The sequence below is a fragment of the Actinopolymorpha rutila genome, from assembly GCF_013407855.1.
In the GTDB taxonomy this organism is placed as follows: Bacteria; Actinomycetota; Actinomycetes; order Propionibacteriales; family Actinopolymorphaceae; genus Actinopolymorpha; species Actinopolymorpha rutila.
The window spans coordinates 691074-747226 of record NZ_JACBZH010000001.1; the positions used below are offsets into that span (position 1 = coordinate 691074).

A 56153-nucleotide genomic window follows, 5' to 3' on the forward strand; every position below is an offset into this window, starting at 1 on the left:
GAGCAGACCAGCATCGAGACCGACCGCGTCACCTGGCTCACCCCGGACCAGGTCCGCGACCGCATGAGCGAGGCCTACGCCATCCGCCTCCTCGACGCCCTCCCCACAGACGAGCCCCGGCCAGCGATCCGCAGCCACGATGGAGAACACCTCACGCCATGACGGAGGGCGTTACGTCACATCCGTTCGGGCTTGCACTACTCCTGAGCGATCGAGGGAGTGCGCGGGATGGATCCGACCACTCGAGCAAGTTGCTCCGCGGCCAGGGGCTCGTCGACGGCGAGACTCCATTGCCATGCGTCGTCGGACCACTCGTGGCGGTGTCGACCCGCAGTGCGCTCACGCCACCAGGCCGGCTCGCTACTGGCAACTGGCCACCTCGCTAACGACGGATACCCGGGCACCTCGAGATGGACGCTGAACGCACCGGTCTGCGGATCACCGTGATTCGCGCTGTAACCCACACCGGTCGGCCACCAGCGCGGAACTGGCAGCTGCTGCTCCGCCAGCCACTCCTCGGACCGTCGCAGGGCGGCCAGCTCGTCCTCATGGTCCTCCTCCACCGGGCCGTCCCAGGTGAAGAGCGCAGGATCCAGGTCCACATCCGGGTGGAACTCGACGGCTGTGACATGGGCCCCAAGCTCGGGCACCTGCATCCGCAGCACTGCGCCGGTGGCATCGTCCACGGCGACCCTCAGCAGGTGCGGCTTGCGGGTGGTTTCGGGCGACGCTGCCAGCCTGAACTCCCAGCAGGGGCGACCCGCTACCTCGACGGGGACGGGCGGGCCCTGGGGGACGGAGAAGTCGTCGCCACGGGTGAATCGCTCCACCGATCGTCATCGTTTCCCAGCAGCGTCGCCGGATGACCCCCGAAGTCCGCGAAACCCATCGTGGGGCGATGAAGCCGCAGCATCCCCCCACCAGGCCGGCGCAGGTATGTCCACTCGGAATCCTGAACGTGGCGCACACCCGCCTGGTCCTCGACCCGCCACGAACGCGGAGCCGCGTACCAAAACTGACAGCTTCCCTCCTCGGCCTGTCCATCGCCATCCGGCTCGGCAGGTTCTCGATACTCGACGACGCCGCCTGCCGTGCGCACACCGAAAGCAGCAATCCGACCCAGTGCCTGCGCCCACGACGGCGGCTCACGATCCATGGCCACAGGTTAGGGGCCTCGGTCGAAGCCACAAGGCCGGTCGCGGTCTGATGTCGCACATCATTCGACCGAGCACACGGGCCCAGCGTTCTTGTGATCCGACACCTGATCTGCGTCACATGTCCGCCAGCTGATGTGCGACGGCCCAGAAGCCTGCCGATCAGAAGCCAGCGGCGGCGGGCGACGGAGGTGTGGCAAAGCCGCCGACGGCGCCAGCGCACTGAACCGCGTTCGGCCACAGCCTTTGCGGGCCGTCGCTGTAGGTATGGGAGCATCGGCGACGTGACCGACCGGACGATCGAGCTGCAGGACGTGGTGCGCCGCAAGGCTGCGCACCTCGGCCGTCGCGGGGAGGAGTGGCTCGCGGGACTCCCCGCCCTCGTCGACGATCTCGCCGACAGGTGGTCGATCACGGTCGGCCCGCCGCTGTCCGGTGGCACTGCGTCGTACGTCGCCCGGGCCCGCACGGCGGACGGTCAGGACGCCGTTCTCAAGATCGCGATCCCCGAATACGACATGAGCGGGCAGGTCCGTACCCTTGCCGACGCGGACGGTAACGGGTATGTCCGACTGCTCGCCCACGACGTCGACCGGCACGCGATGCTGATGGAGGCACTCGACCAGCCGTTGGGAGATGTCGACGTCTCTCCCGAGGACAAGATCGCGACCCTGTGCGCGACCCTTCGCCAGGCCTGGCAGGTGCCCCGACCAATTGAAGTGACCATGGACCCGGCGCAGGAGAAGGCTCGGGGTCTGGCCGAACTCGTCGGCACCCTGTGGGAGCGGCTCGGCCACCCGTGCTCTGAACGCGTCGTGAAGCGGGCCCTGACCTACGCCGAGCGGCGGGCGGGCGCGTTCGACCTCGACCGGTGTGTCGTGGCGCACGGCGATCCGCATCCCGCCAACACTCTGCGGGTGCTCACACCGAGGCCAGGTGCGGAGTCCGGCTTCGTCTTCGTGGACCCTGACGGTTTCCTCGCGGATCCGACGTACGACCTCGGTGTCGTCCTGCGCGACTGGTGCCCGCAACTCCTCGCCGGTGACGCACCCGCCCTGGCGCGCCGCTACTGCGCGCTGCTGGCGGGCCACACCGGTCTCGACGAGACGGCCATCTGGGAATGGGGATTCCTCGAACGGGTGTCGACCGGGCTGTACGCGCTCAGCTTCGGTGCCGACGAGATGGCGCGGCCCTACCTCGAAACCGCTGAACTGCTCGTGTGACCCGCGAAGACACCGGTGACGCATATCAACTGACGGACGCGTGTCGCACATCAACCGACGGAGCACATGTCTTCAGCACGGGCTCTGCCGTATTGCGCTTTCGCGTATCAAGGCGCCGCTGACGCGGCGCAGCCGTCCGGCCGCCCTGCGGGCGGCGCTCGTTGGTGGACCCTATGTAGGCGGGCCGAAGGTCCGCGCCTTCTGGTTCTGGCGTGGTACGGCCCGCGGCGCGTGCCGCTGGACGGCCAGCGTCAGTATTGCCGGCCACGCCTGGCCGAGGGCGGTTGACTGGCGTTAGGGACTTGCCCCGATGTGGCTGTCGAGGGCCTTCAACGAGCTGCCGGCGTCGTCCTCGATACCGGTGGGCTACGGCGTCGTTGGAGGTGTGGCTTCTATGCAGGCTGGTTGGGACTGGGCGAGATCGACGCACAGCGTGGCGGTCACCGATGAGCGGGGGCGGTTGGTGGCGAGCTGGCGGCTGGCGCACGGGGAGGAGGAACTCGCCGCGACGTTGCGGCGGTTGGCGGGGCTGTGCCCGCCGGCGGACCTGGCGGTGGGGATCGAGGCTCGTACGGGGCTGGTCGTGGAGCGGCTTCTTGCCGCCGGTCATCCGGTGGTGGCCGTGCACCCGAACGCCTTCCACGCGGCCCGGCCGCGGTGGGGTGCGTCGGGAGCCAAGAGTGATGCAGGCGATGCATCAAGCTGGCGGAGTTCGTTCGTACCGAACTCGACGCAGAGCAGGCGACCGTCCGGCGCCTGGTGCCGACAACGCCGGCGACGGTCCAGCTGCGCACCTTGTGCCGCACCCGGGGTGATGTCCATACCGCCCGGGTGAGCGCGGCCAGCCAGTTGGACGCACTGTTGTCGGCTCATTGGCCGGGCCCACTCGGCATGTTCGACCGGCTGGACAGCCCGATCGGGTTGGCGTTCTTGGCCCGCTATCCCACTCCGGTCTCCGCGTCCCGGCTGACAGCTGCACGGCTGGGCGCGTTCTTGCGGCGGAACTCCTACTCGGGCAAGAAGCCACCAGAGGAGCTGCTGGCCCGGCTGGGTCAGGCGCCGAAGCCGACCGGTTGCTTGGACGAGTCGACTCTGACTGGCCTGGTCAACGCTCACGTGAACCAGCTGCGGGCACTCCTGGCCATCTTGAAGGAGCTGAACCACACGATCGCTGTGGCGGTTGAGGCCCACCCCTACGCGGGCCTGTTCGCGCCGATGCCGCGGATCGGCGGTCTCAACCTTGCCCAGGTCGTGGGCGAGGTCGGCCCGATCCTGGAACGCGCCGAGAACGCTGCCCAGGTCGCCGCGGAGGTTGGGGTCGCGCCGGTCACCCACGAGTCGGGCACGCGGCGCAGTGTCGTGTTCCGGATGGCGGTCAATCACCATGCCCGGCAGGCCATGACGGTGTTCGCCGACAACAGCCGCCACGCCGACGAATGGGCCGCCGGCCTCTACGCCGACGCCCGGGCCCGCGGCAAGCGCCACCCGCACGCGATCCGGATCCTCGCCAGAGCCTGGATCCGGGTGATGTGGCAATGCTGGAAGACCAACACCGCCTACGACCCGAGCAGACCACGCCAGCAGAAGTGGCGTCCAGCAGAGTGGTGTACCGCAGGCGCCTTGTTGATGGGCGTGTCGTAGACGCGTAAGGGCGGTCATCGCGTGATCCTTCGAACTGAGTTCCCGCTCAAGCTCAAGGAGACCTACGCGATGACCGCCAAGCCCAGTATGACCCCTGACCGGTTCCTGCACGAACAGCTGGCTGCTGCGTCGCCGGACCTGCTGCGCGACCTGCTGTCGACGTTCATCGACGCCCTGATGGGTGCCGAAGTCGACGCGGTCTGCGGCGCCCCCTACGGTCAGCCCAGCCCGGACCGCACCAACTCCCGTAACGGCTACCGTCACCGCGACTTCGACACCCGTACCGGCACGATCGATGTCGCGATCCCCAAGCTCCGCTCCGGTTCGTACTTCCCGGACTGGCTGCTGGAACGGCGACGCCGGGCCGAACGGGCCCTGACGTCGGTGGTGGCCACCTGCTACCTGCTCGGGGTATCGACGCGGCGGATGGAGAAACTCGTCGAACAACTCGGCATCACCCGCCTGTCCAAGTCACAAGTGAGCGTGATGGCGGCGGAGCTGGACGAGCAGGTCGAGGCGTTCCGCACCCGCCCCCTCGATCAAGGTCCGTACACGTTCGTCGCGATGGACGCCCTGGTGCTGAAGGTCAGAGAGGGCGGCCGGGTCGTCGGGGTGCACGCACTCGTCGCGACCGGTGTCAACGCCGACGGACACCGAGAGATCCTCGGCATCGACGTCACCTCCGCCGAAGACGGCGCCGGCTGGCTGGGATTCCTGCGCGGCCTGGTCGCCCGCGGCCTGTCCGGCGTGGGCCTGGTGACCTCTGACGCCCACGCAGGTCTGGTCGCAGCGATCGGCGCCACACTCCCGGGCGCGGGCTGGCAACGGTGCCGCACCCACTACGCCGCCAACCTCATGGCCGTGACCCCGAAGGCGTCCTGGCCGTGGGTGCGGACGCTGCTGCACTCGGTCTATGACCAGCCCGACACCGCCGCGGTCCACGACCAGTTCAACCGCGTCCTGGACGCCCTGGCCGACAAGCTACCCAAGGTCGCCGACCACCTCGAGGCCGCCCGGACCGACGTGCTGGCGTTCACCGGCTTCCCCAAGCAGCTATGGCGACAGATCTGGTCCAACAACCCCCAAGAACGCCTCAACCGCGAGATCCGCCGCCGCACCGACGTCGTCGGGATCTTCCCCGACCGCAACTCCCTCATCCGCCTCGTCGGAGCCGTCCTCGCCGAACAACACGACGAATGGATCGAAGGCCGCCGCTACCTCGGCCTGGACCTCCTCGCCAAAGCCCGCGCCACCGAGACCGAGGAGGTGACCGACACCGACCTCAAGGCGCTCAGCGCCTAACCACCAAGAGGATCACGCGACACGACCGCTACACCACGCCAATGGACTTGACCCCAGCAGACACCAGCCGCATAAGCACCGGAACCGCCGCTCGGCCACGCCCTGCGGGCGGCGCCAAGGCGCCGTCCTCGGGCTCGCCGAGTCGGCTAGCTACTCACCCACGGAAGGTCTGTCACCACAAGCTCCTCAGCGAACCGGCACGTGCTCAGACTCGCGATCACAGCAGAAGCCGAAACCGCTGTGCCGCGGGCATTCGATGTCGACCGCGGCCGGGCAGTGGTACAGGTCCGGACACCCGCAATCCTGGCCGCTGCTGCGGCTCAGGACGGCCCCCGCGCCTTATATCGGTAGTCATAATTCGCGCATGTTCATCGGTCGCGGTCCGGGATCAGCTCAGCCAGCGCTGCTCGCGAGGCAGGCGCCGGGAAAGGGTCGGCAAAGTACTGGGTCTCGTGCGTGACAAGATCGCCGGTGAGTTCCATGACGCTGACCGAGTAGGTGGGCACGCCTTCATAGGTGATCACGCACTCGCTCACCCACAGGTCGCCGCCGCCGCGGATCCGCAGGACAGTGAAGTGTCGTTCAGCCGGGTGCCCGCCGCGCTGCGCCTGGATCTTTGCCCGTCCCCTGAAGCGCTCCCCGGACTGCGGGTAGTCCAGGATCGCATCTTCGGCGTAGATCGCGTGCTCAGTATCGATGTCCCCGCGTTCAGAAGCCGTCCAGTGCTGCTCCAGCCGGGCCCGGGCCCTGGCGTCACGATCCATGGCGCTGTTCACCTACACCAGGCTGGTTGGCCAGCACGACTTCGTAAACTTGGGTCACTGGTCAACATGGCGTCGCGACACTAACACCGCGCCAATCCAGCCAGTACCACCGACGAGAGGCAGCAGGGCCGTAGGGCCGCGAAGTCCACCTGCCATATAAGCAGTAGCGAGCTCACTGTCGCTCCAATCATGAAGATCAAGCTTGATCTGTCCCATTGCCCTTGCCTTCCTTACATGCCGCGCACAGCCCGTAACCAGCCCAGCCGAGGCCCGCCGCCCCGTCGTCGTTGATGGCAGCGAGCTCCTGCGGTGAGGCCACCGGCACCCACTGTTTCCTCCCCGTTCCCTACGGGCCGAACACTGACTGAGGCTTGAGTGAGAGCCAGCCGGCAGGCCGCCGCCGGCGCGGTATTCGACGTGGCCGACCCCTGGCCTGGAAAGGTGAGGCTACTGGCGAGGGAGGGCGGGCCATCCACGGGCCATTAGCCAAGGCTTAGGTCCAGCCAGGCCACTCCAGGACGCTCGGCCCAGAGACGCGGACGTGATCTAAGCCCAGAGGCCGGAAGATGTATGTTTCTCAAGCTGATGTCCGAGCCGCTGGTCGTCGGAGGTTGACTTAGGGAACTGACGCGCCGTCCTCGGACTCACCGGGCGACACGACACTCACGGAGCCGTGGCTGAGTTGTCCGCCGGACCGACAGGCTTTACCCACCTCCCTCGGGTCGGGTCCCTAAGGCCGGGGGACCACCTCGGGCCACACCGGGCAGGCCACCAACCCGCCCGAGCCGCGGAAGCTTACGGCCCCCCGGTCTCCGCGACCCGAGTCAGGCCACCGGCCAAACCCTGCCGCTCCTTGACTCTGGCCCCATGCCGGTCCGTTCGCTTTGCGCCGGGCTGATGCGAGCATGCGCGTTCCGGGCCTCCATGACCCAGGCGACGCCGAGCAGATCGCGGAGGCCTTGTAACCCACGCGCTGCCGTGGCCGACCTCTGGTCGACCCCGGCATGGTGAGCAGAGCGTGTCAGGGTTTCCGGCTACGCAGGTACTCATAGTTCACCTTGGACCCCGGCATGTCTGCAGGACCACGTTCACTGCACCTGGCTCAGGTCTGCCTGTGGGACCCAGTATCGGCTGAGCGGTCCGCTCGTGAGCCGCACGCGGAGTACGCCGCTGATCCAGGCGGCGGCGTCGTAGGTGACGTCGGTGTTCGCGCGCCGGGTGACATCGGCGGCGTCGACCCGCTTGCCCCTGCTGTCGTACTTCACGCCGTTGTAGGTGTGGGCTGCCAGCAGCACCGCGGGCCGGTCGCCGCGGAAGTCGACTTTCGCCATCACGCCGCGCACCGTGCTCAGTCCCGCCCGCTCCGGTACCCACATCCGGCCGAGTGGGGTGCCCGTGCGCAGCAGGTAGTAGATGCCCCGGCCCTTCACCCGCATCCGCCGGACCGTGGTGCCAACGACCGCGCGCGGCAGGGTGACGGTGCGGATGCCGGTGATTTCTCCCGTGCGCATGTCGAAGGTGTGCGCGACCTGCCGGCCGGGGGCCAGGTCGACCTGGTACGGCCGTGCCAGAATCGGGTATGGGTTGTCCCCGGCCATCTCCTCGGCCAGGCGGGCGAACTCGCTTCGTCCGGTGAGCAACCAGAGCTGGACCATCTGATCCACGTGCAGCAGGTGGTAGCTGTTGGCGGCCTCGGCGTCGTGGGTGAGGCAGTAGATCGAGCGTCCGCCCGGAACCCGCAGCACGGACCGATAGTGATGGATCGTGGTGACCGCACCGTCGAACAACGCGAGCGCGCGCGGGTCGCGGGTGGCGCGGTAGTAGTCCCAGATGCCGAACGCCGCGAACATGTGGCCGTTGAACACCAGGTCGGCCTGCTCGGGTGAACCGTACGGATACTCCACCAGCCACAGCAGGTGGTGGCGATCGGTGAGAACCACCCACGGTGCCCGGGGATCGGGGGGCAGCAGGAAGCTCGCGAACGTGCGGTCGGCGGCGTCGCGCCACCTCTGGTCGCCGGTGGCTTCGGCCAGTTCGATGAAGAACGCGAGTATTTTGCCCTGGGCCAGCGCGCTGTACCACGGCCCGTGCATCGTCTCGGCGGGGCTTCGGTGCAGGGGGAAGTCGAAGTCGTACGGGTGGAACCACGCGCCCCGCGACACGACGCGGCGTTCGTACAGTCGCCTCGCCTGGGCCAGGGCGCGGTTCAGGTAGAAACGGTCACCGGTGAGTTCGTAGGACGTGATGTTCTCCAGCCCGTACTTGGCCTGGTAGTTGGGGTGGTTGTACTGCCGGCCGGAAACTACCCGCATCCGCACACCGTGCGCGTCGTGCTTCTCGTGGTCGACCCGTGGCGCAACCGTGTCGCGGAACGGCCGCTGGATCCCGGTTAGGAAACGAGCGGGGTACCCGCTCCTGAGGAAGTGGAACGGCACAGGCTGGCGGGCGACGGCGGCCGGGGTCGACGTCGGGCGCATGATCGGTGCCGAAGCCGGCGACTTCCCGCCCATGCCTTCGGCAGAGGGATCGCATCCGGCGACAAGTACGACTGCCACGACCAGGCCGACCACAAAACCTAGTACGGACGACACCAGCCGCTTCTTGTGCGGGCCTGGCGGCGTGCGAGAACCGGCGAACGGTCCGGCTTCGGTCAGCCCGTCATCGCTCATGGCTCCCGCAGGTGGTAGTGGCTCCGTCGCGGTGAGCGCCCGGGTGCGCCCGAAGGGCGAGTTACCCCCCGGTAGTCGTAGTGACACGCCGTCCCGGGCCCGGCGAACCCGGGGCGGACGGACTCACCGAAGCCGGGAACAGGTCGAGGCGCGGGTCACGGGTGCGGTGCCGGCGTAACAGCGTCGTCGGCCGGCGTCGGCGAACCGCGCAGGGGCGTCGCCGAACTCCCCGAGGACCCGGCCACCAGAGACCACACCCAGCCCAGGGACGCTGCGCAGGATCTCGGCGTCGGGATGATCGGCCAGCTGCGAAGCGAGCTCCGCCTCCAGATCGCGGATGGCGGCGCTGGCCTCCCGAATCGTGCGTACCAGCGTCTGAACGACCAGACCCATTGAGCGCTCCACCCGCACTGGCTGGTGCAGCTGCGGCGCAGCGAAGACCCGGTGCAGCCGGGCGACTTCGCACGCACACCACGGCCGGTGGTGGCGAGCAGTTCTGCGACGTCGGAGTCGTCCAGTGCGGCCGCGGCCGTCGGCGTGGGTGCGGCGGACAGGACGGCTGCTGCGGCGTTGGTAGCCAGGTTCGAACGCTTCAAGCGCAGCAGGGAAGAACTCCCGCAACACCGAGCGGAGCCGTCCCACGTCGCGGCACCGCATCCACACCGCGTCCTGGTGTGCACGGGCAAGCACCCCGATCGACCGAACCTGCAGGGAGTCGTCGGGGATCGGGCGGTGGTGGGCTGCGTCGGCGCGCAGCAGGCCAGCACCTGGGCGTCACCCGGGTCGGACTTCGCACCCGACACCGCGTACCGGTCCCGGTCCACTGCTTTCGGGTTGATCGAGAACACCTGGCGCCCAGCCGCCACCAGACCTGCTGCCAGCAGGCCCCGGTCGGTCTCCAACGCCACAGGTACCGGTGCCTGGGCATCGTGTTCGGCCAACAGGCCAACCAGTTCAGCGAACCCGGTCACGTTGTCGCTGATCCGCCGGTTGACCAGTACGCGTCCTTCGACGTCGACGAGGGCGACCTGGTGATGCTGCTCGCTCCAGTCGATACCGCAGAAGATCTTCGCCACTGTTCGTCCTTCCCTTCGGGCAGTCACCAGATGATCCCGAGGAGCCCGAGGCGCCCTAATGGAAGCGCTCGGCGGGCGAGCTGTCCGACTGACAGGAGAGGAAGCTCAGAGGCTTTCGGTGGTCAGTTAGAAGATGGCGTGTAGCCAGCTGGTGCTGGTGGCGTGACTGTGTAGCCGCTGGAGAGGCGCGCAGGTCGTAAGGTCGGTGGTGTTGCGGGTTTGGCGGAACCAGCGCCGTAAGGCCCACAGGTCACGGAGGATCGCGTATCCACACATTCGCGCCTCGGCTCCTGGCCGGTTGAGCAGGTCGGCCGCGAGCATCGCGAGGTGGTTGGCCGTGGCTTCGTCCGCCATGAAGTGCAGGTAACGGAACAGGTTCTCCAGGTCGAGATCTGTCGGCCCGATGCAGGCGGATTCCAGGTCGATCGGTATCGCCTGTCCGATCGGTGTCAGAACGGCGTTTCCTGGCGAGGCGTCGGTGTGGTTGAGAGCGAGTGGCACGAGCGACATCGCTTGGAACGCCTCGCTGAGCAGCTCGGCGAGACGATCGCCGATGGTCACCTCCAGGGCGCCGCGTTCCACCAGTTCGGCCAGGTCGGTGTGAGCCCGCGTAGCGTCGAGGTCGTAGTACCTCGTCGATGTACATCCGGCTGATCGGGCCAACGCGATGTCGGTGGTGTGGAGGACCTGTAGCCGAGACCACAAATCTGCTAGCGCGTCCTTCCTGACCGCCGACTCTAGTCCGGGCCAGGCCTCGTGGAGATTGCCGCCGGGGAGGCGGGCGCTGGCCATCCACTCGTGCCCGTCGATGAGCCCGTAGCCGAGGACCGCGGGGTACCCGACCCCAGCGGGCAGGTGCCGTGCGAGGTTGACCTCCCTGGAAAGCGCGTTGCGCCGGAGCTTGCCCACGCGTACGACGACTTCCTCAGCCAGCCACACTTCGTTGGACCACGCGAAGGGGACGCGGAATGCGTGGGCCACGTTCGTGTCGAAGCGCGCGAGTATCTGGTCGCCCCGAGCCTGCATCGCAGCCGCCTCCTGCCCGGCGTCATCTGCATTGGATGCTGCTGGCGGGACCTCCGCCGTACCGTCGCCGGTCGAAGTAGGCCAGTGACCATTCGTCTGGGCAGGTTGCAGGAACGAGGAGGCAGCGGGACCTGTAACGCGGTTGTTGCGGCCTCGCTCGACTACTCGTCGAAGCCGTGGCAGCCAGGGATGGTCGGGACGACGGGCAGCGAGGTTGTCGATGAGCCATCCGCGCCGCTCGTCGTCGAGCATTTCGTGAATGTCATCGAAGTCCTGCCAGTCCTTGGATCGCAACATCGGCGACTTGTACAACAAGGCGACCTCAGGTCCGACGAACGGTAGACCTCGCTCTGTGGTGAGCGTCATCAGCGAGTGAGGGCGGCGCACGTTTCCGGTCCCACGGTGGTACACCCACTCATCGCCATCGGATGCGGTGAGCATGATCGTGATGGGGCAGGGATGGGAGTCGTCAGGTATCACGAAGCCGTACGGGCCTGGCTTGAGTTGCTCATCTGGTGTCCACTCGCGGCGTTCACCGGTCGCGGGATTCGCAAGGACGGGTCGCGGATCACTGAAGGTGTCGGCTAGGTAGTCGACATCGCGGTAGAGGATGGCGATGTCCACGTCGCTGTGGGGTCGACGGACGCGCCGGGCGAACAGGTCAACCGCCCATCCGCCAGCTACCCAGTACGGGCGGTCGTAGGAACGGAACAGGTCACGAACGATGGCGAGCGGGGTCGAATCTTCGACGAGGCTCTGCATGGAAGGGCTCCTCCGCAAGGAATGTGACGCGGTGAGCCCGAAGGGATCGGGGGCGGCTAGGAGTCGCAGGGAGGCGTCACCACGCTGAACAGATCGCGCATGGAAACCGCCTCCCTTCCTGCCCCGAGATCCGGGTCAGGCTAACACGGTAGGTGAGTAATGATCACCACTCGTACCGCGGCTCCATTGACCCCAGTCTGACCCCAACGAGCTGCAACAACGAATGACGATGAGCACCAGGCCGATGACCTCCCGAACGCAAGGGATGCGCCTTGATGCGTTCGCTGAGTCACCCGATCGCGCGTTCCCGCTACTCCTCGCCTTTCGAGCTGAGCGCCAGACCTGACGCGTGACGTGGAGAGCACGGCGGCACACAGACGACACATGGGTTAGGAACCCATCCTCACTCGTCCAGACCTGTCCACCGATGGCTCATCCACGCTGCCAGGTCGGCTCGTACGCCGTCGATAGTTCAAGATCATCTGGATGGTCTCGCTCGTAGTTGCACGTGCGTTGCACGGTGCGCCGGAAGTGACCGACCTCTGTATCTGTCGAGACAGGCAACTCCATGGCGACCGCCCGACATGGAATATCGTGCGATCGGGAATGCGGGTCTTAGCGTGGAGGGGATATGCGGGGGTGTCTCGCTCGACATCTCGGCGGCACCGCTTCAGACGCCAAGGATTGCGGCCCGCACCTTCCGGTCGGTCGAACTGGGCGAAAGGGATACCGATGAGAGCGTGCGGAGTGTCCGGGCCGGGCGGGGACGTCGGCCTGCTGGACCTGCCCGATCCACCGTCTCCCGGCCCCGGTCAAGTCCTGGTGGCGGTCGAGGCAGCCGGAGTCGGACCATGGGATGGTCTGCTCAACGGAGCTGGCTGGGACGTGGGATTGCACCCGCCAGCGGCACTGGGGGTAGAAGGCGCGGGCCGAGTGCTGGCAGTCGGCGCCGATGTCGATGAGTTCGCAGTCGGCGACCAGGTGCTCGCGCATGAGGCCCCGCTGCCCGGGGGTAGCGGCTTCTGGGCCGAACGCGTCCTGCTCACCGCGGCTGATGCGGCGCCGTGCCCGTCCGGGCTGACGCCCGCGGAAGCGGCAGCATTGCCGGTCAACGGCCTCACCGCGTGGCAGGCCCTGGCAGCGCTGGAGCTCAGGCGAGGGCAGCGACTCCTGATCACCAACGGGGCCGGCAACACCGGCTCGCTGGCCATTCAACTCGCCGCAGCCATGGGCATCGAGGTGACCGCAACCGCATCCGCCTCTGCCACCGATCGACTGCGCGGCCTCGGAGCGGCACAGGTCGTCGACTACCACGACCAAGATTGGCCGGACCAGGTACGCGGACAGTTCGACGGTGCGCTGACCGCCGCAACCGGCACAGCGGCGGCCGCCATGCCCCTGGTGCGCGACGGCGGGCGGCTGTGCTCCCTGACCTTCGACGCACCCGCACCCGAACGCGCCATCACCACCACGGACCTGACCGTCCAACCCGATGCCACGCAGCTCGCCGAGCTGGCGAAGCAGCTCAGCGAAGGGACATTGCACCTGACGCCAGAACCTCTCCCGCTGCGCGAGGGGCCGACCGCTCTCACCCGCGCCGAAGCCGGACGGACCGGTGGGAGAAAGATCGTGCTCATCCCCTGAGCAAGCACAGCGCGACCGGCCGCCTCTCGCACGGCACATACCCCGGACCGCAGCCGGCTCCGGGCCGCCTCGTAGTGCGTAGCCGTTTCCGTTCCCAAACGGTGTGGGGACTGTCAAGATCCCGCTATGAGCCGTCACAACCCAGGGATGCCGGCCTGGGCCTGGGTCCTGCTCGTGGTCTGCGTCTGTGCTCCCGTGCTCGCCTTCATCGTGATGTTCGCGATCTTCCTGTCGATGTACGGCGACCCCTGAGGCACCCGTTCGATCCAGCCGCACCGACACGACCCCAACCTTCGGGGTAACGATCCTGGCCGCGATCTGGCCACGCAGCCCCGTCAAGAGGCGCCAGATGATCATGAGTACCGATCTGCAAACGCGCAGGTCGACCCGGATCCGAGCAGTCCCTGGACATCTCGGGCCGATCTAGTCGTCTGGGAGCCGCCTCGCATCCTTCACCACGGCGAACGACGCGTCGTGCTCGCCGGCGTCGGCGCCGAGGACGATCACGGCGTCACCGGCTGCAGCCGCACGATGGCGATCTCGCTGGGCGATGGGTGGCGTCGAATCCTTCGAGGAACTCCCTGATCTCCCGCTTGGACTTGAGCACGTGCCGAGTCGCGTGTTGCCCATGCTGGGCAATGATCGCGAGCTCGCCTTCGTTCGCGCGTCGGTCCCGCCAGAGGACCGGGATCAGGCGCCATTCATCGCGCAACCGTTGCCAGGCCGAGTACTCACATCCTTCTGGTAGCTGGCCCGGCATTCGGAAGCCGCGCAGGAACGCTCGTCCCGCGCACCGCCACCACGGCGTGGCGAGGACCACCACGGCGTCGGCGCGTTCGAGACGGAGATCGAGTGTCTCCGTGTAGTTGCCATCGGCGATCCACGCGTCGCCCGCAAGGATGCCACGTTGCTTCTCGCGCCACTCGGCCTCTGACGGTTCGACCCAGCCGGGCTTCCAGAACTGGATGTCCAGATGAATGAGGGGCAAGCCGGACTTGGCAGCAAGGGCGTGTGAGAGCGTGGATTTCCCGGCCCCGGCCTGCCCAGTGACGATGATGCGGCGTCCTGGCGGCACAGGTTGAGCAGAATCGGATACAGCTGAGGAAGTAGACGACACAGGGACCCCTTTTGGGTTCTCGAGACGAGGCCGCTAGCCAGCGCACGGCAGGCGCACCGGCAGTGCAGGCGGATAAGGCTCGCTGTGCCGCACATCAAGGGCAGCACGCGATGACAGGCCACTCACGACCTACAACGTCAACGCGCGCTTGAACGACCGGGCATTCCTCAGCTCCTCGCAGGGTCACTCGCTGCCCGAACCCTAGCGCCTCGTCTGGCTAGGCGGTACCCGGGACGCCCCCCAGCATGACCCCAACGCCCGCACCTGGTCGACGACCTACGGAGCGTGGACGAGCACGTCGCGATCATGTTGATGTGCCTTTGCGAGGCAGGAGTAAGGGGTCATGGGCGCGCCAAGCCCTGCCGGCACCCTGTGGGGGTCTCGGGGAGAGGAACCGCCTCAGGAAGCTTGCCTACTTATCTCAGCGTGGTGCCAGGTCACGTCCCACTTGCCATCCGCGCCGGTCAGCATCGCGTAGCCCACCCGTTCCTTGGTTCGTGGACCGGCCCGGACGATCCGCAGGTCGCGCCCATCGGGTAGTCGATCCTCATACGTCCAGGGGTCGGGTACGTGACCGCAGAGCACCAGGTTTGCGCCGACGTTGGCGAGCATGCGCAGCGAGGCGTCGCGGTCTGCGTCGGAAATGTTGGCATCGTAGGTCGGATGTCCTGGCGGCCAGATGGAGTTCCACGGGTTCCCTGGCATGCCGTGGCACACCCATACCCCATCGGTGAGGAGGAACTCCTCAGGAAGGTCGCGCAACCAGGCCAGGTCGGCTGGCGCTATCAGAGCCTGGCCCGCACCAACCTCGTCAAGCCAAGGGCCGGCGGGATCGGAACGGCGGAGTCTCATCCACAGCGTGTGCGGCCAGCGCGGAGTACCCCAGTCCATGAGGTACCGGTCATGGTTACCGGGGACCGTCCTGATGTCTTCGGCGCGCAGCAACCCGATCGTCTCTCCTGGCGGATCAGGCGAGAACGGGCACTCCAGAATGTCTCCAGCGAACACCAACACGTCTGGGGCGTGGCCCTTCATCGCGGCCACCGCGGCCTCAAGGGCTGCGATGTTGCCCTCAGTGTCTGAGATCAGGCCGATCCTCATGCCGGGCAACCTACGAGATCACACCAACGGCGGTCCATCGCTGTCCAGCATCCGCCGGCCGCTCCGGCCGAGTTGCTCTGCCTGAGCGCCCGGCCACTACGCTTCCCAAGCTGGCAGCGCGGGTTCGATACCCGCCACCCGCTCCAGGTACCACGACGGGCGTAGCCAGGCACGATGCGTCTACTCAGAACTGCGTACACGCTGCCATCCGCCGGTCGGAGGCCCCAGCTGCCTCGACGGCGCGATGATCGACTCCGTAAACCCTCCCAGGCGCTCGTCACCGGCGCCTCGACCAGCGCGCGCCGACCACGTGGACACGTGGACTCCCGCCAGCAAGAGATGGGGTCGAATATGCAAACACTGCAACGTCGTTCAACCGCGGCAATCGCCACCCTGGTGTTCGGCGCGGTTCTGGCCGTCGCGGCGTCCTCGGCTGTCCCAGCGACGGCCAAGACCGGCTCCGGCTCAGCGAGCACGGACAGGCCGGAGGCGGCCACGGCGGCACCCGCCTTCCCGACGTTCGTGCATCTGCCGGCCGACCAGGCGGCGCACCCGACCGCACGCGCGGAATGGTGGTACGTGATCGGCCACGTCAACGCCCGTGGCCATCGCTTCGGCTACGAGGTCACGATCGGCGGCGGTAAGGACCCGCAGGTCATCTTCTCGATCACTGACAAGACGACCGGCGCGTTCTACACGAACAGCCAGAGTTACTCGCATGACCAGACTAGTTTTTCCACCACCGCGCTCGACATACGTACGCCGTCGGCGACGCTGTCCGGGCCGATGGATGCGATGCGGCTGCACGCCACGCTGCCGGTCGTCGGCGAAATCAACCTGACACTCAGCGCAGAGGGACCTGCGCTGTACAACAACGGGACTGGGCTGATGCCCTTTCTGGGCGGCACGAGCTACTACTATTCCCTGCCTAGCCTGGCGACACAGGGAACGCTCGAGGTGAACAACCGCACCTACCCGGTGACCGGCGAGTCGTGGTTGGACCGCCAGTGGGGAAACTGGGACTGGAGCACCATGGACAAGTGGACATGGATGCCTCTGCAAGTGTCCAACGGCGACCGGATCAACCTCTGGGACCTGTTCGCCGAGGGACGTGAGGCTTCTTACGCGACCGTGCTCCGCCCGGACGGAACCCACGAGATGGTGGCAGTGGAACCGCTCGCCGATACCACCTCCGACTTCTGGACCAGCCCGATCACCGGGAAGCGGTACGGCACCAGGTGGACCGTGAACATCCCCGCGCTGGATGCCAGCCTCACCGTCGTTGCCAAGCCGCAGGGACAGGAACGTCAAGGGACGTTCGGTGGCACCTACGAAGGTGCGGCAAGCGTCACCGGACGGTACCGGGGCAAGCCGGTCACCGGGCAGACATACGTCGAACAGAACGGCAACTGGCGATAGCGCTTCAATAGCGCCAGCCCCTTGGGGTAAGCCGCAGCGTCACGACCAATGGCCTGTCGGCAAGTAAGCCGACGCGCTGGCGCGAGTCACGGATCGGGCACGGTTGTGGCCGGCTCTTCCGCGCCGGCTCTTTGGACTGGATGATCGGGGCCTGGCTCGGGAGGCGGTATGCGTTCGAGGCTGTGGCGGTCAGTAGCGGTCCTGGGGGCAGTGGTTGTGATGCTCGCCGGGTGTGCGAGTGGTGCCGGGCCGTCAGCACGCATTGGCGGGGGTGACTGCACGACGAGGGTCCGGTTCCATGGCGTGGTCTACAGGTCTTTGGCAACCCAGCAGACGCCGCGTACTGGACGTTCGTTGGGCTCGTCGCACTCCTACGGATGTGCCGGCGAACCCCTTCCTGGGGACACCAGCAAGCTCCGGCTTCATCTCGCGGTGGGCCTGGATCCGAACGTCGCTCTTCTCGTTCGGGAGAAGGACGGGCAGGACTACGTGTACATCCCGCGGTCGATGCGGCGTCGTGACTTTCCGCCAAGGCTGGCCGAGGCGATGCGCTACCCGCGATGCCGGGTCCCGGCGTCGTTCACCGGGACATGGCGGGGAGTGACGCCCTGGCCAGAGGACGATGACATCGCAGTCCCCTACGCCGCATGGTTCGAGGCTCGACACGGCACCGGGCTGGGGTTCGACAAGTGGTCGACCGTCACGTTGGAAGCGAAGATCACCGAAGGCACCCGCACCGTCCCGACGTCACAGTTCTTGAAACGCGCCATAGGAGACGACGTGCCGGTGGCGGTGACAACCGTGTGCCGGGGAACCGCGTTCGAGGTGTCCTCGGTCAAGTTCGCTGACTGACAACGCCATCACAGGAGGAGCGTGAGGACGATGCCCTCTCCGCCACCCGTTTCTCGTCGACGGGTGCTTTGGAGAGGCCCTAGGTTGACTTAGCTTGGGAACGGACTCTCAGGGTGCCCCGAACTCCAGCAACGTCACTGAGTGCGCGGGGAATGTGTGTTCCACGCTCGATCCGGCGGCGGTGGCCCGGCTGACCGTCGTGGTGAGATTGTCGAGGTCGTCCCAGCTGTCGTACGCGTCCACGGTAGGCCCGTCGAACGTGCTGACCGTGACCGGCCGGTCGCCGTTGAGCCCGGTCAGGTCGACGCGAACGGTGAGGGAGTTCTCGATGTCGCGGTTGATGACGAGCAGGCGGATCACGCCGTCGTCGCCCCTCGTCGCGAGGACCCGCAGGGACGGGTAGGAGCCGCCCGTCGCTGTCGGGTTGCCGCTCACCGAACTGTCCAGGGGAGTGCTGCCCACCATCGTGTGCACGAGGTTCAACATCTGCGACGGGCCGGTGACGAAGAAGTTGGGCGAGCCTCCGATGACGCTGCCCGGCGACGAGGGTTTGCCCGGCGCCGGCGGCGCCTCGTTGAGGTTGGACTTGGTTGCCAGCCGTACGCCGTTCTCGATCTGGCCGATGGTCAACTCCGCGCCGTACAGGCACTGCATCAGCATCGCGCCGTAGCCGAACGGCATCGTCGCTCCGGAGGGCCCGTTCTTTACCAGCGTGCCGTACTCGGTCACGGCCAGGAACGGTCGGGTCGCCGGGTCCGGGAATCGTGCGGCGATCTCCTCCTTGTCCAGGCGGAGGGCGCTGACGGCGTCGGCGCCACGGCGGATCAGGTCCTGGTAGAGCATGCCGGTGTCGTAGACCGGGTGCTCCGCGTCGCCCGCCACCGGGCTGGTGTACATGTGGACGCCCAGGCAGTCATAGCGGCGGTCACCCATCGCCTCGACGAACTCGGGCTTGCCCCAACCGGCGCACACCGACGCGGTGGGATCGACGCCCTTGATCGCGCGGTAGTAGTCGAGGAACCCGTCCTGGCGTCCGGTGGTGTACCCGATCGAGAACACCGCCCCCTTCGGCGGTACCGCTCCGTGCGCCCCGTTGCCGAAGCGGATCTGCCCGCTGTCACGGACGACCTCGTAAACCTTCGCGTCCTTCGATGCCCTGTGGACCGAGTCCACCCGCTCCCACCGCTCACCGTCGACCGTGAGTACCGGATCGGCGATCGGCCCCGACTCCGAGGTCGCGTCCTGCGCCAGCGCAATCGGGCTGTACCGCGTGCGATACACCTGGTTCGGTTCACCGCTGGCGGTCACCGGGTTCGCCAGGTCGCAGCCGGAGAAGAGTCCGTCGTTGTCGGCGTAGGGAGCCGAGTCGGCCGTCTGGCGCTGCCAGCCACCCTCGATGAACTGCTTCACCTTCGTGTCCGGATCCGGCGAACGCCAGTAACGCTGGTTGGGCAGGTACGGCTCGTTGCCGACCTCCCACACCGAGATCCCGTACGGCTTCGGGTGTCCGTTCGCGGCTCGGCGCGCCGCCCATGCCACCCCGCCGTTGGGGTTGGTGCCCAGCGGCGCGTTCATGTATTCGACGTAGTCGGCCGCGGACTTCGCAGACTGGTTGATCGTGGGCACCATGACCATCGTCTGTCCACCGAAGCTGTCGACGAAGCGTTCGTTCTCGTCCGGCCCGTACGTGGAGTCGACCGATCCGAACAGACCGCCGACAAAGCCGGCTCCGGTCTGGCAACGCCGCGCCGCCTGCGGGCCGATCGCCTTCGAGAAGTCGAACATGTTCGCCACGGTTCCGCCTGGGTAGCGGACCAATCCGAGGTTGGCGTCCTTCGCCGCCCGCACGGCGGTCGGGACGGGGGCGTTGGTGCGCGGGTCCCACATGCCGAGGCCGTTGTTCACCCACCGGTGGTTGCCGCCGACGATCGCAGCCGGTAGGGGTGTCGCAGCGACGTCAGGGCTCACCCGTAGGGCGTCTGAACCGACACTGATCACGGCATCCGGACTTTCGCCGGCTGCCACCGCTGACGTGGGGGTCCCGAACATCGTCGCGAGCCCGACCGCCGCGAGCGAGCCGGCCAGGAGTGCGCGGCGGGAACGGCGCATGTCCACCTCCAGCAGGTACGGGCGTTCGACACCTGCGAACGACCCACCGAATCGCCGTCGCACAAGGGGAAACGACGTCTCCTCGATCTCTTTCAGAGAACGCACGTCACCGTAGTACTACGTTGCACATCCGTCCACCATCGGTGGATCCGGGGTTAGGGAACTGGGGCGCAGTCCTCGGGCTCGCCGGGCGGAGGCAACGGGCGAGAGCTGGCTCCTACGATGCCGGCGTGACCAATGAGGCCGGCGCCACAGACGTGGACGGCAACCGGTACGGACGTCTTCGACGCGGTGCTGAACCTCCGAGAACAGCTCGACGCAGTGGGCGTGCGCCTCTGCTGCAACGGCGCGCGGCGAAACGCCTGGGCGTCCGGCATGCAACGCGACATGGCACGAGGACGGTTCGTCTACCTGCTTGGCGACGAGCCCGGCCACCCCGGCCAGGTTCCCGCTCTGGACCCCGCTCCGTGCGATCAGGTCGTGACGGTCCAGGAGCAGAAGAACTTCTACAGCAGTTGGCTCGCTCGGCGAACCGCCGCTGGGGACTGACCGGGGCTCCGCCCCGAACCCCGGCCCTCCATCCGAGAGCGGGGATCGTTCCCCGCGGTCGGGTTCGAGCCGAGGTGCGCTGCGCGTGCCAACTGGCGGCCGGTTTGCCGGCGAGCAGCGACCTCGTGCCAGAGCGTCGGTCAGGAGGTGTGGCGCAACAGGGCGTCCACGACGGCCGGCCATGTCACGCGCGGCAGGCCCTGGCCGATGCCGGGGAGGGTGAGCAGCGTGGCGCGCGGGATTTCCGCGGCCAGGGCCACTCCGTTCCCGTGCGGGAAGAACGGATCCTCGTCTCCGTGCACCACCAGGGTCGGCGCGGTGATCTCGCCGAGCCGCTCGCGCCACCGCGGCTTGCAGTCGATGGCCGCGAACATGCTGCCGAGATGGCTCGCGCGCTGCGCCTTCGCCGTACGTCCGGCTCGGTCGAACACCGCCCCGGCAGTCGCCCGTACGTCCTGCTCGTCGAATCCTCGCGACCCCGACATCAGCCGCGCGGACCCGATCATGTAGTCGACCACGCTGTCGCGATCGGTCCAGTCCGGCTTCGGTCGCCCGAACAGCTGCTCCATCAGCTCCGGCGCGTGGTCTGGCAGGTCGGGATCGACCGGACCGGGGGCGACCGGACGGGTGGAGACCAGGGTCAGCGACGCAACCTGGTCGGGATGGTCGAGCGCGAGCAGCTGCGCGACAAAGCCGCCGACGCCCATCCCGACCACGTGCGTACGCCCCAGATCCAGCGCCACCAAGAGCTCGGACGCATCGGTCACCAGGTCGCGCAGGTCGTACATGGGCGCGTCCGGATCGACGAACGTCGACTGGCCGGCGTCGCGCAGGTCGTAGCGCACCACATACCGCCCGGCCAGCGCCGCGCACAGCTCGTCCGGCCAGCTCAGCATGGTAACGCCGACCAGCAGCACCGGCGGATCCGCCGGGTCTCCGAACGTCTCCACGTACAACTCGACACCGTTGACCTTGATCCCCATGTCCTGCTCCTTCCGATGCGTCAGCCAGTACGAGACCGCGCACAGAAACGCATCGCATTGGCCCGTAGCAGACAGACCACCTTCCACCGCAGAACTCATCGGTCCGCCACACACGTAGGTGCCTCGACAAGACGCGGACCACCTGGAGAACGGCCTCTTGACCAGGAGGTAGCCTGCGCAGAGCCCGTCGGCGAGGAGAGTTCATGGTTGACACGGCGACGGTGAGTCGCGGGACGCCTGGCCTGGGCTCGGCCCGGCTGGGCTTGGCAGTGCTCGCCCTGGCCGTGTTCGGCGCGGTGACGACGGAGATGCTGCCTGTCGGGCTGCTGCCTGCGATCAGCCGCCAGATGGGGCTGACCGCATCGGCCACAGGGTTGCTGGTCAGCCTGTACGCCGTCATGGTGATGCTGCTGTCCGTACCCCTCACGCTCGCCACGCGACGCGTCCCGGGGAAAGTCCTCCTGCTCGCCACGATCGGCTCGTACGCGGTGAGCAATCTGGTCTGCGCTCTCGCGCCGAACGCCGGACTGCTTGCTGCGGGCCGCGCGCTCGGAGGGCTGACCCACGCGATCTTCTTCTCGGTGTGCATCGGCTACGCATCACGACTGGTGCCGGCATCCCAGACAGGACGAGCTCTGGCGCTGGTGTCGTCCGGAGTGGCTGCAAGATTGATCCTGGGTGCGCCGCTGGCGACCGCGCTCGGCAACGCCGTGGGATGGCGGGCCGGCTTCGGCGCCCTCGTCGTTCTGATGATCGCCGTGTTGACCCTGATCGCGCTGGCGCTGCCGTCGGCGGACACCACGGACGTGGCCGCCTCCCCGGTGCGTACAGGCCGTTGGCGTGACCTCGTCCCCGTGATGGCCGCGAACGCCCTCGCCTACCTCGGTCAGTACGCCGTCTACACCTATGTGGCCGTACTCCTGCTCCGCGCCGGAGCGACGCCCGGTCGGATCGCACCGATCCTCTTCCTCTTCGGAGGATTCGGGCTGCTGGGGATCTGGCGAGCCGCGCGGCCGCTCGACCACCGTCCCCGTCGGACCGCGCTGATCGTTCTGCTCGTCAGCGGAGCTGGAATGATCGCGGTCGGTGCCGGCTTCCCGTCACTGCTGCTCGTGGTCGTCTTCGGTGTCGTGTGGAACGCCGCGTTCGGGCCGGCGCCTTCCCTGTTCCAAAGCGCAGCGATCCGAGCCGACGCCATGTCTCCGGAGATCTCCGGCGCCTGGCTGAACGCGACGGCCAACATCGGGATCGCCGCCGGTGCCGCGTTCGGCGGTCTGCTCCTCAACGCGTACGACATCCGTGTGTTGGCCTTGGCCGGTTCGATTCCGATCCTTGCGGCAGCAGCCATGGTCCTTGTCGGCCACAAAGGCTTCCCACACAGCGGCTCCGCCGTAGTCGGATCGCAGGAGACGGCAGATTCCACTTCCGTGGGAACGGCCTGACAATCGAGGCGTGGCCGGAGGGTCGGAACGAAGTCGTCGCAAGTACGGGGTCGAGCGAGTCGATGCATGGGCCGTGGCCACCCGCCGAGGGCACTGGCATGCAGTACGGCGGAGTGGACCACGCAAGCGCGCGACCCGGGTTGTGCTGTCCGGTGTCGTGGTCGTGGTCGTGGTCGCCGTCGTCACGGCGTGGGTTGCGTACTCGTCCCGCTACTCACCACTGTCCACGGGGACGTTCTCCGCCCCGGAGACTCGCTCGGTCAAAGCGTTGACCGACGGGGTGGCGCCCACTCGCTACATCGTGGACGCAGCTGCGGGCCAGCACGGCCGGATCGCCTACGACCTGGCGAACGACGGGAGGTTCCCCGTTCGTGTCGACGGCCTGGCGTCCGACCACGCGTACGGCATCACGGCCGCAGGTTGGGTGCCAGTGCCGGGCAACGGCGAGCTGATGGGCGGCCACGCAAGCGACGTGCGGCCTTTCCCCGTCACGATCGAGCCGGGTGAGTGGGTCGTGGTGTGGGTGACGGTGACCAAGCCGCGTTGCCAGAGCGGGCAGCAATCCCCCATCGAGGAAGTCCCCCTGAGGTGGTCAGCGCTCGGACGGCACCACGTCTACAAGCTTCCGCTCAGCGAAACTGCGGGAGGCATTCGCGAGATAGCCCTCTGCCATCCTCCCCGAGCGCTCAGGCATCTCGAGTTCCCCGAGAGCTGAGTCACCGGCCTTCACCGGTCCAGGTCGATCCAGTAGCGCCTCACGGGACCGTGCTCTTCGTCGCGGATGCCTTCCAGTACGCCGCCGTTGCGCTCGATCGTGCGGGCCGAGGCGATGTTGTCCGCGAGGCAGGGAACGAGAACGCGGTCCAGGCCCAGTGCGCGAGCCTCGACGAGCATCTCGCCCAGCGCCCAGCTCGCCAGGCCGCGACGTCGGGCGGACGGGCGTATGCCGTAGCCGATGTGGCCGATGTCGTCGCTGAACCAGTGGCGCAGCGCGATTCCCCCGAGCAACCGGCCGTCCTCGACGATCCACCTGGGCGAGCCGTGCCGTTCGTTCGGACACGGATCCCCGGTCGGGTGGGTCAGCCGGACCCGCTTGTGAACCCAGGCGGCGAAGCCCTCCGGTGAGTCCACGGTGTCGTCGGCGCCCAGGCCGAAGCCGTCCTCGTGCAGGCCCGGACCCCAGTCGTCGCGGCACTCCAGGAAGGCAGTGTGGAGGCGGGTGGTCGGAAGGATCAGCTCGGGCATGCGACCACGGTAGTCGGGAACGCTATGAGGGCAGTGCACCGTGATGGGCGAGGGGGGACCCGTCCTCCAGATACGCGGGGCGTCCAACCGACCGTGCTTCGACGGAGGCCGCAACCCGGCGGGCGAGTCTCGCTGACAGGAGCCCTTCTGCCTCGGCGCGAGTACAGAACGACCAACCGCGCAGCTCGTCCTCGGGCAGCGTGATCGCCGACACCTCATCCGGCCCGACCGAACCACCGTCGAACACGAACATCACTCCGTCAGGCTTCCCCTCGTACGGAGGCACCCAGTCGACGGTCAGCAGGGAGAGCCGATCACGATGCAGGCCAAGCTCCTCCTTCAACTCCCGGCACACCGCGGCGTGCGGCGACTCGTCCGCCTCCACGATGCCGCCAGGGATCTCCCAGGACGCCTTGTACGTAGGCTGCACAAGGAGAACCCGGCCCGCTGGATCGAAGAGAAGCGCCCCTGCCGCCATTCGCTTACGAGGAAGCGAAGCGATGAAGTCCACCTGGTCCGGCTCTGTCGTGTCCACCGCGACACCCTAGGCCTTGCCGGTCGTGGAGGTTCAGCGTGCGTAGCCGAGCATCCTCATCGCTTCGGAGTTGTCCGGCTGCGCCCAGAAGAGTTCCTCGAGATGTGCCGGCAGCTCGTCCCGGTGGCTGCCCACCGATCCTCTGCGGAAGAACCCGCCGTCCAGTCGATGCAGTTCCGCGAAGGACGGAATGTCCGCACCGGCGATCGGAGGTACGTCAGGCAGGACCAGGTCGACGGCTTGCCGTACGACCTCGGCCGGCTCGCGAATCAGGTGCTCGTATCTGACGACGACGTGCCGGGACGCCGACCAGCGCGGCCAGCGCGACCAGCTCAGGACGTTCGTGCCCCATTTCCCCACACCGCGCTTCGTCGGTCGCGTGATCGCCTGTCGCAGTTCGGTCTCGAATCGCCGGCGGCGTTCTTCGGTGAGCAGGTCCGGCCCGCTTCGCTCCCCGGTGGTACCGACGTCGGACCTCAGGTGAGCCTCAGACACCACCGAGTCACGGCCGTCGCGAACGAGGTAGACGACCCTGTCGTCGCCACGTACCGGCGAATGGCGCGTCTGGTTGTGTGTCTTGAGAACGAACACCTCATCGGACTCCCGCATCCGCGAGATGTCGTCCGGCCGCTCCTGGAAACCCACCAGCTCGGATCCGACCCGTTCGGCCACCCCGTCCACCTCGTAGACCACACACGTCCGCAAGCCGTAGAGCCTGTTCAGGACGATGCGGAAGAACGTGTTCCCCGAACGCGGGTAGGACGCAAGCCAGACGATCACGGGAAGAGTGAACCAGAAGGTGGACGGAGGCTGCTGAGCCGTTCACCCTGTGGGGGCTCGGCAGGCGTTCCGGACCACCGGTCCGGCGTGGACGATTCCGGGCGCGCGAGGGAGGTGCCCCATGACCGACGCAGTGCCGCTGATGTTGGCCCCCGGCTTCTTCCAGGATCCGGAGGCGGTCTACGCCGTGCTGCGGGAGGAGGGTCCGGTCCGCAAGGTCGTGTTTCCCAACGGCTGGGAGGCCTGGGTCGTGACCAGGTACGACGAGGCCCGGGCTGCGCTCGCCGATCCCCGCCTGCTCAAGGATCTGCGCGTGCTGGACCAACTGGGCCGACCGGACTCGGTGCCTGTGCAGCTGGGCGACGAGTCATTGTTCGCCGAGGCGCTACACCACCACATGCTGAACCTGGACCCGCCCGATCACACTCGGCTGCGCAGGCTGGTCAACAAGGTGTTCACGTCCCGCCGGGTGGAGGCGCTGCGTCCGCGGATCGAGGAGATCACCGAGGAGTTGCTGGACGCGATAGCGGTGCGCGGTGCGAACGGTGGGCCGGTCGACCTGATCGACTCGTTCGCGTTCCCGCTGCCGATGACGGTGATCTGCGAGCTGCTCGGCGTTCCCTTCGAGGACCGCGAGGACTTCCGCGCCTGGTCCGCGGTGGCGGTCGTCGACGACCCGGGCGAAGAGGAGGCACGCACGTCGTCGTACGCCATGGTGGCGTACTTCAGCCAGCTGATCGCGGCGAAGCGGGCGAACGCCGGTGAGGACCTGTTGAGCGCCCTGGTGCAGGCCCGCGACGACAAGGACCAGCTGGACGACAACGAGCTGATCGGGATGGCGTTCCTGCTGCTGCTCGCCGGGTACGAGACAACGGTGAACCTGATCGGCAACGGCGTCTTCGCCCTGCTGCGCAACCCCGACCAGTTCGACCGGCTGCGGGCCGAACCGTCGCTGGTGGATGGTGCGGTCGAGGAGTTCCTGCGGTACGACGGGCCGCTCAACGTCGCCACGTCGCGGTTCACCTCCGAGCCGGTGCGAGTCGGTGACGTGGAGATCCCGCGTGGTGAGTTCGTGCTGGTGTCGCTGGCCTCGGCCAACCACGACGAGCGCCGGTTCCCCGAGGCGGGGCGGCTCGATGTCACCCGCCGCGGCGGTGGGCACCTGGGGTTCGGCCACGGGATCCACTACTGCGTCGGCGCGCCGCTGGCCCGGTTGGAGGGGGAGGTGGCGTTCCGCCGGATTCTCGACCGGTTCCCCAAGCTGTCGCTGGCGGTGGAGCCGGGGGAGGTGCGCTGGCGGGAGGGCAGCACGTTCCGGGGTGTGGAACACCTTCCCGTCCGGCTGTTCTGACCGCTCTGCCCACCGGCGATGAGTCTCGCCGTGCCTTCCGGTCTGTCCCCCAACAGCCGACCAATCGTTCTCGAGGAGATCAGCATGACCGCTACCTACACTTTCGACGTCTTCGCCAGCCTCGACGGCTTCGGTGCCGCCACCGCCAACTGGTCCGGTTACTGGGGCAAGCAGGGCCCCGAGCTGCTCGACCACCGCCTCGCCGTGTACCGCGCGGAGCAGCGGATGGTCTTCGGGGCCAACACGTATCGGGCGTTCGCGCAGCTGCTGGCCTCGAGTACGGAGGACTCCGACGTCCGCGACCCGTGGGTGACCCGGATGAGGAACCTGCCGGCGACGGTGGTGTCGAGCACACTGGACGGGCCCCTCGACTGGCCGGACGCGACCGTCGTGAAAGGCGACGCCGTCGACGTCGTGGCCCGGCTCAAGGAGGAGTCCGAGGTGCCGTTGCGCTCGCACGGCAGCCTGTCGCTCAACCGGGCGCTGATGGCCGCCGGTCTGGTCGACCGCGTTCAGGTGACGCTCTTCCCCGTGATCACCGGGCAGACCGGAGCGGACCCCGTCTTTCAGGGTGCGGAGGACTTCGACCTCGAGCTGCTGGAGACCCGGACGTTCGACGGGCGTACCCAGGAACTCGTCTACCGGCCCACCCTGCACGGCTGAACTTCTGCGCCTCGGTCAGCCAGGACCTGAAGCCTGCCTGGCGGTCTGCTCCAGCCGGCTCCGATAGTTCGCCCACCACGCCGCATCGCGCTGCGTCAAGCTGTCGTTGCCCTCGTTCATCCCGACGGAGCCGTCGATGAGTTCCCGGATGATGTCGGCGTGCCCGGCGTGCCGATGGGTGTCGGCGATGACGCGGACCAGCGCATGGTGCAGCGTCAGCTCGTTGTCGTCACTCGGCCACCACGGCACCGTCCCGGTGGTGTCCAGTGACGTGGCCTCGACGGTCGCGTCGGAGTGCGCCCAGGCCCGGCGGTAACGCTCCACGACGTGCTCACGTGACTCGTCGGCCATCGCCCACAGATGCGCGTTCGGCTCAGCGGTCTCGTCGAGCCAGGGCGGCGTCTCGCCGGAAGGCCGTCCGAAGCTGTCGCCGAGGTATCCCAGCTCGACGCTGGCCGCATGTTTCACCAAGCCGAGGAGGTTGGTGCCCGTCGGTGTGTAAGGCCTGCGGATGTCGTACTCCGACAGCCCGTCCAGCTTCCACGGCAGCGCTTCGCGGGCGAACTGCAGGTACAGCCGGAGGTCGGCCTTCGGATCCGAATCGGTCACGTAGGCAAGCTACTGGCTCGGTCAACGGGATTCGCGTGGGCGGCGTCACACTGCCTGAGGACAGACCGACCGTCGCTTATCGCCTGACCAACCGCTCGAGCAGCGGTACTGCGGATTCGGGCCCGGGAAGGTTGGCGACCTCGCGGCGTACGGCTTCGGCCGCCTGGCGGTAGCGCGGAACGGTCAACATCGCGGATGCCGTACTCTGCACGATCTCCGGGGTGGCCGACATCGGGTCGAGCACCTCTCCGGCCCCGAGGGCCACGCATCTCGCCGCGTTGTGCGGTTGGTCGGCTCCCATCGGAATCAGCAGGCAGGGCACGCCGTGGGCAAGCGCACCGATGACGGTGCCCGAGCCGCCGTGCGAGACGACCAGCGCACAGTTCGGCAGGAGCTCGCCTTGCGGGACGTACTGGCGTACCCGCACATTGGGCGGTTGCGCGCCGAGCTCGGCGGGATCGATGTGTTCGCCCACCGTGGCCACGACGGTGACGGGCAGTTGGCCGAGCCCGGCGAGCACGCGGGAGAAGAGGTCGCCCGACTCGGTGTTGAACTCAGTCCCGAGCGTGAAGTAGACGATCGGTCCGTCCGGTCGGGCGGTGGCTGGAGGCGGCGCATCCACAGGGCGGATCGAGTGAGCGTTGGCCGGCAGCGGGAAGTCTGGATGGCGAAAGCTCGGCGGAACGGGTGACAGTACGAGATGCCTGTCGAGCATCGTCAGCCCCGGATCCGGCGGCAGCCCGTAGCTTTCCCGCAACTCCGACAGCGGTGCCGCGACGATCTCTTTACGCAGAAGCGATCCTGCGGCGAGGACGACCACGCTGGCGTGGGGGATCCCCAGCCGCTCCGCCGCGACCATGCTGCCGAAGTCAACTTCGTCGCACACGACGAGGTGCGGCTCCCATTCGCTACCAACCTTGAGTACCGCCTCGGCGCGCCTGGGCGCTTCGGACCGTGCGAAGATCTCCCGCAACTCCAGCTCGGCACGGTCGCTGTCGGGCTTCGACAACGGCAGTCGCGGTCGTACATCCCTACTGGCCGACTCGGTGGCGAAGGCGCGAAAGCCACCGGCCTCGATCGCCCTCACCATCGAGCCGCTGCCCGCGACGGCCACGGTGTGCCCCGCGGCGGCGACAGCCCGCGCGATCGGTGCGAGCGGCTGGAAGTGGCCGGGACCGCCGACGAACGTGAACAGTACGCGCACGCAGGGATGTTACCTGCGCTGCATCGAAGGAGCCCCTTTGACTCAACGAGTTGGTTCGAGCTCCGCCATCAGCTTGCGTGCCCGACTTGGGTCTGCCGATCATGGTCAAGTTGCAGGGCAACTTCACGTGATGCAGAACTCGTTTCCTTCGACGTCCTGCATGACGATGATTCCGTTGGCACGCGTGACAATTCTCGCGCCGGCGGCGACCAGACGCTCCGCTTCGGCGTCCTGCCGCGCGCGTACCTGATCGGCCGGCAACCCCTTGGACGCTTTGATGTCCAGGTGCAAGCGGTTCTTGACAACCTTGCCTTCGGGTACGGCGATGAAGAAGATGTCCGGCCGGTTGCCCTGGGTGTCGACGATCGTCCGCACGGCGTAACGCTGATCCGTGGGTACGCCGTTGGCGTCGGCCCACGCCTCCCAACTGGCGAACCCTTCCGGCGGACTGCCGGGCGTCTGGTCCAGCGGACTGCCCGGATAGTTGTACCCCTCGAGCGCGGTCAGCCAGAAACGCGACACCTTGTCGACGTCGTTGCAGTCGAAGACGATGTGAATGTCGTACGCCATGGTGAGCAGTCGTCCTTGCTGTCGGTGGACTCGGATTCAGGCAGAAGGCTCGGCGGCCCGCGGGACCAGCCGGCCGACGTGCTTGACCGCGACGACAGCGCCGGCGGCCGCCTCACGGACGAACTCTCCTTGCAGGCCGGCGAACGGGCCGCCGACAACCAGGAACCGTTCGTTGGGCAGCAGTCTCGACGGGAACTCCAGCGTCTCCGCAACACCGTCGTCGGTCAGGGTGCCGTGGATGACCAGTCCCTCGCCGTCCACGACGACCCGCAGGTCGAGGCCCTCGGTGCGGTAACGGCCGGCGTACGGCGCCAGCTCGTCGGGACTGAGCGAGAGCGGTTCGGGCGGACGTTCGACCAGGCCGAGCCGGGTCTCCAGGGTCTCGCGCACGACCCGTTCCGCCAGCTCCCGGCCGGACGGGGTGGCGTTCGTCAGTACGACGATCGCGAAGTCGTGCTCGGGCACCACGGTGACCGTCGAGTGCTGACCGGAGACGTCGCCGTGGTGCTCGATCAGCCGTACGCCGTCGATCTCGCGGAGCAGCCACGCGATCCCGACCTGGACTCCCGGCCACAGCTCGTGGCTCGTCGTCGGCGTGTGCATCGCCCGCAACCGTTGCTCGGACAGCACGCGGGTGCCGTCCGGTGAACGACCGTCGCCCAACTGGAAACGTGCCCAGGTCAGCTGGTCGTCAAGGCTGGAAGCAAGCCGAGCTCCGGCCGGCAGGTAACCGCGCGGGTCGCTCCACGGCCGGCACACCGACAGCGTGCCGTCGGCCGGACCCGCCGCACCAACCGCGCGATGGCCGACCGCGAACGGTCGCGTCATGATCTCGTTCAGCGAGGTCAGCGTCCGGCGCAGCCCGAGGGGATCGAGGACCAGCCGGCCCAGCGCCCGCTCGAAGGTCTCGCCGGTCACCTTCTCCACCACGCGGCCGGCCAGCACGAACGCCGCGTTGTTGTACGACGCGTCTGTCCCCGGGGCGAACTGCTGCGGCAGGTCGGCCAGCAGCGCGGCGGAGCGTTCCAGCGCGTCGTCACCCTCGCCGGTGTCGGTCCAGACGTCGCCGCCGTCCCAGCCCGCCGTGTGGTTGAGCAGCCGGCCGACGGTCAGGGTCTCGGTCGTACTGTCGTCCCGCAACCGCAGCTCGGGGAGGTAGCGGCGAACCGGCTGGTCCAGCTCGATCCGCCCCTGGTCGACCAGGACCATGATCGCCGTGGCGGTGAACGTCTTGGCGGTCGAGCCGATCTGGAACAACGTCGCCTCGTCGACCGGCCGGCCGTGCTCGACGCTCGTGACGCCGTACGTGACGATCTCGCGCTTCCCGCCGTGATCGACACCCACCGCGACGCCGGGGACACCAAGCTCCCCGGCCGCCTCCGCCACGTCGAGGACGGTCACCTGACCTTGCATGCCGAGACTCTACGACAGGGCGAGAGCTCCATGACAGAACGAGAGCCCCACGAATAGGGTTCAGGTGCGCTGCGCTCGTCCGGCGCCCGACCTACCGGCAGACCGCCTCGGGGTCCCGGCCGGCGCGTAGCCTTAACGTGAAGCTGTCCGCGGTGAAGATGAGGGCCGCGTCGATGTCGAGCAGGTGGGTGACCCACAGACCGAGCCCGGTGCCGAACGCGGCGCTCGGCATGGGCACGAGCCCGGCCAGCGGGTCGGTCGGCCCGCGGCCCCTGTCCTGCACGTCGGCCACCAGCCGATCGTCGGCGGCCCAGATGCGGACGGTCGTGGGTGGTACGCCGTGCAGCCGCGCGTTCGTGACGGCCTCGGAGATGCCGAGCAACAGGTCGTCGAGTTGGCGGTCGTCGACCAGCCCGCGACCGACCTGCTCCAGAGCGTGCCGGGCCTCGGCCGCGGACGGATTGACGAGTTCGACGTTGGGCGTCGAGGCTTCCAGTGGGTCGGCGGATACCGGAACGCGTGCGTTCGCGGAGTGGCCCTCGTAGCGGGCGTTGGCGCTGTGGGTGCCGGCGGTGGTGAGGATCCGCGGATGCGTCCGCTCGACCACGTCCCGCACAGGTTCGGGGACGGTCGTGGCGTCGTACAGGCAGAGGCTGCGCACAGGGAACTCGTCCCACACCGAGTTGACCGCGGACTCGTAGCGGTCCCAGCCCTCGAAGCGGCCGCCGTTGCCCGGATGTGGAACGTCGCCGGCGATCCAGATCCGCGGCGCCCCGGCCGCGACATGGCGCTGGAACAGGCCGCGGTACGTCGCGATCGCCCGCGCAGGTGTGGCGTACAGGCCCTTGTCCGCAATGAAGGTGACCCCCGACGGTTCGTCCAGCCACGACCGGAGCAAGTCGGACTTGCGCTTGTCGTAGCCGATGACGACCGGCTCGTCGGTGGCGAGCCCTTCCTCGACGAAGGGCACGATCAGCGCGCGGAACTCCTCGTCGGAGCCGTAGAAGCCGGCCTCGTGGAAATGGCCGGTGAAGCTGTCCAGCACGCCGGAACTCATGTCGGCGCCTCCGCCAGGACGAGGTTGGGCAGTCGGTCCCAGCCGGCCAGGTGGAACACGATGCACTGGGCGGGTTGCAGGGCCTGAAGTACGAGACGCCTGCCGCGTTGCTCGAGCCGCTCGGACAGCAGGGCCAGCATGCGGGCGCCCGCGACGTCGATGAAGCGCAACTCGGCGAGGTCCAGCCGCAGGTCGTCCTCGGTGGCTGCCGCCGTCCGGCTGATCCAGTTGAGCCAGGCGGCAACCTGCGCGATGTCCAGCTCGCCGACCATGCGGAAGCCCGGAGGCTGGAACATCGGGAAGATCGACAGCCGTGGGTCTTCGTAGAGTGGGTTCGGGACCACGGTGTGGGTGTGCAAGGACTCGACCTCGGCGATCTCGGCTGGGGTGAAGACGCGGCGGTCGTACTGGCAAAGGCTCAGCACGGGTCGGTCGGCGAAGACGTCTGCGGCCCTGTGTTCGTACTCGGGCCATTTGTCCGAGCCCGGCCGACCACGAAGGACACCGGGTTCCCCGGTGATCCGCAAACCCTGGTAACCGGCGGCGAACGCGTTGTCGACCGTCCGCCTCAGCTGCTCGACCATGACGTCGGGATCGAACGGGCTGTATGCGAGGAATGCTTCCCGAGGCGCTACCACCCTGAGCTGGCCACTGGCCGTGAGCTGGTCTGCTTCGACTCCGCTGTCGCGGAGGAAGTCCAGCACAGTCACGGGATCGTCGGCGGCGAAGTAGGTGACCTGCTCGTGCTGTGCAAGGCCGTTGCGGATGTAGGAAGTGAGCACCTCACGCCGCTCAGCGTCGGTGTCGAAGCTGAGACAGTGGTGGTCGCCGGCCCGCATCCGGCCGACTGCCTGCTGGGTCACGTGGTTCACGACCAATGTCCTCAGTCGCCACACTACGCCGCGCATTCGAAAGCAAGAAGGCCTCGTTCGGTGACCACCGCTTCGCGAAATCCCTTGGTTTGCGAGGATTGCCCAACCGCACAACCCACAGATCGCCGCGACAAACAGGAGGAGCGCAGACCATGATCCTCCCGAAGGTTCGGGACCCTCGCTTCGTGACGATCCGCCGCGGTGGAACCCTCACCGACCCCGATCACCAGCTGCTCGCTCTCTGGGCGGCATCGTGCGCGGAGCACGTCCTGGCTCTCTTCGAGTCGGTACGGCCCGAGGACCCGCGACCGCGCCAGGCGATCGAGCATGCGCGCGCCTGGGTGCGTGGTGAGGTGACGATGATGCAGGCCCGGGCTGCGGGCGGCCACGCGATGGGCGCGGCCAGGGACCTGCGTGGGGCGGCGCGGCATGCCGCGTACGCCGCGGGCCAGGCAGGGGTCGTCGCACACGTCGCGGCGCACGAGCTCGGCGCGGCCGCCTACGCGATCAAGGCCGTACGGGCCGCCGCGCCGGAAGACCAGGCCGAGGCCGCGGGGCGGCGTGAGTGCCGGTGGCAACGTGACCAGCTTCCGGAGGCGATTCGCGAGCTCGTCCTCGACGACCAGCGGTTGCGGAACGACATCTGCTGGTCGGTGTTCGACTGCTGACCTCGCCCGCGACGGTTGTCAGAGCTCGTCAAGCCGCGCTTGCAGGTAGTCCCGCTCGGTGTCGGTGGCGGCGAGTTCGAGCGCCTCGCGATAGGCCTCGGCGGCACCTTCGGAGTCGCCCGTACGGCGCAGCAGGTCGGCGCGGGTCGCGGGCAGCAGGTGGTAGCCGGTGAGGTCCCCGGAGGCGGCCAGCTCGTCGACCAGCGCGAGCCCCGCGGCCGGCCCGTCGGCCATCGCGACGGCCACGGCACGGTTGAGCCGGACGACCGGCGACGGTGTGTGGCCGAGTAGCTCGTCGTAGAGTGCCGCGATCCGTGCCCAGTCGGTCGTCTGGACACTTTCCGCGACGGCATGGCAGGCCGCGATCGCCGCCTGCAGCTGGTACGGCCCGGGCGTGGCCGGCAGCAGCCGTACGCCCTCGTCGATCCTGGCGTGGTCCCAGCGCGTACGGTCCTGTCGGTCCAGCGTCACCAGCTCGCCGTCGGCGCCGACTCTCGTGGCGCGCCGGGCGTCGTGCAGCAGCATCAGCGCGAGCAGGCTCCGCGCCTCCGGATCGGGCAGCAGCCGCACCAGCAGCCGGGCCAGCCGGATCGCCTCGGCGCTGAGGTTCACCCGGATCAGGTCGGCGCCGGCCGTCGCGGCGTACCCCTCGTTGAACAGCAGGTAGAGGACGCCGAGCACCGCCGAGAGCCGCTCCGGCAGCAGCTGAGGGGGCGGTACGCGGTACGGGATGCCGGCCTCGCGGATCTTCTTCTTGGCGCGGGTCAGCCGCTGGTACATCGTCGGCTCGGGGACCAGGAACGCGCGTGCGATCTCCGCCGTGGTGAGCCCGGCCAGGGTGCGCAGGGTGAGTGCGATGCGCCCCTCGAACGGCAGCGCGGGATGGCAGCAGGTGAAGATCAGCCGAAGCCGGTCGTCGTGCACCTCGTCCGGCTCGGCCGACCTGGCCTGCTCGTCGCCGTCGTGCGCCAGCAGCGCGAGCTCACGCAACTTGGCGTTGCCGGTCGCCTCCCGCCGGATCCGGTCGATCGCCTGGTTGCGCGCGGTGGTGGTGAGCCAGGCGCCGGGACTGTGCGGGACGCCGTCACGCCGCCAGCGTTCGAGCGCGGTGGCGAACGCGTCCGCCGCGCTGTCCTCGGCGAGGTCCCAGTCGCCGGTGACGCGGATCAGGGTGGCGACGACCTGTCCCCACTCGCTGGTGAACGCCGAGGCGACCGCGGCCTCGACGTCCCCGTTCGGCTCCCTGCTCGAATCCCGGGTCATTCCCAGACCGGCCGGACCTCGACCGTGCCGAACGCCGCGAACGGGTGCCCTGCCGCGATCTCGATCGCCTCGTCCAGGTGTGCGCACTCGATCACGAGGAACCCGCCGATGAGGTCCTTGGTCTCCGCGTACGGACCGTCGGAGACCAAAGTCTCGCCGTCACGGACGCGCACCTTCGTGGTGGCGGTCGGTCGCAGCCGGGCGCCTCCCTTGAAGACGCCGCGGGCGACGAGATCGTCCATCCAGGCCTTGTGGTCCGGCCAGGCGTCGATCTCATCCGGCGGCTCCGAGTGCTCCTCGCCGTGCCAGATCATCAACGCGTACTTCACGGGCAACCACCTCCTCCGAGCCCGACTCTAGGACCCGGCCCGGAAATTGTTGCGATGCCATGTCGAATCGCGGCAGGTCCCGTTCGTCGGTGGGTAGGTCCACAGCCGAAGGAGGAGATCATGACCACTGCACCGAAGGAAGGCGCCGTGCCGCGGGTCGTCGACCGGGCCACGTTCCAGGCCGAACGGGACGAACTGCTGGTCCGGGAGAAGGCACACACGCACGAGGGTGACGCGCTCGCGGCGGCCCGGCGGCGGCTGCCGATGGTGGAGGTCGACCCGACGATCACGGTGGTCGGGGAGGTCGGCCCGGTCAGTCTGCTCGAGGTGTTCGAGGGGCGCGAGCAACTCGTCGCGTACTTCCACATGTGGCACGACGGCCACTCCGCCTCCGGGCAGTGCGAGGGCTGCACGTTCTTCAACGGCCAGGTCCGTGAGCTGGCGTACCTGCACTCCCGCGACGTCACCTACGCCACGCTCTGCCAGGGTCCGTACGACGTGAGCGTGCGTTACCGGGACTTCATGGGCTGGGACGTGCCGTGGTACTCCGCTCGCGACTCGGCCGACGCCCTGCTCGGCGACCGGCCACGCTCGCCCGCGCCGCTGGTCTGCTATCTGCGCCGAGACGGCCGGGTCTTCGAGACCTACTGGACGACCGGTCGTGGCCTGGAGGCGATGGACAACACGTACGGCCTGCTGGACCTGACGGTCTACGGCCGGCGGGAGGGCTGGCAGGACACGCCGCCCGGCTGGCCGGACGCGCGCTGGGCGAAGGGCGCCGACCCCTTCCGTACCGACGGACGCCCCATCGCGCAGTGGCCGCGCGTGCGGGCCGGCCGCTCCGACGACCTCGGCTTCGAAGGCGGAGTCGAGGCCGACGGCCGAGACGGCGCGGCGGCCGGATGCTCCGGCTGCCACTGATCCGTCCGCGCAGCTTCGCCGTGTCGAACGAGAGATCTGGGAGGCATCGAGTGACGACGGGAAATCTGCCCGAGATGGGAAACCTGCCTGAGGTGGTGTCGCGCGAGGAGTGGCTCGCCGCCCGCAGGGCCCTGCTGGAGAAGGAGAAGGAGGTCACCCGAGCCCGTGACCGGCTCAACGCCGACCGACGCCGACTGCCGATGGTGCGCATCGACAAGCCCTACACGTTCGAGGGTCCGGACGGGACGGTGAGCCTGCCCGATCTGTTCGAGGGCAGGCCGCAGCTCGTCGTTCACCACTTCATGTTCGGCCCGGACTGGGATGTGGCCTGCTCGAGTTGTTCCTCCGCCGCCGACGGCATCGGCCGGTTGCGGCAGTTGCACGTACGCAACACCTCGCTCGTCGCGGTGTCCCGCGCGCCGTACCCCAAGCTCGCGGCGTTCCGTGAACGCATGGGCTGGACGTTCCCGTGGTTCTCCTCGTACGGCAGCGACTTCAACTACGACTTCCACGCCACCCTCGACGACCGGGTCACGCCGGTGCTGCTGCACTTTCGCACCGAGGACGAACTCGCCCAGGCCGGGACGCCGTGGACCGGCGGGCCGTGGACGGAGGACATGCGCGGTGCGGAGTTGCCGGGCATCAGCGCTTTCCTGCGGGTCGGCGACGAGGTCTTCCACACGTACTCCACTTACGGCCGCGGCATCGAGGAGTTCCACAACGGTTACCCCTACCTCGACCTCACCGCGCTCGGCCGCCAGGAGGCGTGGGAGGAACCGCAGGGCCGCGCGACCCCGCTCGGTCTGCACGTGGGAGGTCCCAACATGCGCCTGCCCGACGAGTAGGACATCTGAGCTTCCATGAGGGTCGGTTCGACGTCGGCGCGACGCCGGCCCGATGTCTGCGCGGCGCTCTGTTCAGCGGCGCGGCGGAGGTCCGGCCAGCCGGTAGGTCGCCAGCACCGCCTTGTGGTCGCTCGGCCAGTGCTCGGGAATCGGCAGGAAGTTGTCGCCGGTGTCCTCGACGACCCGTTCGCTGCGCACGATCGACGAACGCGGCCCGACGATGCCCGCGCTCAGCAGCTCCACCCCGGGTGCGGACCGGTGGAAGACGAAGTCGATCCGGTCGCGTTCGTCGGCCTCGGGCGCCCAGGTCAGGTCGGACACTGCCTTGTCGGGGTTGTCGGACGGCCAGGTGAACCCGGGATGCGTGACCGGGTTGGGGTAGGTGGTGCGGTAGGCGTCGACGTACCCCGCGTCCCGGAGAAGGGCGGTCGTCTGCCACGGAATCGTGAGCCCCTGGTGGTCGAACATCGACCCGGTCGCCGCGGTCCAGTCGTAGACCGACGGCTCGTTGAAGTCGCCGCCGAGGAACACCGCTCGCCGCTTGGCGCGCTCCCCGGCCGCGTCCGCGACGATGCCGCCGATGACGTCGGGCCGGCCGGAGTCGGCGTTGACCTCGAGGACCTTGTCCACGTCGAGTACGGGCCCGTCCGGCAGCTTGTTCCAGTCGTACTTGGCGAACTCGCTCGGCTCGTCCACGCCGCCGCCGTAGCCGCGGGGGAGGTAGGTCGCGTAGTTGCGGTAGTAGAGATGCGCGGCGTACGTCGCGACCTCCCGGCCGTGGACGTCGAGGACGGCCTTCTTGGCGTACGGGAGATCGGCCTCATCGATGATCGGGAACGCCGAGACGATGCCGGCGTCGTCAGAAGAAGCCGCGTAGTAGGGCTTCTCCGGGGTCGAGAGCGCCTCCGCGATCGCCTTCGTCGCCGCGCCCGCCTCCGACAGCAGGATCACGTTGGGGTTGGCCATCCGGATCGTCTCGACCACGTGGTCGAGGCCGTCGGGGACGGCGGTGCCCTCCAACCAGATGTTGAACGTCAGGATCCGAAGCGTGGCAGGTGCGCCGGCGGACCTGCCCGGCTGGGCGAGTGCCGCGGACGCGACGACGGCGGTGGGCAACGTGGCGACGGCCATGAGCACAGCCAGCCGACGAGAGAGGCGTACGAACCAACGCAACGGAATCTCCCCAGGGTCCGGACGGGTAGCGACGCAGGCCGTCAGACTAGTGGGCGTTCAGCGTCTGCTGCTACCGACAGAGCATCGTTGTGTTCGAGTTCAGTCGATGGAAACGGCTCGTTGTTCTTCCGGCAGATCCGCTGTACAGAAAGCGAAGGCGTCCAACTACGGCGCCACCCAGCTCCCACGGAGACTGGCTCTCCCTCCACTGCCGCCGAGTTTCCACCTGACCGTGGCACACACCCGAGGAGGCAGGCTATTCGCCCGTGGCGCCGTCGATGCGTTCGCGGAGGAAGTCCGCGTGGCCGTTGTGGCGCGCGTACTCCTCGATCATGTGCAGGTAGATCCACCGCAGCGTGTAGTCCTCGCCGGGGCTGGCTTCGTCGAGACTGCGCCCGGCCACGGCCGCACGCGACCGGGCGACACTCGCTTGATAGCTGGCCAGGTCGTCGGCAGCACGAGTGATGTCGACCTCGTCGCAGCCTTCCGTCGAGCCCGGTACGTAGTCCCAGAAGTACAGGTGGTCCGGCTGACCGTCGTAGGAGTGGAACCAGGCCTCGACTCCGGACAGGTGCCGGACAAGGCCGAGCAACGAGAGAGTCGATGGCGGCACCGACCGCAGCGCCAGTTGTTCCGGCGTCAGCCCGCCGCATTTCAGCAGCAACGTCGTGCGCTGGTACTCAAGGCGGTCCTCGAGCGCGGCCCGCTCGTCGATCGGGTTGTTCGGCGGCTCGGGCCGTTCGGGCGTGGTCCAGGTCGACATTCCGGCGACCTTACCTACGCGCCAACCCCGTGACCAGCCAAGACAAGGCGTCCTTCCGATCGCTCACAGCCGTACACCCGCGAATGCGGCACGCCAGCCGGGCAGGTCACGAGCGATGGGGAGAGTACGGCGGACCTCACCGACCATGACGTTCACGAGGCTCCTCGCCGGCTCCTCGTCGAGCCAGGTCACGTGCCCGAATCCCCACAGCTGCTGGCGTGCGAGCGCAGCGGGGACAGCCGCACGTTCCTCAGGCGTCAGCGGCTCGTCGAGCCCGCTGTCGTAGTGGTCGACCAACCCACGCAGCAGAGGGATCCGCTCTGAGTCTGCCGGCAGGAGTGTCTGGTCCGCGAAGAAGAGGCTCAGCGCGAGGTCGTCGACCCGCGGCCGGTGGCCGAGGAAGTCGAGGTCGATGACGGCGGCCACCCGTCCCGTACGGAACAACACGTTGTTGTCCCAGAAATCGCCGTGCACCAGTTGGCGATGCGTCGGAGGGGCGGCCGCTTCCGCAGCCGCGACGATCTCGGCGAGCTCCTCGGCCTCGTCACACATGCGCGCGACGTCGGCGCTGATGTCGCCCCACGAACGGATGCGCGCGACCCCACGGGCTGTCATCGCATGAGCACCGGTGGCCTCGACCGCGTTGGCGAATCCCGGGCATCGCGTCACAGGCGCGGCGTCGACGCCGGCCAGGACGGAGTGGATCCGGCCGAGCGTCGGCATGCCGGCGTTCAGGCGGTTCCAGGTGTCCATGTCGGCGTCGTGTTCGACGTACTCCTCCATCTCCACCACCCGGCCGTAGAACGACGTCCAGGGCTGACCGTCTGCGGTGGGAAGGACACGTGGGTTGGGAACGCCCGCGTCACGCAACAGGCCGCGGATCCGCTGCAGGTCGGTCAGCCTGGTTGCGTCGACCCAGGGCAGATAGACGCGAACGACCACGGGGCGGCCGGCCCGCTCGGTGAGCAGGTTGAGATTCGAACTGCCACCGAGGTCACGAATGCTGAGGTCTCCGGGTGTGCAGGACGCGTCGACGCCAGGAGGCTCGCCATCCAGCTCGTAGGTCGCCCAGACGGCACGCAGCAGCTCACCGGTTACCGTCGCCCGCTCCCCGCGTTCGACCTCGACGTCGGCAGCGCCGTCCACGTGATCCCACCCCTCTGCTCGGCCCGTCGCGCCGAGGCTACGGTGACGCCCACCCTCTGACTACCGCGGGCCGTTGCCCCGCAGACCGTCGACGGCTTCGCGGAGCACGTCGGCGTGGCCGGTGTGCATCAGGTTCTCCTCCAGTACGTCGAGAAGCATGCGCCGGCGGCTCACGATGTACGGCTTGCCCTCCCACTCGCCCCGGTGGACGCCCGCGTCGAGCCCATCGGCGCGACCCAACTCCCTCCACTCGGGCACCGTACGGCCGACGACGCCGTACCAGAGTGCGTACAGATCCTCGGGATCGTCGTCCACCGCGGAGTGCCAGTCCCAGTCCTCCTCCACCTTGGCCGTGTCCCACGGAAGCTCGGGTTCACGGCCCGCGGCGGCCGCCGTCCAGCATTCCTCGACCGACGCAAGGTGCTTGATCAGGCCGGCCAGGGTCATCGTCGAGGGTACGTGCTGTTGGCGAAGCTGCTCGGCGTCGAGCCCTCCGGTCTTCCAGGCGAACTGCTGGTGCACGCGTTGGAGTGCCCAGCACAGCGTGTCAACCTCGTTGCCCTGCTGCAGATCATCGAACGGCAGATCTCTCCAGTCCATGACGGGCACAATGGCACAAGCCTGCTTCTGCGCACCACCGGCAGAAAGCGGCCCCTGGATCAGCTGAGCTCGACCGCGAGTTCGCGAGCCAGCCGGGAGCGTACGGCCCGGACGAGCGCGGTTGGCCATTCGACGTCGTACTGCTGACTGATCCTCGGCCCGAACCGGACCAGGACGTCCCAGCACGCACGGTTGAACTCGATGATCGAGGACTTCTCGGCGGCCAGCGCCGGCAGTCCGAGGATCGCGGATGTCGCAGCAGGGGACAGCGACTTGGTTTCGTTCAGCGCGCCCCGCATCGTTCGTCCGGTCTGCTCGTACCTCAACAATGTGACCAGATGCTCGCGGAGCAGCCCGCATCCGATGGAGGCGCCAACAAGGTCACCGCGATGGATGACGACAGGTAGCAGACCGAGAACCCGGATGAACTCGGACACGACGAACCAGACCTGTTCGGGGGCGACCTCGGTCTTCGGGGGCTCACCCTGGCTCACCGGGAGGTCCAGGCCGTCCTTGTCGAAGAGTGTCCGCAGACCGCGAAGCTTCGACCTACCGATCGCCTCAGCGGTGAACATGCTGAGGTCGAAGCGCGTCCAGTCGTCGGTGACGAAGTTGAGCAGGCGGAAGTTCTCGTCACCGCGGTTTCGCTGAAGAACCGGCTCGAACTCGGCGGCCAGTCGGGTCTCGATGCGAGAAGCCGCCTCGTCCAGTGGTGCACCGACGATGACGGCCACCAGGTCGATGTCGCTGACGCGGTCCGCATCGCCTCGCGCGAGGCTCCCGGCGAGCCAGAGCGCACGCACCGAAGGCTCGGCCGAAAGGATCGTGGAAAGCTGCTCACACGTGTCGAACTGCCACAGGACCTCGTTCTTCACAAGGGTTCTCCTTCTCTCGTACGCAGCGTACAAGGAGCATTCCGAACCGGGATTGGCGATACCGTCACCAGGCAAGTACCCGAGGAGGCGAAGTCGTTGACCGAACACGAAGAGCATCGCGAGAGTGCGGTCGTTCGTCCGGCTTCGTCGGCGGACCGCACCGGGATCACGCGGCTCCTGCGACACCTGCACGCTGCGGGGGCCGAGGGCACGACGCTGCCTCGCGTACGCCAGGAAGCGCAGACGTTCGTCGCCACGAAGGACGAGCAGGTTGCCGGCCTGGTGGTCGCCACGCTCGTCGACTACGGCATCGAGGCGTACGGAACGGTCGAGGAACTCGTTGTCGAACCGGGCTCTCGCGGGCGGGGGCTGGGCCGATCGCTGCTCGACCGCGGCCTGTCCTGGCTCGCGGCGTCCGGCGCGGAAGTTGTCTTCGTGTCCGCTCTCGACGAGGACGTGGTGACCTTCTACGCATCAGCGGGCTTCACGCCCTGCACAGGTCCGTGGCTCGCCTGGGTACCAAACAGAAACCCTGCCTGTGAGTAGGCCGTACGAGAACGGCTCTACGCGATCACTGCCGAGGCCACGGCGCCCGGGCGAAGTGGAAGATGCGCCTGAGCCGGTCCTGGTCCGCCTCGGGCAGGTGAACGGCCACGAGGTCGTACGTCTCCTCGACGAGTTCGCCGAGTGCGGCCGCTGCCACGGGTGGATCCTGCTGGTCGAGCGCGACCAACCGCTCGGACAGGTTCGGAGCGGCGATCGACAGACCTGCAAGAGTCCACCCGGGCCACTTCGGACCCGGCCACCAACGGCCGTTGAGAGCACACGTCATGTGGATCAGCGCGTCTACGACACCGGCGAAGTGTCGCCGCAGCCCGTGCGGGTTGTGGCGCTCCACGAACATCTGCCACCGCCAGAACTGGTCGACCTGCCCGTGGCGACGTACGACCGCAACCGCGAGCGAACGAGGGTAGGCGTGCACTCGCTCCACCAGGGACTCGATCGAGCCCGCCAGCGGTCGGCCGTACACCAGGGCAGCGGCGAACGTGAGGGCGTACGGGTCCGGATCGTCGTGCAGCAGAAGCCGGTCGAGCTGGGTGTGGGCGCCCTCGGCGGTGAGATGACAGACCTCGACGAGCAGGCCGTCGCCGGCGGGAGCGTCGAACCACCATTCGTCGAACCACGACCGCTCGCTCTCGTCGTAGTTCGACAGGCGAACGTCCGCCATCGCCAGGTCGTGGGCGACCTGCCGGCGTTCCGGCTCGGTCGGTGGCCGCGACCAGATCACCCCGATCTCCAGGTCCGACCATCGGTCGGCGTGGCCCCGGCCGGTAGAGCCGGCGCAGAGAACGCCGGTGACCGCTGGTTCGTCGGCGAACCTCTCGGCGATCTTGTTCGCGACACGAGTCCGAGCTTCGACGAAGTTCTCCACGGTGGGCAGCAAAGCGCACGTGTGAGGACGACGCGACCCGTTTTTCCGTACGCCGCGCGCTGCGCTGGATTGGCCAGTCGGAACGGAACAGAATCATTTCGCGAAGGACCGCGGCTGAGAAAGGAGCCTCCCGTGCAGGTCACCGGCATCAGGGCCAACCTGTCCGTCCCGGACATCGGCGAAGCTCGCGACTTCTACACCGACTACCTCGGGCTGAGCGTCGAGGCGTTCAACCTGGGCTGGGTCGCCAACTTCCAGTCCCCGGACGGCCAGGCCGTCGTCCAGCTCGTCACCCGCGATGCCACCGCGCCGGTCGACTCGGTGATCTCGGCCGCGGTCGGCGACGACATCGAGGCTGCGTACGAGGAAGCGCAACGACGCGGCTACGAGATCGTCCATCCGCTCACCACCGAGCCCTGGGGAATCCGCAGGTTCTTCGTACGCGCGCCCGACGGCAACGTGATCAACGTCAACAGCCACACCGACGAGTGATCCCCGACACGCTACGTCGGCCGATCTCCTGGCCAGGACGTCGGACGGGTGCCGCCAGTGAGCCGGGCAGTTCGAGCCTGCCGGCGGAGCATCCCCAACTCCAGTCGCACATCGGTTCGACCCTTACGGCCAAGGGGCTTTCGGAGTTCGAGATCGCGAGACTCGCCGGCTACGCGAACCCGGCTGACTGCCCCTTCCGCCCTCCGGGGCCGCACCTTCGTGCCGTATAGACGTACCTGGATTCATCCGCGTGCCTGCACCCGTCCGGGACGATCCTCGTCGTGGTCGACGAGCTCACCACAGGTCGAGCAGGTCCAGAACCCTCGGCGCCGCGGGCAGTTCCGGAGTCGGTGAACGAACGACCAGTCCGGCCGGCACCGGGTGGGTGGCCCGCATCCGGATCAGCTGTTTCCACCGCGCGACGTCGGGTAGCGAGTCGCGGACCCGTTCGCCCACCTTGCCGACGAGCCGGCCCGAGTCCGGCAACTCCTCGACCGTCAGGCCGCCGGCGAGCAGCCGGGCGGCCGTGATCGGGCCGACACCGCGCACGCCCCGGATCCCGTCGGACGGATCGCCCACCAGGCTGGTTCGGTCGCACCACTGAGCGGGCGTCACGTCGAAGCGAGCCTCGACCTCATGGCAGTCGACGACACGATGGCCTGGCCGCCGGAGGGTGTTGAGGATCCTGGTCCGTTCGTCGAGCAGTTGATGGAAGTCGCGGTCGGCGGACATGATCCAGACGTCCCGCCTCGGTGCCTGACTCCGGCACGTGCGGGCCATGCTGGCGATGATGTCGTCCGCCTCGGCGGTGTCGACGCAGATCTGGCGTACGCCCAACTCGTCCAGCCCGCGTACGACATCCGCGAGGGACCGGATCGGCGCCATCGCCTCGTCGTCGGTCGGTCGATGCGCCTTGTAGGAGGGGTCGACCTGCGTCCGTTCGTCCCAGGCGTTCTCGCCGTCGAAGACGACCACGACCTCCGGCGCTACGGGCAGTTCGCGGATCGCCACCCGCAACAGGGCGAAGAAGCCGAAGACCCCGGTGACGTCCCGGGTCTTGTCGCGACTCCGGATCCGTGCGGGGAATCCGAACCACGCCCGCCACAGCAGGTTGTGGCCGTCGACCAGGAGAAGCGGCGCAACCGACATCCGGGCACCCACCAACGTCGCGCTCGCTTGACCGCTGAGCGCACGGCGGGTCGGCACGTGCGGATGCCGAAGGTCTGGCACGCGTCGAGATCGTAAACGGACGTACGAGTGGATGCGTCCCGGACACGCCGCCGCAGGGCTTCGCCGACATGTCAGGATGGGGCCGAACCAACGCCGGACGGCGTTGAATCGACGCCGACCGACGCGTCCTGACGTCGGCCACACGTGAGGGGCGCCCGCCGCGATGACCAGCGACCAGCCGACGTCGCCCGTGCCCTCCGGACCTGCGGCCTCCGGACCGGTGCCCTCCGGACCGGCGCGTGTCCGGGGGGTTCTGTTCGACATCGACGACACGCTCTTCGACTACACCTCCTCGGAGCGGTCCGGTCTGCTCGCGCACCTCGCCGACCTCGGCCTCCTGGATCGCATCCGCGAAGACGAACTCGTCGCCGTCTGGCGGCGGTTCGTGGACGAGGAGCACGAGCGCTTCCTCGCGGGCGAACAGACCTTCACCGAGCAGCAACTCTCCCGAACCAGGCGCTTCCTCTCCCACCTCGGGCGCCTTCCGGCCGAAGGGATCTCCGATTCGGAGGCGGCCGCGTGGTTCGCCGGTTACGTGTCCCACCGCGACGCGAGCTGGGCGGCGTTCCCGGATGCCGCACCGCTGCTGGAATCCCTCGCCGCCGACTACCGCCTGGGCGTGATCTCGAACTCCTCGCATGCACACCAGCTGCGCAAGCTGGAACGGATCGGCCTGCGGGCGTACTTCGGCGACGCGGTCGTCTGCTCGGAGTCACACGGGGCGGCGAAACCACACCCGAGCATCTTCCGGGCCGGTTGTGAGTTGCTCGGCCTGCCACCTCACGAGGTCGCCTACGTCGGCGACAAGTACGCCGTGGACGCGGTGGGCGCGCGAGACGCCGGCTTGCAGGCGTACTGGCTGGACCGTACGGGGGCCGGCGTGGACGTGGCGAGCGACCACGGGATCCAGGTGATCACTTCGCTGGCGGAGCTCCCGGCGTCGCTGCGGCTCCCAGCCGTCGACCGCAGCTGAGGCCGTCCAGTCAACCGCGGCCCGCAGGAGCGAACAGCTCCACGAGGTTTCCGGAGGGGTCTGCCAGCAGGATCTGCCGCCCGCCCGGGCCGCTCACCAGGTCGCTGCGGAAGGTCAGCCCGGCCGCGCGTAGCCGTTCGATCTCAGCGTCGAGATCGTCGATGATGAGATGGATCCGGTTGCGGCCGGGACTTCTCGCGTCCGGCGGAGTGGCGCGGGCGCCGGAGCTCTGCGCGCCGGACAGCAGCAGTCGCAGGGGGCCGCGGGTCACGTCCGCGAAGGCGGGTGCGTGTGCCATCCGCACGGTGAACCCGAGATGGGTGGTGTAGAAGTCGATGGCTGCTTGCACGTCGTCGACGATGTAGCGGACGCTGACGACGTTGTCCGCGGTCTCGGTCATGACTGGCTCACTCCCTTGTTGTAGGTGTCGCGGGTATGCCCAGGTAGTTGGTGAGGAACGCGATGCGGGTGTGAAGGTCGGCCGCGACACGTCGGAACGCGGCATGACCGCCCTCGGCGGCGGGGTCGACGATGCTCCAGTGGATGGCCTGCGGGCTGCCGGGGAACTCCGGGCAGATCTCGCGAAGCTTGTCACACAGCGTGATGACGTAGTGGAACCGCTGTCCGGCGAACTCGTCGAGGTGCTTGCTCCGCCGGCCGGTGAGATCGATGTCGTACGCCCGCATGGCATGCACGGCATTCGGGTGCAGATCCTTGGGATGGCTGCCCGCGCTGGCGACCTCGGCGTTCTCACCGGCCGCCTGTGCGAGCAGTGCTTCGGCCATCTGGGAACGCGCGCTGTTCCCCGTGCAGAGGAAGAGCACCCGGACCTTCCGAGTGTTGCGGTTACGACGCCGGCGCGCTGTCAAGGTCGACTTGGCATCATGCTGCATCGCCGGCCGGACGCCGGCGCTCAGGCCCGGATGAAGAGCTGCCCCTGTCGAGGCGAGCAGCTCCCCGCACCGGGTGAGGTCCGCGTGGTAGTAGCTGTCGCGCTGATCGGCGGAGCTGCGTCGCGTCGAGACGAGCCCGGCGGCGCGCAGGCGCCCGAGATGGTACGAAACGGTGTTCTGGGGTTGGTCGATCGCGGCGACGAGCTCCCCCACCCGCAGGTCGCTGCGTGCCAGCTCGGTGAGGAGTCGCCAACGCACGGGGTTGCCCGCCAGTTGGAGAAAGACCGGCGGGGCGACCTCCGCATGCCTGGACTCGACAGCCACATCCTCACCATATACATCAAACCAGTTCGATGTATATGGATGAGGGCGAAGACGTCGTGCGGGCTCGGCCGGCTCAGAGTGTGCGAACTTCGCCCCGGAACGGCAGGTCGAACCACATCAGCTCCGCGGGTCCCACGATCGTCGTTCCGACCTCGGTGAAGCCGGCCTTGCAGTACAGGGAACGCGCGGGCGGGTTGTTCGACGGAGTGTTGGTGACGACGGCTTCCAGCTCGTTGGCGGCGGCCCAGTCGATCAACGTGGCGCAGAGCCGAGCGCCCACGCCCACCCTCCGGCACTCCGGGGCGATTCGCATTCGGCTGAGATGAGCCAACCTGGTGCGCCCCTCGACCAGGCGTGGTGGCACGTCGGCGCCGGGAAGATCAGCCCCCACCATGCCGACCAGCACCTCGGATCCGTCGCGCTCCTCGACAGCCACCCAGAACGCCAGGTAACACTCCTCGATCCGTTCCAGATCGGTGAACCAACCCGGTGGCTCCGGCCCCTTGTGCCAGATCGGCCACACCCTGTCGTGCAGCGTACGAATCTGTGGGCGGTCGGACGCCTGGTATCGCCGTACGTGGATCACGGCTGCAGCCTGGCGACCAGTCCCGGTCCGCGCAATTGGTTTCCGTACGACCGGTCGGCTACTCGCCGGTCTCCGCGCGTACGAGTGGTCGGCCAAGGAGCTTCACGTAGTAGACCGTCGTCCACTCGCCGTAGGGCGAAGGCTCTCGGTCGACCTCCCGGTAGCCGAGGTTGAGGTAGAACGCCGTCGAGTCCGGTTGGTCAGCGGTGTCCAGGTGCAACTCCCGGTTGCCCAGTTCGGCGGCGCGTCGTTCCAACGCATTCATCAGTGCCCGGCCGACGCCCTGGCGGCGAACAGCCGGATGGACGCGTAGCCGCTTGACCTCGGCCCGCGCCTCGCCCGTCGGGCGGATTCCACCCATGCCGACGAGGTGTCCGTCGAGTTCCGCGACCAGGAAGTCACCACCGGCGTCGGCGTCGAGGAAGTGTCCGGGTACGTCGACCAGGTCGCGGAACCCCGACGGCTGGTTCGACGGGGGAAGCGGTACCGGAACCGCCGAGTCGGCAGGGTCCCCGATCCTCAGCAGATCACCTAACGCCGCCACGGTCGGCGCGTCCGCAGCGCGAAACCGCCTGACGATCACCGCGTCACCTCCACCCGTTCGAGCCTTCACCGTTCGAATCCCACCCTCGAACCTTCATCGCCGAACCATTCGGAGCAGGGTCTTCCCCGTGGACTCGTGTCTTGTCGTGGCACCGTCCGTCGCGAAGCCGTGCCGGCGATAGAACGCCGTGGCGCGCTCGTTGCCTTCCAGTACCCACAGGTAGGCCGCCGAGTCCCCGAGGGCCGCGGCCAGGAGCCGGTCGGCGAGGCCGGTGCCGTGATGGGCGGGCAGGACGTTGATGACCTGGAGCTCCCGTGGCGTGGGCGGGTCGTCGTCCCGAGCCGGGCCGACGACGAACCCGACGAGTTCCTGTCCGTGCAGCCCGACCAGTCGTAGGAACTGTTCGTCGCAGACGTCGTTCAGCGTGGTACGCCAGCGCTCCGCCGATCGCCGGGAATCCAACTGGTCGAGATAGTCCTGCGGCACCAGCCCGGCGTACGCCTCGCGCCATACCCGGGTGTGCACCTCGCCGAGCGCGTCGGCGTCGGCGGGAACGGGAGGTCGGACCTCGTACTCTCCGGCCATGTGCCTGCCTGCTCTCTGTCGGAGGACGCCGCTGACGGGACCACCGTGGCGATGGTCTCCGGCAATCGTCACCGCGCGGGCCCACCGCGATCAACGTCAATATGATGACGTGGCATGTCGTTGCCTGCGCGGGTGCACGAGGTCACTGACACCTACCTCCGACTCGTCGACGCAGCCGCCCCGGATCTCGTTCGGGGGCTCTACCTGCACGGGTCCACGGCGCTGGGGGACTTCTGCCCCGGTCACAGTGACGTCGACTTCGTGGCGCTGACCGCGCACCGCCCCACCCAGGCGGAGGTCACCGCGCTGGCCGCCGTTCACAAGGAACTGGACCGGCTCCACCCGCGCCCGTACTTCGACGGGGCATACCTGCTTCCCGTCGACCTCGCCACCGATCCAGACCGCTGCCCGGACGTTCCGGGCTGCCACGAGGCCACCTTCGAGCCCAGCGGACGGATCATGCTGTCCCTGGTGACGTGGCACGAGTTGCACGCGTACGGCGTGGCGGTACGCGGGCCCGCGATCGGCGATCTCGACGTATGGACGGACGAGGCCACGCTGCTCGCCAACACTCGTACCAACCTGCGGACGTACTGGAAGAGATGGGTGGGCACTCTGGACCGGCTCGCCGAGACTGAGCCCGATCGGGCGGTCGACCCGTGGTTCGTGGAGTGGTGCGTGCTCGGCTCCGTCCGCCTGCACGCCCTGCTGGTCACCGGACGGCTGCACTCCAAGGGCAGCGCCGGTCGGTGGGCGGTGGAGAACGACGCGTTCGAGCCGCGATGGCGGCCGATCCTCACCGAGGCGCTGCGGATCAGGTCCGGCGACGACGGGCCGTCGACGTACGCGGACCCTCGACACCGGCTCCGCGACACGCGGGACTTCCTCGACACGGTCGTCGCCGCGAACGAAGTCTGAAGCCTGCCCGGCTCAGCGAACCGGCACAGCCCGGGTTACTGAGCGGGACACAGGTGGGCGAGGGCGGCATCGATAGGCGTCAGGGCGCGGAGTTCCCTAGCCGGGTGCCACCACGTCGCGTCGGACATCTCGGTGTTCGGTACGAAGGGGAGCGGCGTGTCCACGCAGCCCCGGTAGATGGCCAGGAACTCGTGCCGGTCGTCGGGTGCGCAGGTCACCCGGGCCACACCCGCGAGGTCGAGCTTGTCCGGACGCTGTGCGCTCTCCTCCTCGAGCTCGCGTACGGCGGCCACGAGAGGAGTCTCACCCGGATCGATCATGCCGCCCGGCAACTCCCACAACTGCCGGAACCGGTTGAAGACCATGAGGCAGGTGTCGCCGTGCCGGAGCACGACGAGCGAGGCCGTCAACGGCACGGACGGATCCAGGCCGGCGAGGTCAGCCTCGGCAAGCCGCTCGAAGCTCAACAGCGCGGACCCGTCGGCGTTCCTCACCGGTAGTGCAGGCATGTCGTTCACGAGCGCACAGTCTTCCACTCGCCCACGCTGCGGCGAGTGAGCAGCCGCACTACTGTGATCGGCGTACCTGCGTCCGAAACCCGAACATGGTGTGGCGCGCCACGACGGCCCGATGGCGTACGTCGCCGATGTCGTGGTGACCAGCGACCTTCGCCGACGGGGGATCGGCACGCTGCTGATGCGGCACGCCGAACGCTGGGCCCGTGATCGCGGCGCCGTCACGATCACGCTGAACGTTCACAGCGGAAACTCCGCGGCTCTTGCGCTCTACGAGCAGGAAGGTTTCCGGCGTACGCAGATCACGATGCGCCGTGACCTCACATAGGGGTGGACGACGCGTCGCAGAGCGTGCCTTTCTTTGCTGCCTGCTGTCGTCAGCGGTACCCCGCAGCCGGGCGATTGGCCCAGAGGAAGTCGACGTAACCGGGCGGCACCTCGATGCCGCGATCGAGCATCCAGTGCACGCGGCTCGCGCAAGCAGTCGTTCACGGTCGCTCCACAACGCCTCGGCACGGGGGTCTTCCACCGCCGACCAGTCCAGGTGGGTCGCTTCGATGCGCTGTGCCAGTTGGTGTCCGCTCAGCCAGGGAACGCCGGGGGTGGTCGCCTCGGACTGCCAACGGGCCAGGTGTTTCGCGGCCAGATCGCGGTCCACGACCGCGGGCGGCACGTGTTCGAGGTAGACGGTCGACTCGAACACGCCGAGGCAGCGAGGTGCGCGCAGGCCCGGTCCACTCGGCAGTGCACCGGACGCATACGCCAACAGTTCGCGCTTCCAGTACGCCCAGTGGGTGGGATCCTCCGCGCCATGCCGATGAGGACCGCCTCGCAACGGCCGAAGAGTCTTGCGTACGACGTCTCGCTGGGCGAGGCGACCGCTCGGCGTGCTCAGGCGAACGGTCAGACGGGTGAGATCGGCGGTGGCCGCGCCGGTGCCACCGGCCAGTGGACTGCTCCTGACGTCGAGGACCCTGCTTCCATCCTCTCCGGACAGGCGGTCGACCACGGAGTCCGGTATGTCAGGACGCACTTGACGGCCGCTCCATGTGCAGGTCGGCCAGGATGGTTGCGACGAACGCGCCCTTGCCGGCGATGTAGGCGTGCCGGTCGTTGGGGAAGCGCCGTGCGAGGTCGCTCTTCAGGTCCGCGTACGCGTCCCGCGCCTTCGGGTCGGACCGCAACCGGTCGCGCAGCAGCACGTACTCCCGCCAGCGGACGCTGTCGTGGGTGACGACGTGGAGGTTCACCACGCGCTGCCGAGGGGTGAGCTCCAGTCCGAACATGAGGTTCAGCCCGTCCTCCTCCGGCACCTCACCGCGGTAGAGGAACCCATGTGAGCACAGGACATTCGTCAACGCGTCGCGATCCACACCGACGCGGACTCCGAGCGCGACATCCAGAATGGGCTTGGCGGGAAGGCCAGGAACCGCTGTGGAACCGACATGCTCGACCGCTACGGCCAGGCCGGCGAGTGCCGCCTGGAGTTCTCTCGCGAGGTTGTCGAAGGTTGCCGCCCACGTCGCGTCGCTGGGCGCCAGTCGCACGGACCCGCGTTCCAGCCCGAGATTGCTTCCCGTGAACGCGGCGCGGTCCATGATCGACATGCTACCGAGCGAGCAAGGACTCAGCCGCGTGTGTGGATCACCGCCACGACGCTCAGGCGGGCTTCGGCCAGTGGGTGAGCTTCTCCGGGGTGACCCGCACGATGATCCGGTCGGTCTCCTGCACCGAGTCGGGGTTCCGCTCGCCGTACTTGCTTCCCACGTACTTCAGCGAGAGTTCGTCGGGGAGTTGCCGCTCGGGGTCGGGCATGATGGTCGCCGTGCCGCGGATCTCCGCGTACGTGTAGGGCTTGCCCGGCGGGCTGATCAGCACGCTGATCCGCGGGTCGCGGGCGAGGTTCCTGCCCTGGACCCGGCTCTCGGTGGTGGAGAAGAGCAGGTCGTCTCCTTCGCGCTTCACCCAGACGACGGTGAGGTGCGGCTGTCCGTCGGGCAGCAGTGTCGCCACGGTCGCGAACACCTTCTCCTCGTCGACGAGCTTCTTCAGGTCCTCGGGCAGAACAGCCGTCATGGTCGGGCTCCTCACCGGGCACGGTCGGTCCCATCGAATGAGTTCGTACGCCATCGGCAACTCCACGCCGGGCATCCGCATTCCGTACGCCCGGATACGCGTAGGCGGGCCCGCACATGCATGGGCAGGCAGGCCCGCACGTGCGCAGGCAAGCCAGGGCACACCACCTACCCGTCGGCTCAGGGCAGCGGCGGCGGCTTGTCGTGCAGGATCCGCTGGAACAGGTGGCAGTCCTGCCACTCGCCGGCGACGTACAGGTAGCGCGGAGCGGTGCCGATCTGCTCGAACCCGCTCTTGCGCAGCACTCCCTGGGACGCGACGTTCTCGACGATGGTGGACGCCTCGACGCGGTGCAGGCCCACCTCGTCCCGCGCGGCCTGGCAAACCTGCTCCACGCCGCGGTTGGCCAGGCCGCGGCGGGTGTAGCCGACGTCGATCCAGTACCCGAGGTTCGCGCTGCGGAACGCGCCGAGCGCGATCATCGACAACGTGAACTCGCCGGCTATCACGTCGCCGTCGACCAGGTGCCAGCGGCGAACGTCGGGGTTGGCGAGGCGCTCTGCCTGCGCACGGGCGGTGAAGAAGTCGGCGGGGCGGTCCGGATCCCAGGGCCGCATGTGCTCGCGGCTGCGAACGAGCGCGTCGAGCACCGCCTCCGCGACGTCCGGCGTGGCCGGCTGGAGCCGAATGGAGCTGTCGGGCATCCGGCCACCGTACCTACCTCGAGCGCGGGATCTGTTCCAGGCCGACCCCGGTCATCTCGGCGCGCGGCGGCGCCAGGGTAGGAAGGTCCCACCAGGCCGGCAGCGGCGTCGGGCCCCACCCCGGCTCGGGTAGGTAGTCGCACCACGTGCCGTCGAACGGGAACTCGCCCAGGCCGATCAACCGTGTGACCGCCTCCGCGCGGGCCCGGATCACCGCCGCCTCCGCCGGGGTCCAGAACAGCGGATGGCCGGTCTGGTCGGCGAAGTCGTCCTCGTCCTTCCACTCCCAACGGCGGTCGGGCCGGACCAGCACGTCCAGGGCGAAGTCGAACACGTCGATGCCGCCGTTCCACCGCAGCACGGGCGACTCGAGGTTGACGTACCACCCGAGAAGTTCGCCGGGTGTGTCGAAGGACCACGCCACCGAGTACCCGGCGCCGGCCGGGGTGAGGATGAGCGTGCCGAAGCGTTCGTGCGGGATGGGCGCGAGCATGGTCGGCATCGCGAGTTCCTCGGCGTACGGCAGGTGCCTGGTGGGTTCGCCCCGCAGGTCGACCCGGCGCATGCAGGTCGAGCCCGCACCGACCCAGATCGCCAGCCCGCGCTCGTCGTCGGCGACGACTCGTGCGCACTGCACGGTCGCCAGCCGGCCGTCGGGATGCAGACACCGGCGGACGGCCACCTGCCCGGGCCGGAACGAGACGGGCATGTCAGGCGGTCCGCTCGGCGACCACGAGTTGGTCGGACAGGGTCGGCAGTTGCCGCAGTCGCGTCCGGCCGCCCTCGAAGACCGGGTCGACGGTGAGCGGGGCGCGTTCGGCGAGGTCCCAGCCCGTCAGGCGATGGTGGCGCAGGTCGAAGAGCACCTCCGCGTCCCGGCTGTACGGCAGGTAGAGCACGAGAAGGTCCCGGTCCGGGCTGGCACCCAACCGGAGCACTTCACCCGCCCCGGGATCGCCGTCGCCCTCGCCCGCGCCCAGCAACTCCTGCGCGGGCGCGAGCCGGTACAGCCGATGGTCGACGAACAGCCGGGCCATCAGCGAGATGTCCAGCGCACCGGGGAAGCCGAGCGCGGCCGGCCACGGGTACGGCTCCAGCGAGGCGCCGCCGGAGGTGAACCGCGCGCTCGGGGAGTGCCACATCCACATGCCGTGCGCGCCGTACCCGATCCCCGCGGCCGCGCCGGCCAGCACGCTCGTCCAGCTCGCCCGGCGTACGTCGTCGCGGCTCCACCGGCCGTGGCCGTTGACCCTGCCGTGTTGTTCGTACGCAGGTTCGGCCGCGAGCAGCGGCTTGCGGGGGGTACGGGCGAGGTAGCCCGCGGCCTGCTGCCACGTCAGGTCGACGTTGCGTGCGTCGTGACCGGACTGGTGGCAGAAGAAGTCCAGCGCGTCGGCGAGGTCGTCCGGCAGGTCGGCATGCGGTGCCGAGTGCGTGGTGAGCAGGCAGCTCGGCGCGGCGTCACGCAGCTGGGCGGCCGCCTCGCGATAGGCCGCGTTCGCCTCCGGGACTCGGTAGTTGTCGTCACCTCCGACGGCGAAGACCGGCTCCAGGTCGCCGAAGGTGCGGGCCACGCGTTCGACGTACGCACGCCGCTGCTTGTCGGCCATCACGGCGTACGGCGTGCGGGCCGCCGCCCAGGTGCCGGGAACGTAGTTGTTCCACAGCACGACGAGCAGCAGCCGCAGGTCGTATTCCTCGTGCGCGATCCGGGTGAACTCCCGCGCCTGGGCGAAGAATCCCTCGTCGGGCCGGTCGAAGTCGGGGTGCCCCTCCGCGTCGAGCGCGAACGGCTCGCGTGAACCGGCCCGCTCGTCCCGGTCGTGCAGGATCGGCAGCACCGACACGGCCACGCAGGTGAAACCCTGCCGGCGACGCGTGGCGAGGTAGCTGCGCCACTCCTCCGCGCTCGGGTCGGCGAAGCTGCTCCACGCCGTGTCCATGATCAGCGGAAAGAACGCCTCGCCGAGACGCAGGTGAGTGCCTGACGGGTCCACGGTCAGCCGCGACATGTGGGGGAACGTACCAGTCAGGTCGGACATCGATCTCCCGCGGCCGAGCGACGAGGCGTACGGACGCCCCTGGAAATCGTCCGGACGAGAATGTCGATCCGGGCGGGTCGCGTTCGTGTGGAAGGTGACCGGCGCCGAGACTGACCTGGACCCGTTCGAAGTCCCAGCCGGCGAGACCGACCAGAAGCTCCGGAGGACACCGTGACGAAGCACTACCTGCTCAGCATCCAGCAGCCCGACGGTGGGCCGCCCGCGCCCGAGATCATCGAGCCGATCATGGCCGACGTCGCGAAGTTCAACGACGAACTCCGCGAAGCGGGCGCCTGGGTCTTCGCCGGCGGGCTGCACGAGCCGACCACGGCCACCGTGGTGCGGTACGACGACGGCGAACTGCTCACCACCGACGGCCCGTACGTCGAGGGCAAGGAGCACGTGGGCGGCCTGTCGATCATCGCCGCGGAGGACCTGGACGAGGCCCTGGAATGGGGCCGCAGGCTGGCCCGGGCCACCCGGCTGCCGATCGAGGTACGACCGTTCCAGGGCGACCCCGCCGACCACCTCTAGCCCTCGTCCGGGCTCGCTCGTGCCGGCGATCACCACGGCGGAGATCGAACGCGTGTTCCGCGCGGAGTACGGCCGCGCGGTCGCGGTGCTGGTGCGCGTCCTCGGCGACATCGAACTCGCCGAGGAGACGGTCCAGGACGCGTTCGTCGCCGCGGTGGAGCGCTGGCCGGACGCCGGGCTCCCGCCCAGCCCCGCGGGCTGGATCATCACCACCGCCCGCAACCGTGCGATCGACCGGCTACGGCGGGAGTCGTCCCGCGCGGACCGGCATGCCCAGGCCGCCCTGCTGCACGCGGCCGACGAACCGCTGGAGGAGGGCGCCGTGCGCGACGACCGGCTGCGCCTGATCTTCACCTGCTGCCACCCGGCGCTCGCCCCCGCCGCCCGGGTGGCACTCACCCTGCGGTTGCTGGGCGGCCTCACCACCGCCGAGATCGCCCGGGCGTTCCTGGTGCCCGAACCCACCATGGCGCAGCGACTGGTGCGGGCGAAGGGCAAGATCCGCGACGCCCGGATCCCGTACCGCGTGCCGAGCGAGGCCGACATCCCCGACCGGGTACGGGCGGTGCTGGCCGTCATCTACCTGATCT

The 56153-nt window shown here is 68.4% G+C and carries 62 protein-coding genes and 1 pseudogene (2 of these 63 cut by a window edge); 24 read left to right on the forward strand and 39 right to left on the reverse strand.

Annotation, left to right across the window (positions count from 1 at the left end; genetic code table 11):
- On the forward strand, nt 1-162 hold the end of the coding sequence (locus F4554_RS02920; protein ID WP_179785933.1) for an NUDIX hydrolase. 273 nt of this gene lie to the left of the window's left edge; only the last 162 of its 435 coding nucleotides appear in the window; the start codon falls outside the window, past its left edge; it ends in the stop codon at nt 160-162.
- A gap of 35 nt (nt 163-197) precedes the next feature.
- On the opposite strand, the gene F4554_RS02925 is transcribed toward F4554_RS02920, so the two are convergent.
- Nucleotides 198-686 (reverse strand): hypothetical protein, encoded by a 489-nt coding sequence (locus tag F4554_RS02925; protein ID WP_179785934.1) that lies wholly within the window; start codon nt 684-686, stop codon nt 198-200.
- A gap of 752 nt (nt 687-1438) precedes the next feature.
- On the opposite strand from F4554_RS02925, the gene F4554_RS02930 reads away from it, so the two are divergent.
- From F4554_RS02930 to F4554_RS02945, 4 genes are all read left to right on the forward strand, one after another.
- On the forward strand, nt 1439-2377 hold the full coding sequence (locus tag F4554_RS02930; RefSeq protein WP_179785935.1) for an aminoglycoside phosphotransferase family protein: 939 nt from the start codon (nt 1439-1441) through the stop codon (nt 2375-2377).
- A gap of 394 nt (nt 2378-2771) precedes the next feature.
- Complete coding sequence (locus tag F4554_RS33935) at nt 2772-3212, forward strand: IS110 family transposase (RefSeq protein WP_420360743.1); 441 nt, start codon at nt 2772-2774, stop codon at nt 3210-3212.
- The gene (locus F4554_RS33430) at nt 3209-4018 is read left to right on the forward strand and encodes a transposase (RefSeq protein ID WP_202889121.1); all 810 of its coding nucleotides are present in this window, start codon (nt 3209-3211) and stop codon (nt 4016-4018) included. Before F4554_RS33935 ends, F4554_RS33430 begins: the two co-directional genes overlap by 4 nt.
- 69 nt (nt 4019-4087) lie before the next feature.
- A complete protein-coding gene (locus tag F4554_RS02945) occupies nt 4088-5320 on the forward strand; it encodes an IS256 family transposase (RefSeq protein ID WP_179791220.1) in 1233 nt (410 codons plus the stop codon).
- Between the two features lie 368 nt (nt 5321-5688).
- Here F4554_RS02945 and F4554_RS02950 read toward each other — a convergent pair whose 3' ends face one another.
- From F4554_RS02950 to F4554_RS02965, 5 genes and pseudogenes are all read right to left on the reverse strand, one after another.
- Nucleotides 5689-6096 (reverse strand): nuclear transport factor 2 family protein, encoded by a 408-nt coding sequence (locus tag F4554_RS02950; RefSeq protein WP_337795849.1) that lies wholly within the window; start codon nt 6094-6096, stop codon nt 5689-5691.
- A 1076-nt stretch (nt 6097-7172) separates the two neighbouring features.
- Nucleotides 7173-8753 (reverse strand): D-glucuronyl C5-epimerase family protein, encoded by a 1581-nt coding sequence (locus F4554_RS02955; protein WP_179785937.1) that lies wholly within the window; start codon nt 8751-8753, stop codon nt 7173-7175.
- 123 nt (nt 8754-8876) lie between these two features.
- Nucleotides 8877-9146 carry a transposase gene (locus F4554_RS31825; protein ID WP_238341199.1) on the reverse strand — a complete coding sequence of 90 codons (270 nt, stop codon included), beginning with the start codon at nt 9144-9146 and terminating at the stop codon, nt 8877-8879.
- Nucleotides 9147-9511: 365 nt separating this feature from the next.
- Nucleotides 9512-9856, reverse strand: a pseudogene (locus F4554_RS33940) (IS110 family transposase); the annotation flags it as partial.
- A gap of 99 nt (nt 9857-9955) precedes the next feature.
- Nucleotides 9956-11617: a nucleotidyltransferase domain-containing protein gene (locus tag F4554_RS02965; protein ID WP_179785939.1), complete on the reverse strand. Its 1662-nt coding sequence runs from the start codon at nt 11615-11617 to the stop codon at nt 9956-9958.
- A gap of 732 nt (nt 11618-12349) precedes the next feature.
- On the opposite strand from F4554_RS02965, the gene F4554_RS02970 reads away from it, so the two are divergent.
- Both F4554_RS02970 and F4554_RS32865 read left to right on the forward strand, forming a co-directional pair.
- A complete protein-coding gene (locus F4554_RS02970; protein WP_238341201.1) occupies nt 12350-13261 on the forward strand; it encodes an NADP-dependent oxidoreductase in 912 nt (303 codons plus the stop codon).
- 126 nt (nt 13262-13387) lie between these two features.
- Nucleotides 13388-13513, forward strand: a complete 126-nt coding sequence (locus F4554_RS32865; protein ID WP_272955867.1) for a hypothetical protein — start codon at nt 13388-13390, stop codon at nt 13511-13513.
- Nucleotides 13514-13772: 259 nt separating this feature from the next.
- On the opposite strand, the gene F4554_RS02975 is transcribed toward F4554_RS32865, so the two are convergent.
- Both F4554_RS02975 and F4554_RS02980 read right to left on the reverse strand, forming a co-directional pair.
- Nucleotides 13773-14336, reverse strand: a complete 564-nt coding sequence (locus F4554_RS02975) for a P-loop NTPase family protein (RefSeq protein ID WP_179785941.1) — start codon at nt 14334-14336, stop codon at nt 13773-13775.
- A 441-nt stretch (nt 14337-14777) separates the two neighbouring features.
- Nucleotides 14778-15479: a metallophosphoesterase family protein gene (locus F4554_RS02980; protein WP_179785942.1), complete on the reverse strand. Its 702-nt coding sequence runs from the start codon at nt 15477-15479 to the stop codon at nt 14778-14780.
- Nucleotides 15480-15797: 318 nt separating this feature from the next.
- Between F4554_RS02980 and F4554_RS02985 the strand changes: the two genes are divergently transcribed.
- Nucleotides 15798-16898 carry a lipocalin-like domain-containing protein gene (locus F4554_RS02985; protein ID WP_179785943.1) on the forward strand — a complete coding sequence of 367 codons (1101 nt, stop codon included), beginning with the start codon at nt 15798-15800 and terminating at the stop codon, nt 16896-16898.
- A gap of 432 nt (nt 16899-17330) precedes the next feature.
- A complete protein-coding gene (locus F4554_RS02990) occupies nt 17331-17750 on the forward strand; it encodes a hypothetical protein (RefSeq protein ID WP_179785944.1) in 420 nt (139 codons plus the stop codon).
- A 108-nt stretch (nt 17751-17858) separates the two neighbouring features.
- Here the strand turns inward: F4554_RS02990 and F4554_RS02995 are convergent, their stop codons facing one another.
- A complete protein-coding gene (locus tag F4554_RS02995) occupies nt 17859-19964 on the reverse strand; it encodes a hypothetical protein (protein ID WP_179785945.1) in 2106 nt (701 codons plus the stop codon).
- A gap of 132 nt (nt 19965-20096) precedes the next feature.
- Between F4554_RS02995 and F4554_RS03000 the strand changes: the two genes are divergently transcribed.
- Entirely contained in the window at nt 20097-20408 is a 312-nt protein-coding gene (locus F4554_RS03000) for a hypothetical protein (protein ID WP_179785946.1), read from the forward strand.
- Nucleotides 20409-20548: 140 nt separating this feature from the next.
- On the opposite strand, the gene F4554_RS03005 is transcribed toward F4554_RS03000, so the two are convergent.
- Entirely contained in the window at nt 20549-21391 is an 843-nt protein-coding gene (locus tag F4554_RS03005) for an alpha/beta fold hydrolase (protein ID WP_179785947.1), read from the reverse strand.
- 203 nt (nt 21392-21594) lie between these two features.
- Here F4554_RS03005 and F4554_RS03010 point away from each other — a divergent pair, with 203 nt between their 5' ends.
- Nucleotides 21595-22833, forward strand: coding sequence for an MFS transporter (locus F4554_RS03010; RefSeq protein WP_179785948.1), 1239 nt, complete (start codon nt 21595-21597; stop codon nt 22831-22833).
- Nucleotides 22834-23002: 169 nt separating this feature from the next.
- Nucleotides 23003-23548, forward strand: coding sequence for a hypothetical protein (locus F4554_RS03015; RefSeq protein WP_179785949.1), 546 nt, complete (start codon nt 23003-23005; stop codon nt 23546-23548).
- Between the two features lie 11 nt (nt 23549-23559).
- Here the strand turns inward: F4554_RS03015 and F4554_RS03020 are convergent, their stop codons facing one another.
- Genes F4554_RS03020 through F4554_RS03030 form a run of 3 tightly spaced genes read right to left on the reverse strand, consistent with a single transcriptional unit; the run spans nt 23560 to nt 25393 of the window.
- Nucleotides 23560-24078, reverse strand: coding sequence for a GNAT family N-acetyltransferase (locus F4554_RS03020; protein WP_179785950.1), 519 nt, complete (start codon nt 24076-24078; stop codon nt 23560-23562).
- A 22-nt stretch (nt 24079-24100) separates the two neighbouring features.
- Entirely contained in the window at nt 24101-24613 is a 513-nt protein-coding gene (locus F4554_RS03025) for an NUDIX hydrolase (protein ID WP_337795850.1), read from the reverse strand.
- Nucleotides 24614-24646: 33 nt separating this feature from the next.
- Nucleotides 24647-25393 (reverse strand): sulfotransferase domain-containing protein, encoded by a 747-nt coding sequence (locus tag F4554_RS03030; protein ID WP_179785951.1) that lies wholly within the window; start codon nt 25391-25393, stop codon nt 24647-24649.
- Between the two features lie 121 nt (nt 25394-25514).
- Between F4554_RS03030 and F4554_RS03035 the strand changes: the two genes are divergently transcribed.
- Complete coding sequence (locus tag F4554_RS03035) at nt 25515-26744, forward strand: cytochrome P450 family protein (protein WP_179785952.1); 1230 nt, start codon at nt 25515-25517, stop codon at nt 26742-26744.
- Nucleotides 26745-26828: 84 nt separating this feature from the next.
- On the forward strand, nt 26829-27407 hold the full coding sequence (locus F4554_RS03040; protein WP_179785953.1) for a dihydrofolate reductase family protein: 579 nt from the start codon (nt 26829-26831) through the stop codon (nt 27405-27407).
- A 15-nt stretch (nt 27408-27422) separates the two neighbouring features.
- On the opposite strand, the gene F4554_RS03045 is transcribed toward F4554_RS03040, so the two are convergent.
- From F4554_RS03045 to F4554_RS03070, 6 genes are all read right to left on the reverse strand, one after another.
- Nucleotides 27423-28016 carry a mycothiol transferase gene (locus F4554_RS03045; protein WP_179785954.1) on the reverse strand — a complete coding sequence of 198 codons (594 nt, stop codon included), beginning with the start codon at nt 28014-28016 and terminating at the stop codon, nt 27423-27425.
- A 76-nt stretch (nt 28017-28092) separates the two neighbouring features.
- On the reverse strand, nt 28093-29220 hold the full coding sequence (locus F4554_RS03050) for a glycosyltransferase family 1 protein (protein ID WP_179785955.1): 1128 nt from the start codon (nt 29218-29220) through the stop codon (nt 28093-28095).
- Nucleotides 29221-29343: 123 nt separating this feature from the next.
- Nucleotides 29344-29790, reverse strand: coding sequence for a VOC family protein (locus tag F4554_RS03055; RefSeq protein WP_179785956.1), 447 nt, complete (start codon nt 29788-29790; stop codon nt 29344-29346).
- A gap of 36 nt (nt 29791-29826) precedes the next feature.
- The gene (locus tag F4554_RS03060) at nt 29827-31203 is read right to left on the reverse strand and encodes a serine hydrolase domain-containing protein (protein WP_179785957.1); all 1377 of its coding nucleotides are present in this window, start codon (nt 31201-31203) and stop codon (nt 29827-29829) included.
- A 91-nt stretch (nt 31204-31294) separates the two neighbouring features.
- Nucleotides 31295-32260: a sensor histidine kinase gene (locus F4554_RS03065; protein ID WP_179785958.1), complete on the reverse strand. Its 966-nt coding sequence runs from the start codon at nt 32258-32260 to the stop codon at nt 31295-31297.
- Nucleotides 32257-33132 carry an MEDS domain-containing protein gene (locus tag F4554_RS03070; protein ID WP_179785959.1) on the reverse strand — a complete coding sequence of 292 codons (876 nt, stop codon included), beginning with the start codon at nt 33130-33132 and terminating at the stop codon, nt 32257-32259. Before F4554_RS03070 ends, F4554_RS03065 begins: the two co-directional genes overlap by 4 nt.
- 185 nt (nt 33133-33317) lie before the next feature.
- On the opposite strand from F4554_RS03070, the gene F4554_RS03075 reads away from it, so the two are divergent.
- Nucleotides 33318-33800: a putative immunity protein gene (locus F4554_RS03075; RefSeq protein ID WP_337795851.1), complete on the forward strand. Its 483-nt coding sequence runs from the start codon at nt 33318-33320 to the stop codon at nt 33798-33800.
- Between the two features lie 18 nt (nt 33801-33818).
- Here the strand turns inward: F4554_RS03075 and F4554_RS03080 are convergent, their stop codons facing one another.
- Entirely contained in the window at nt 33819-35063 is a 1245-nt protein-coding gene (locus tag F4554_RS03080; RefSeq protein WP_179785961.1) for an RNA polymerase sigma factor, read from the reverse strand.
- Nucleotides 35060-35392, reverse strand: a complete 333-nt coding sequence (locus F4554_RS03085) for a YciI family protein (RefSeq protein WP_337795852.1) — start codon at nt 35390-35392, stop codon at nt 35060-35062. The genes F4554_RS03080 and F4554_RS03085 overlap by 4 nt, the downstream gene beginning before the upstream one ends.
- A gap of 120 nt (nt 35393-35512) precedes the next feature.
- On the opposite strand from F4554_RS03085, the gene F4554_RS03090 reads away from it, so the two are divergent.
- Together F4554_RS03090 and F4554_RS03095 are read left to right on the forward strand one after the other, a co-directional pair.
- A complete protein-coding gene (locus F4554_RS03090) occupies nt 35513-36313 on the forward strand; it encodes a DUF899 family protein (protein ID WP_179785962.1) in 801 nt (266 codons plus the stop codon).
- A gap of 50 nt (nt 36314-36363) precedes the next feature.
- A complete protein-coding gene (locus F4554_RS03095) occupies nt 36364-37158 on the forward strand; it encodes a DUF899 domain-containing protein (RefSeq protein WP_337795853.1) in 795 nt (264 codons plus the stop codon).
- 72 nt (nt 37159-37230) lie between these two features.
- On the opposite strand, the gene F4554_RS03100 is transcribed toward F4554_RS03095, so the two are convergent.
- From F4554_RS03100 to F4554_RS03120, 5 genes are all read right to left on the reverse strand, one after another.
- The gene (locus tag F4554_RS03100; RefSeq protein ID WP_179785963.1) at nt 37231-38289 is read right to left on the reverse strand and encodes an endonuclease/exonuclease/phosphatase family protein; all 1059 of its coding nucleotides are present in this window, start codon (nt 38287-38289) and stop codon (nt 37231-37233) included.
- 298 nt (nt 38290-38587) lie between these two features.
- Nucleotides 38588-39094, reverse strand: coding sequence for a DinB family protein (locus F4554_RS03105; protein WP_179785964.1), 507 nt, complete (start codon nt 39092-39094; stop codon nt 38588-38590).
- Nucleotides 39095-39157: 63 nt separating this feature from the next.
- A complete protein-coding gene (locus F4554_RS03110) occupies nt 39158-40240 on the reverse strand; it encodes a phosphotransferase (RefSeq protein ID WP_179785965.1) in 1083 nt (360 codons plus the stop codon).
- Between the two features lie 60 nt (nt 40241-40300).
- Complete coding sequence (locus tag F4554_RS03115; RefSeq protein WP_179785966.1) at nt 40301-40840, reverse strand: mycothiol transferase; 540 nt, start codon at nt 40838-40840, stop codon at nt 40301-40303.
- Between the two features lie 59 nt (nt 40841-40899).
- Nucleotides 40900-41715, reverse strand: coding sequence for a nucleotidyltransferase domain-containing protein (locus tag F4554_RS03120; RefSeq protein ID WP_179785967.1), 816 nt, complete (start codon nt 41713-41715; stop codon nt 40900-40902).
- A 96-nt stretch (nt 41716-41811) separates the two neighbouring features.
- Here F4554_RS03120 and F4554_RS03125 point away from each other — a divergent pair, with 96 nt between their 5' ends.
- A complete protein-coding gene (locus F4554_RS03125) occupies nt 41812-42261 on the forward strand; it encodes a GNAT family N-acetyltransferase (protein WP_179785968.1) in 450 nt (149 codons plus the stop codon).
- A gap of 25 nt (nt 42262-42286) precedes the next feature.
- On the opposite strand, the gene F4554_RS31830 is transcribed toward F4554_RS03125, so the two are convergent.
- Nucleotides 42287-43147, reverse strand: a complete 861-nt coding sequence (locus tag F4554_RS31830) for a hypothetical protein (RefSeq protein WP_179785969.1) — start codon at nt 43145-43147, stop codon at nt 42287-42289.
- Nucleotides 43148-43279: 132 nt separating this feature from the next.
- Between F4554_RS31830 and F4554_RS31835 the strand changes: the two genes are divergently transcribed.
- Nucleotides 43280-43639 (forward strand): VOC family protein, encoded by a 360-nt coding sequence (locus F4554_RS31835; protein ID WP_179785970.1) that lies wholly within the window; start codon nt 43280-43282, stop codon nt 43637-43639.
- A gap of 294 nt (nt 43640-43933) precedes the next feature.
- Here F4554_RS31835 and F4554_RS03140 read toward each other — a convergent pair whose 3' ends face one another.
- A complete protein-coding gene (locus tag F4554_RS03140) occupies nt 43934-44869 on the reverse strand; it encodes a 5'-3' exonuclease (protein WP_337795854.1) in 936 nt (311 codons plus the stop codon).
- A gap of 163 nt (nt 44870-45032) precedes the next feature.
- On the opposite strand from F4554_RS03140, the gene F4554_RS03145 reads away from it, so the two are divergent.
- The gene (locus tag F4554_RS03145) at nt 45033-45842 is read left to right on the forward strand and encodes an HAD family hydrolase (RefSeq protein WP_179785971.1); all 810 of its coding nucleotides are present in this window, start codon (nt 45033-45035) and stop codon (nt 45840-45842) included.
- Between the two features lie 10 nt (nt 45843-45852).
- Here F4554_RS03145 and F4554_RS03150 read toward each other — a convergent pair whose 3' ends face one another.
- From F4554_RS03150 to F4554_RS03170, 5 genes are all read right to left on the reverse strand, one after another.
- Nucleotides 45853-46242: a VOC family protein gene (locus F4554_RS03150; RefSeq protein WP_179785972.1), complete on the reverse strand. Its 390-nt coding sequence runs from the start codon at nt 46240-46242 to the stop codon at nt 45853-45855.
- 7 nt (nt 46243-46249) lie between these two features.
- Nucleotides 46250-47059, reverse strand: coding sequence for an arsenate reductase/protein-tyrosine-phosphatase family protein (locus F4554_RS03155; protein WP_179785973.1), 810 nt, complete (start codon nt 47057-47059; stop codon nt 46250-46252).
- Between the two features lie 73 nt (nt 47060-47132).
- Nucleotides 47133-47645 (reverse strand): GNAT family N-acetyltransferase, encoded by a 513-nt coding sequence (locus F4554_RS32870; protein ID WP_179785974.1) that lies wholly within the window; start codon nt 47643-47645, stop codon nt 47133-47135.
- A 58-nt stretch (nt 47646-47703) separates the two neighbouring features.
- Entirely contained in the window at nt 47704-48228 is a 525-nt protein-coding gene (locus F4554_RS03165) for a GNAT family N-acetyltransferase (RefSeq protein WP_179791262.1), read from the reverse strand.
- A 54-nt stretch (nt 48229-48282) separates the two neighbouring features.
- A complete protein-coding gene (locus F4554_RS03170; RefSeq protein WP_179785975.1) occupies nt 48283-48774 on the reverse strand; it encodes a GNAT family N-acetyltransferase in 492 nt (163 codons plus the stop codon).
- A gap of 114 nt (nt 48775-48888) precedes the next feature.
- On the opposite strand from F4554_RS03170, the gene F4554_RS03175 reads away from it, so the two are divergent.
- Entirely contained in the window at nt 48889-49692 is an 804-nt protein-coding gene (locus F4554_RS03175) for a nucleotidyltransferase domain-containing protein (protein ID WP_179785976.1), read from the forward strand.
- 35 nt (nt 49693-49727) lie between these two features.
- On the opposite strand, the gene F4554_RS03180 is transcribed toward F4554_RS03175, so the two are convergent.
- A complete protein-coding gene (locus F4554_RS03180) occupies nt 49728-50201 on the reverse strand; it encodes an NUDIX hydrolase (protein ID WP_238341565.1) in 474 nt (157 codons plus the stop codon).
- Between the two features lie 100 nt (nt 50202-50301).
- On the opposite strand from F4554_RS03180, the gene F4554_RS03185 reads away from it, so the two are divergent.
- Nucleotides 50302-50535 carry a GNAT family N-acetyltransferase gene (locus F4554_RS03185; RefSeq protein ID WP_337795855.1) on the forward strand — a complete coding sequence of 78 codons (234 nt, stop codon included), beginning with the start codon at nt 50302-50304 and terminating at the stop codon, nt 50533-50535.
- Between the two features lie 694 nt (nt 50536-51229).
- Here F4554_RS03185 and F4554_RS03190 read toward each other — a convergent pair.
- The 5 genes from F4554_RS03190 to F4554_RS03210 form a co-directional block, all read right to left on the reverse strand.
- The gene (locus F4554_RS03190; protein ID WP_179785979.1) at nt 51230-51805 is read right to left on the reverse strand and encodes a GrpB family protein; all 576 of its coding nucleotides are present in this window, start codon (nt 51803-51805) and stop codon (nt 51230-51232) included.
- 61 nt (nt 51806-51866) lie between these two features.
- Nucleotides 51867-52283 (reverse strand): PPOX class F420-dependent oxidoreductase, encoded by a 417-nt coding sequence (locus tag F4554_RS03195; RefSeq protein WP_179785980.1) that lies wholly within the window; start codon nt 52281-52283, stop codon nt 51867-51869.
- A gap of 179 nt (nt 52284-52462) precedes the next feature.
- Nucleotides 52463-52987, reverse strand: a complete 525-nt coding sequence (locus F4554_RS03200) for a GNAT family N-acetyltransferase (protein ID WP_179785981.1) — start codon at nt 52985-52987, stop codon at nt 52463-52465.
- Nucleotides 52988-53000: 13 nt separating this feature from the next.
- Entirely contained in the window at nt 53001-53696 is a 696-nt protein-coding gene (locus F4554_RS03205; protein ID WP_179785982.1) for a ribonuclease FAU-1 family protein, read from the reverse strand.
- 1 nt (nt 53697) lies between these two features.
- Nucleotides 53698-55029: an apiosidase-like domain-containing protein gene (locus F4554_RS03210; protein ID WP_179785983.1), complete on the reverse strand. Its 1332-nt coding sequence runs from the start codon at nt 55027-55029 to the stop codon at nt 53698-53700.
- 171 nt (nt 55030-55200) lie between these two features.
- Between F4554_RS03210 and F4554_RS03215 the strand changes: the two genes are divergently transcribed.
- Together F4554_RS03215 and F4554_RS03220 are read left to right on the forward strand one after the other, a co-directional pair.
- Nucleotides 55201-55563, forward strand: coding sequence for a YciI family protein (locus F4554_RS03215; protein WP_179785984.1), 363 nt, complete (start codon nt 55201-55203; stop codon nt 55561-55563).
- A 19-nt stretch (nt 55564-55582) separates the two neighbouring features.
- A protein-coding gene (locus F4554_RS03220; protein WP_179785985.1) for a sigma-70 family RNA polymerase sigma factor crosses the window boundary here: on the forward strand, nt 55583-56153 show its 5' end (the start). It continues 647 nt past the right edge of the window; 571 of the gene's 1218 nt are visible here — the first part of the coding sequence; it begins with the start codon at nt 55583-55585; its stop codon lies off the right edge, out of view.

Coding starts and splice junctions, on each gene's coding strand:
- F4554_RS02965 (WP_179785939.1), bottom strand. CDS start 11,617: ATGCAGAGCCTCGTCGAAGATTCGACCCCGCTCGCCATCGTTCGTGAC.
- F4554_RS32865 (WP_272955867.1), top strand. CDS start 13,388: ATGAGCCGTCACAACCCAGGGATGCCGGCCTGGGCCTGGGTCCTGCTC.
- F4554_RS02980 (WP_179785942.1), bottom strand. CDS start 15,479: ATGAGGATCGGCCTGATCTCAGACACTGAGGGCAACATCGCAGCCCTT.
- F4554_RS03115 (WP_179785966.1), bottom strand. CDS start 40,840: ATGGACTGGAGAGATCTGCCGTTCGATGATCTGCAGCAGGGCAACGAG.
- F4554_RS03190 (WP_179785979.1), bottom strand. CDS start 51,805: ATGGACCGCGCCGCGTTCACGGGAAGCAATCTCGGGCTGGAACGCGGG.
- F4554_RS03065 (WP_179785958.1), bottom strand. CDS start 32,260: ATGAGTTCCGGCGTGCTGGACAGCTTCACCGGCCATTTCCACGAGGCC.
- F4554_RS03040 (WP_179785953.1), top strand. CDS start 26,829: ATGACCGCTACCTACACTTTCGACGTCTTCGCCAGCCTCGACGGCTTC.
- F4554_RS03000 (WP_179785946.1), top strand. CDS start 20,097: ATGAGGCCGGCGCCACAGACGTGGACGGCAACCGGTACGGACGTCTTC.
- F4554_RS03205 (WP_179785982.1), bottom strand. CDS start 53,696: ATGCCCGTCTCGTTCCGGCCCGGGCAGGTGGCCGTCCGCCGGTGTCTG.
- F4554_RS03090 (WP_179785962.1), top strand. CDS start 35,513: ATGACCACTGCACCGAAGGAAGGCGCCGTGCCGCGGGTCGTCGACCGG.
- F4554_RS03210 (WP_179785983.1), bottom strand. CDS start 55,029: ATGTCCGACCTGACTGGTACGTTCCCCCACATGTCGCGGCTGACCGTG.
- F4554_RS03100 (WP_179785963.1), bottom strand. CDS start 38,289: ATGGCCGTCGCCACGTTGCCCACCGCCGTCGTCGCGTCCGCGGCACTC.
- F4554_RS03175 (WP_179785976.1), top strand. CDS start 48,889: ATGTCGTTGCCTGCGCGGGTGCACGAGGTCACTGACACCTACCTCCGA.
- F4554_RS03145 (WP_179785971.1), top strand. CDS start 45,033: ATGACCAGCGACCAGCCGACGTCGCCCGTGCCCTCCGGACCTGCGGCC.
- F4554_RS02945 (WP_179791220.1), top strand. CDS start 4,088: ATGACCGCCAAGCCCAGTATGACCCCTGACCGGTTCCTGCACGAACAG.
- F4554_RS03150 (WP_179785972.1), bottom strand. CDS start 46,242: ATGACCGAGACCGCGGACAACGTCGTCAGCGTCCGCTACATCGTCGAC.
- F4554_RS31825 (WP_238341199.1), bottom strand. CDS start 9,146: ATGGGTCTGGTCGTTCAGACGCTGGTACGCACGATTCGGGAGGCCAGC.
- F4554_RS03200 (WP_179785981.1), bottom strand. CDS start 52,987: ATGCCCGACAGCTCCATTCGGCTCCAGCCGGCCACGCCGGACGTCGCG.
- F4554_RS33935 (WP_420360743.1), top strand. CDS start 2,772: ATGCAGGCTGGTTGGGACTGGGCGAGATCGACGCACAGCGTGGCGGTC.
- F4554_RS03055 (WP_179785956.1), bottom strand. CDS start 29,790: ATGGCGTACGACATTCACATCGTCTTCGACTGCAACGACGTCGACAAG.
- F4554_RS03170 (WP_179785975.1), bottom strand. CDS start 48,774: ATGGCCGGAGAGTACGAGGTCCGACCTCCCGTTCCCGCCGACGCCGAC.
- F4554_RS03180 (WP_238341565.1), bottom strand. CDS start 50,201: ATGCCTGCACTACCGGTGAGGAACGCCGACGGGTCCGCGCTGTTGAGC.
- F4554_RS03060 (WP_179785957.1), bottom strand. CDS start 31,203: ATGCAAGGTCAGGTGACCGTCCTCGACGTGGCGGAGGCGGCCGGGGAG.
- F4554_RS03010 (WP_179785948.1), top strand. CDS start 21,595: ATGGTTGACACGGCGACGGTGAGTCGCGGGACGCCTGGCCTGGGCTCG.
- F4554_RS03080 (WP_179785961.1), bottom strand. CDS start 35,063: ATGACCCGGGATTCGAGCAGGGAGCCGAACGGGGACGTCGAGGCCGCG.
- F4554_RS03105 (WP_179785964.1), bottom strand. CDS start 39,094: ATGTCGACCTGGACCACGCCCGAACGGCCCGAGCCGCCGAACAACCCG.
- F4554_RS03035 (WP_179785952.1), top strand. CDS start 25,515: ATGACCGACGCAGTGCCGCTGATGTTGGCCCCCGGCTTCTTCCAGGAT.
- F4554_RS02970 (WP_238341201.1), top strand. CDS start 12,350: ATGAGAGCGTGCGGAGTGTCCGGGCCGGGCGGGGACGTCGGCCTGCTG.
- F4554_RS03195 (WP_179785980.1), bottom strand. CDS start 52,283: ATGACGGCTGTTCTGCCCGAGGACCTGAAGAAGCTCGTCGACGAGGAG.
- F4554_RS03005 (WP_179785947.1), bottom strand. CDS start 21,391: ATGGGGATCAAGGTCAACGGTGTCGAGTTGTACGTGGAGACGTTCGGA.
- F4554_RS03020 (WP_179785950.1), bottom strand. CDS start 24,078: ATGCCCGAGCTGATCCTTCCGACCACCCGCCTCCACACTGCCTTCCTG.
- F4554_RS02955 (WP_179785937.1), bottom strand. CDS start 8,753: ATGAGCGATGACGGGCTGACCGAAGCCGGACCGTTCGCCGGTTCTCGC.